This window comes from Halomonas sp. MMSF_3323 (assembly GCF_030733595.1).
GTDB lineage: Bacteria > Pseudomonadota > Gammaproteobacteria > Pseudomonadales > Halomonadaceae > Halomonas > Halomonas litopenaei.
In genome coordinates, this window is record NZ_JASHIT010000016.1 from 57672 (window position 1) to 104872 (window position 47201).

At 63.5% G+C, this 47201-nt stretch carries 40 protein-coding genes (1 of these 40 only partly in view); 12 read left to right on the forward strand and 28 right to left on the reverse strand.

Annotated features, from left to right (window positions below; translation table 11 throughout):
• Positions 1-299, forward strand: the 3' end of a protein-coding gene (locus RBB39_RS10085; protein WP_045994172.1) for a 6-phosphofructokinase. 961 nt of this gene lie to the left of the window's left edge; 299 of the gene's 1260 nt are visible here — the last part of the coding sequence; the start codon falls outside the window, past its left edge; the stop codon is at positions 297-299.
• A gap of 400 nt (positions 300-699) precedes the next feature.
• Here RBB39_RS10085 and RBB39_RS10090 read toward each other — a convergent pair whose 3' ends face one another.
• Positions 700-2421, reverse strand: coding sequence for a bifunctional protein-serine/threonine kinase/phosphatase (locus tag RBB39_RS10090; RefSeq protein ID WP_045993353.1), 1722 nt, complete (start codon positions 2419-2421; stop codon positions 700-702).
• Positions 2422-2723: 302 nt separating this feature from the next.
• Here RBB39_RS10090 and ppa point away from each other — a divergent pair, with 302 nt between their 5' ends.
• Entirely contained in the window at positions 2724-3254 is a 531-nt protein-coding gene (gene ppa / locus RBB39_RS10095; protein WP_045993354.1) for an inorganic diphosphatase, read from the forward strand.
• A 195-nt stretch (positions 3255-3449) separates the two neighbouring features.
• Here ppa and RBB39_RS10100 read toward each other — a convergent pair whose 3' ends face one another.
• Entirely contained in the window at positions 3450-4724 is a 1275-nt protein-coding gene (locus tag RBB39_RS10100) for an O-antigen ligase (protein ID WP_052704391.1), read from the reverse strand.
• 3 nt (positions 4725-4727) lie between these two features.
• Positions 4728-5741, reverse strand: coding sequence for an NAD-dependent epimerase (locus RBB39_RS10105; protein WP_045993355.1), 1014 nt, complete (start codon positions 5739-5741; stop codon positions 4728-4730).
• A gap of 852 nt (positions 5742-6593) precedes the next feature.
• Between RBB39_RS10105 and RBB39_RS10110 the strand changes: the two genes are divergently transcribed.
• Both RBB39_RS10110 and tviB read left to right on the forward strand, forming a co-directional pair.
• Positions 6594-8321 carry a nucleoside-diphosphate sugar epimerase/dehydratase gene (locus RBB39_RS10110; protein WP_239452565.1) on the forward strand — a complete coding sequence of 576 codons (1728 nt, stop codon included), beginning with the start codon at positions 6594-6596 and terminating at the stop codon, positions 8319-8321.
• Between the two features lie 36 nt (positions 8322-8357).
• Positions 8358-9644 (forward strand): Vi polysaccharide biosynthesis UDP-N-acetylglucosamine C-6 dehydrogenase TviB, encoded by a 1287-nt coding sequence (tviB, locus tag RBB39_RS10115; protein ID WP_045993356.1) that lies wholly within the window; start codon positions 8358-8360, stop codon positions 9642-9644.
• Between the two features lie 300 nt (positions 9645-9944).
• On the opposite strand, the gene RBB39_RS10120 is transcribed toward tviB, so the two are convergent.
• The 5 genes from RBB39_RS10120 to RBB39_RS22770 form a co-directional block, all read right to left on the reverse strand.
• Positions 9945-11138, reverse strand: coding sequence for a DegT/DnrJ/EryC1/StrS aminotransferase family protein (locus RBB39_RS10120; protein ID WP_045993357.1), 1194 nt, complete (start codon positions 11136-11138; stop codon positions 9945-9947).
• Positions 11139-11341: 203 nt separating this feature from the next.
• Positions 11342-12577, reverse strand: coding sequence for a glycosyltransferase (locus RBB39_RS10125; protein ID WP_052704444.1), 1236 nt, complete (start codon positions 12575-12577; stop codon positions 11342-11344).
• Positions 12578-12719: 142 nt separating this feature from the next.
• Positions 12720-13829, reverse strand: a complete 1110-nt coding sequence (locus tag RBB39_RS10130) for a glycosyltransferase (RefSeq protein WP_045993876.1) — start codon at positions 13827-13829, stop codon at positions 12720-12722.
• 50 nt (positions 13830-13879) lie between these two features.
• On the reverse strand, positions 13880-14767 hold the full coding sequence (locus RBB39_RS10135) for a glycosyltransferase family A protein (RefSeq protein WP_366077730.1): 888 nt from the start codon (positions 14765-14767) through the stop codon (positions 13880-13882).
• A gap of 67 nt (positions 14768-14834) precedes the next feature.
• On the reverse strand, positions 14835-15059 hold the full coding sequence (locus RBB39_RS22770) for an ATP-grasp fold amidoligase family protein (RefSeq protein ID WP_366077732.1): 225 nt from the start codon (positions 15057-15059) through the stop codon (positions 14835-14837).
• Between the two features lie 35 nt (positions 15060-15094).
• Here RBB39_RS22770 and RBB39_RS10140 point away from each other — a divergent pair, with 35 nt between their 5' ends.
• Positions 15095-15289: a hypothetical protein gene (locus tag RBB39_RS10140; protein WP_157033101.1), complete on the forward strand. Its 195-nt coding sequence runs from the start codon at positions 15095-15097 to the stop codon at positions 15287-15289.
• 65 nt (positions 15290-15354) lie between these two features.
• Here the strand turns inward: RBB39_RS10140 and RBB39_RS10145 are convergent, their stop codons facing one another.
• The 20 genes from RBB39_RS10145 to RBB39_RS10240 all read right to left on the reverse strand — a co-directional run bounded on the left by RBB39_RS10145 (position 15355) and on the right by RBB39_RS10240 (position 38790).
• Complete coding sequence (locus tag RBB39_RS10145) at positions 15355-16263, reverse strand: ATP-grasp fold amidoligase family protein (RefSeq protein WP_083970536.1); 909 nt, start codon at positions 16261-16263, stop codon at positions 15355-15357.
• 18 nt (positions 16264-16281) lie between these two features.
• Entirely contained in the window at positions 16282-17664 is a 1383-nt protein-coding gene (locus tag RBB39_RS10150; protein WP_306169063.1) for a lipopolysaccharide biosynthesis protein, read from the reverse strand.
• Positions 17661-18254 (reverse strand): sugar transferase, encoded by a 594-nt coding sequence (locus RBB39_RS10155; RefSeq protein ID WP_045994001.1) that lies wholly within the window; start codon positions 18252-18254, stop codon positions 17661-17663. The genes RBB39_RS10150 and RBB39_RS10155 overlap by 4 nt, the downstream gene beginning before the upstream one ends.
• A 2-nt stretch (positions 18255-18256) precedes the next feature.
• The gene (locus RBB39_RS10160) at positions 18257-19510 is read right to left on the reverse strand and encodes a glycosyltransferase family 4 protein (protein WP_306169064.1); all 1254 of its coding nucleotides are present in this window, start codon (positions 19508-19510) and stop codon (positions 18257-18259) included.
• Positions 19507-20715 carry a hypothetical protein gene (locus tag RBB39_RS10165; RefSeq protein ID WP_306169065.1) on the reverse strand — a complete coding sequence of 403 codons (1209 nt, stop codon included), beginning with the start codon at positions 20713-20715 and terminating at the stop codon, positions 19507-19509. The genes RBB39_RS10160 and RBB39_RS10165 overlap by 4 nt, the downstream gene beginning before the upstream one ends.
• 82 nt (positions 20716-20797) lie before the next feature.
• Positions 20798-21892: a hypothetical protein gene (locus RBB39_RS10170; RefSeq protein WP_306169066.1), complete on the reverse strand. Its 1095-nt coding sequence runs from the start codon at positions 21890-21892 to the stop codon at positions 20798-20800.
• Complete coding sequence (locus RBB39_RS10175) at positions 21889-23220, reverse strand: DUF4910 domain-containing protein (protein ID WP_306169067.1); 1332 nt, start codon at positions 23218-23220, stop codon at positions 21889-21891. The genes RBB39_RS10170 and RBB39_RS10175 overlap by 4 nt, the downstream gene beginning before the upstream one ends.
• A gap of 105 nt (positions 23221-23325) precedes the next feature.
• Positions 23326-24309, reverse strand: coding sequence for a polysaccharide deacetylase family protein (locus RBB39_RS10180; protein WP_045993988.1), 984 nt, complete (start codon positions 24307-24309; stop codon positions 23326-23328).
• Positions 24310-24403: 94 nt separating this feature from the next.
• The gene (locus RBB39_RS10185) at positions 24404-25267 is read right to left on the reverse strand and encodes an SDR family oxidoreductase (RefSeq protein WP_045993987.1); all 864 of its coding nucleotides are present in this window, start codon (positions 25265-25267) and stop codon (positions 24404-24406) included.
• Positions 25257-26171 (reverse strand): Gfo/Idh/MocA family oxidoreductase, encoded by a 915-nt coding sequence (locus tag RBB39_RS10190; RefSeq protein WP_045993986.1) that lies wholly within the window; start codon positions 26169-26171, stop codon positions 25257-25259. The genes RBB39_RS10185 and RBB39_RS10190 overlap by 11 nt, the downstream gene beginning before the upstream one ends.
• A complete protein-coding gene (locus tag RBB39_RS10195) occupies positions 26168-27016 on the reverse strand; it encodes an SDR family oxidoreductase (protein WP_052704454.1) in 849 nt (282 codons plus the stop codon). The genes RBB39_RS10190 and RBB39_RS10195 overlap by 4 nt, the downstream gene beginning before the upstream one ends.
• Positions 27013-27726 (reverse strand): cytidylyltransferase domain-containing protein, encoded by a 714-nt coding sequence (locus tag RBB39_RS10200; protein WP_204248976.1) that lies wholly within the window; start codon positions 27724-27726, stop codon positions 27013-27015. Before RBB39_RS10200 ends, RBB39_RS10195 begins: the two co-directional genes overlap by 4 nt.
• 47 nt (positions 27727-27773) lie before the next feature.
• Positions 27774-28991, reverse strand: a complete 1218-nt coding sequence (gene neuC / locus RBB39_RS10205; RefSeq protein ID WP_045993984.1) for a UDP-N-acetylglucosamine 2-epimerase — start codon at positions 28989-28991, stop codon at positions 27774-27776.
• A gap of 25 nt (positions 28992-29016) precedes the next feature.
• Positions 29017-30081, reverse strand: coding sequence for an N-acetylneuraminate synthase (neuB, locus tag RBB39_RS10210; protein ID WP_253028628.1), 1065 nt, complete (start codon positions 30079-30081; stop codon positions 29017-29019).
• Positions 30082-30228: 147 nt separating this feature from the next.
• Entirely contained in the window at positions 30229-30852 is a 624-nt protein-coding gene (locus tag RBB39_RS10215; protein ID WP_045993983.1) for a NeuD/PglB/VioB family sugar acetyltransferase, read from the reverse strand.
• 122 nt (positions 30853-30974) lie between these two features.
• The gene (locus tag RBB39_RS10220; RefSeq protein ID WP_045993982.1) at positions 30975-32792 is read right to left on the reverse strand and encodes an ABC transporter ATP-binding protein; all 1818 of its coding nucleotides are present in this window, start codon (positions 32790-32792) and stop codon (positions 30975-30977) included.
• Positions 32793-32824: 32 nt separating this feature from the next.
• Positions 32825-35089, reverse strand: a complete 2265-nt coding sequence (locus tag RBB39_RS10225) for a polysaccharide biosynthesis tyrosine autokinase (RefSeq protein ID WP_124803738.1) — start codon at positions 35087-35089, stop codon at positions 32825-32827.
• 43 nt (positions 35090-35132) lie between these two features.
• Positions 35133-35573: a low molecular weight protein-tyrosine-phosphatase gene (locus tag RBB39_RS10230; RefSeq protein WP_045993980.1), complete on the reverse strand. Its 441-nt coding sequence runs from the start codon at positions 35571-35573 to the stop codon at positions 35133-35135.
• Positions 35574-35576: 3 nt separating this feature from the next.
• On the reverse strand, positions 35577-36749 hold the full coding sequence (locus tag RBB39_RS10235) for a polysaccharide export protein (protein WP_306169068.1): 1173 nt from the start codon (positions 36747-36749) through the stop codon (positions 35577-35579).
• A gap of 796 nt (positions 36750-37545) precedes the next feature.
• Entirely contained in the window at positions 37546-38790 is a 1245-nt protein-coding gene (locus tag RBB39_RS10240; RefSeq protein WP_045993978.1) for a DUF2333 family protein, read from the reverse strand.
• Between the two features lie 217 nt (positions 38791-39007).
• On the opposite strand from RBB39_RS10240, the gene dsbD reads away from it, so the two are divergent.
• The 7 genes from dsbD to purH all read left to right on the forward strand — a co-directional run bounded on the left by dsbD (position 39008) and on the right by purH (position 47171).
• Complete coding sequence (dsbD, locus tag RBB39_RS10245) at positions 39008-40927, forward strand: protein-disulfide reductase DsbD (protein WP_045993977.1); 1920 nt, start codon at positions 39008-39010, stop codon at positions 40925-40927.
• A 180-nt stretch (positions 40928-41107) separates the two neighbouring features.
• A complete protein-coding gene (accB, locus tag RBB39_RS10250) occupies positions 41108-41578 on the forward strand; it encodes an acetyl-CoA carboxylase biotin carboxyl carrier protein (protein ID WP_045993976.1) in 471 nt (156 codons plus the stop codon).
• A gap of 46 nt (positions 41579-41624) precedes the next feature.
• A complete protein-coding gene (gene accC, locus RBB39_RS10255) occupies positions 41625-42965 on the forward strand; it encodes an acetyl-CoA carboxylase biotin carboxylase subunit (RefSeq protein WP_306169069.1) in 1341 nt (446 codons plus the stop codon).
• A gap of 86 nt (positions 42966-43051) precedes the next feature.
• Entirely contained in the window at positions 43052-43969 is a 918-nt protein-coding gene (gene prmA, locus RBB39_RS10260) for a 50S ribosomal protein L11 methyltransferase (RefSeq protein WP_045993974.1), read from the forward strand.
• 146 nt (positions 43970-44115) lie between these two features.
• Positions 44116-45183: a tRNA dihydrouridine synthase DusB gene (dusB, locus tag RBB39_RS10265; RefSeq protein ID WP_306169070.1), complete on the forward strand. Its 1068-nt coding sequence runs from the start codon at positions 44116-44118 to the stop codon at positions 45181-45183.
• Positions 45180-45512: a DNA-binding transcriptional regulator Fis gene (fis, locus tag RBB39_RS10270; RefSeq protein ID WP_045993973.1), complete on the forward strand. Its 333-nt coding sequence runs from the start codon at positions 45180-45182 to the stop codon at positions 45510-45512. Before dusB ends, fis begins: the two co-directional genes overlap by 4 nt.
• 78 nt (positions 45513-45590) lie before the next feature.
• Positions 45591-47171: a bifunctional phosphoribosylaminoimidazolecarboxamide formyltransferase/IMP cyclohydrolase gene (purH, locus tag RBB39_RS10275; protein ID WP_108132872.1), complete on the forward strand. Its 1581-nt coding sequence runs from the start codon at positions 45591-45593 to the stop codon at positions 47169-47171.
• Positions 47172-47201: the final 30 nt, after the last annotated feature.

Genomic DNA, 47201 nt, shown 5'->3' on the forward strand with positions numbered 1-47201 from the left:
CGGTGGAACTGGCGCTCGAGGGGCACAACGCCCAGATGCCGGCGATCAAGCGCGTCAGCGACAACCCCTACCGCTGGGAGATCGAGGCGGCACCGCTGGCCGATGTGGCCAACCGTGAGAAGTTCATGCCGCGCGAGTACATCCGCGAGGATGGCTTCGGCATCAGCGACGCCGGCCGTGCCTACCTGGCACCGCTGATCCAGGGCGAGGACTTCCCTCCCTTCGAGAACGGCCTGCCGAAGATGGCGCGCCTCAAGCTCGCGCGGGTGGAAAAGCGTCTGCCGGCATTCAGCCTGTAACTCAGTCTGTAGCATAGACGCACCACAGCTCGCTGCGGCCCGGCGCTGCATCACGCACGCCCCGCGACCGAGACGCAGCCGACGCGACGCTGGCATTAAAAAAGCCCCGAGGCCTGGCCTCGGGGCTTTTCGTTTGACGCCGCAGGATGTGTCAGGAAGACCGGCTGGCCCCGCCACGGATCACCAAAGCCCCAGGCCTTCTCCGATACACCGACGAGCGCAGGCACTTTTCAGACAAGCCCTAGGCGCTGTCCGAAAAGTCGACGAGCGAAGGTTAGACAAGGCAAAAATCGGTGAGACAGCGCAGTTTACAGGGTGTAAATGAGCATTTTGACCGGGCTGGCGCACCAGCCGATTTTTAACGCCGTATTACCGAGTGCAGGCACTTTTCAGACAAGCCCTAGCGTAGCCACCAGGACAGGATCAACAACACCAGCAACAACCCGGCGATGGCCTGCCACAGGTTGGCGGGTTCCTTCCAGGCACGGATCGAACGACTGGGGGCTTCAGACACCTGCTGGCGACCGGGCCGCACGCTATAGAGAAATTCCGACAGGCGCCGAAAACGCAGCGATCGCTGCGGGTCCAGGGCGCGTTTTAAGGCCTCGTCGAGCTCCGCGCTGACGTCTGGCCGGTAATGACGCACGCTGCGATAGCTCAGCTGCTCGAGATCGGTATGACTGCGCAGCTGATGGGTCGGCACCGCGTAGGGCAGACGTCCGCTGATCAACCAGTACACCGTGGACGCCAGGGCGTACTGGTCACTGCGCCGGCCGACCTCGTCATCAAGGGCATACTCAGGCGCACTGTGTTCATTGAGCCCCACCTGGGCCACCAGCCGGCGGGAGCGGCGGTGCCCGTCGACATCGCGCAGATGGCAGGCGCTGAAGTCGGTCAGTACCACGCGCCCCTGATCATCGATCAAGACGTTGTCTGGATGGACCTGCTGGTGAATCAGGTCACGGTGATGCAACGCCTGCAGCGCCTTGCCCAGCTGCAGCGCGATGTCGAGTCGTTGACCGAGACTGGCACGCGGATAGCGCGCGACCCACTCGCTCAAGGTCATGCCATCGACGTAACGCATCAGGTAATAGAGATGACGGCGGGACCGGGAAGGCTCGACCACGCTGACCACGAAGGGCGAGTGAACCCTCTCCACCACCCACTGTTGCAGCAGGAAGTGCTCCAGGTAGGCGTTTCGATTCGACAGCTCAGGACTTGGCGCCTTGAGCACACAGACCCGCTCGGTATCCACATCGCGCACCCGGTAGACCCGTGAGTGGGCGGTGCGTGACATCACCGCTTCCACCACCAGTCCGTCGATCTGGTCACCCACCGCAAGCTCGGGGGGAATCGGCAGATCCCCGTACAGCCGACTGGGAGCGTCGCTGGCCGCATCAGGCAGTTCATCCACCCTGACCAGTTGAAAGCAGAAGGGGTCACTGCCGTAGCCCCGCTCACGAGCCCTGGAGCTTGCCGCCTCGGCCAGGCGCTCACAGGCCGCGTCCAGGTCACTGGCATCTTCGCGAATCAGCCGCACATAGTCGGAGGGCATCAGGGTCCCACGCACCCCCTGGGTGGTGAACAGAAAGATGTCCCCCTGCTTCAGCGGCCACTCCGAATAGTCGATGTCGATGCCGACATCCATGCCCAGCGCCCTGGCCGGGTAGCGATAGCCCCCCAGGTCGGTGACGTGGTCGCGGCTCAACTGCTCGAACTCGGCTCCCCGAAGCCGAAACACTAGGGTGTCACCTACATGAAAGAGGTGCGCACAACGGTCCTTGAACACCACCGTCGACAACGACGACACATAGCTGCCGTCCTCCATCTGGCGGGTCATGCCATGACACCAAGCGTTGAGCGCACGCATCACTCGCTGGGCCGACGCCTTGATGGTCCAGTGCGCCGGAGTCGCGTAGTAGTCGTTGAGAAATCCACGCACGCTGAGATCTCCCGCCTGCTTGGCCAGGGCATGGCCTGAGGCTGAATCGCTGATCAGCGCGCAGGCGCCCTTGGGCTCGCCCTCTTCCGGCAGGCGCACCGACATCGAACTGCGCTGCCGATGGCGTTCGGGCGCCACAAAGGCTTGCCCATAACTCAGAGCGAGACGTGCGGTGGCCAAGATCACCTCCTGTGACTCCAGCGTTGATGACGCGACAAGACGTGGGCCAGGGGGCCGACGCCTTCACCGGCGGTATGATACACACCGAATCCCTGATATGCCTGACAAGTCGCCTTTGGCTTTGTTTACTGTGCTTTAGTGGCACCTCACCCCGGCGTCTCGTCCCATGGTTGTCTTGCGCGCCTTGTTGCAGCGCGTCAAGATACGCCCACCATATTGGTAATCCCGTCACGGGGTTCGTATAATCCGACGGATTTTTTTCCGCCGCCCAGGCGGACATCCGCCCAACGAAGGACGCGAGCATGAACTTCGACAACATCCCCGCCGGCAAGGAACTCCCCAACGACCTCTTCGTCGCCATCGAGATTCCCGCCAATCACGCCCCGGTGAAGTACGAAATTGACAAGGACATGGGTGCCCTGCTCGTCGACCGCTTCATGGCGACGCCGATGTTCTACCCGGCCAACTACGGCTTCATTCCGCACACCCTGGCAGACGACGGCGACCCCCTGGACGCCCTGGTGGTCACCCCCTACCCCGTCGCACCCGGCAGTGTCATCCGCGCCCGTCCGGTGGGCATCCTCAACATGACCGACGAAGCCGGCGAAGACGCCAAGCTGGTGTGCGTCCCGCACCCCAAGCTGTCCAGCCTCTACGACGATGTTCAGGAGGTCACCGATCTGCCCGAGCTGCTGCGTCAGCAGATCGCCCACTTCTTCGAGAACTACAAGGATCTCGAGAAGGGCAAGTGGGTCAAGGTGGAATCCTGGGAAGGTGTCGAGGCCGCCCGCAAGGCCATCGAAAAGTCCGCCGCCGCCTACACCAAGGCCTGAGCATCGGCGCAGACGCGCCAGCGACGGTTGCTTCCCCAGGCCACGCCTGGTCCTGGGGAAACGTCAAAAAAAGCCGCCCGGATTCGGGCGGCTTTTTTGCTGTGCCTGTTACTGTGCCTGTCTGGCGGGCTGGACGCTGCGCTCTTCCGCCTGCGCATCAACGGCTGCTGCTGCGGTCCTCGAGCGCCCGGGAGTTCAGCCTCGCGTTCTCAGCAGGGCAAAGCAGGCGGTGCACATCACCAGATAGGCGCTGAAGGTATGGGGGTCACGAAACATCGTCTGGGTCAGGCCGAACCCCGCATACATCACCACGATCAGCGCGCCGGACAGGGCGAGCACACGACACTGGCCATCGCCATGATCGAGGCGACGCACAAAGCTCGCCAACGGAATCCCATAGAACAGCAGCAGCAGCGCCACCCCCGCAAGGCCACGTCGAGCGGCGGTGTCCAGCACGTCACTGTGAAGCTGGAACCCGATTCCGGCCATGCCCTCGGGCAGCCGGCCCGCCGCGACCAGTGTCTCGAGCCAGGCGACCAGACCATCCTCTCCCCAGCCCCAGAGGGGGCGGGCAGCGAACGCATCGCCAGCGATGCCCCACAGATGCCAGCGCAAGCCCGCGTTGGTGTCGACGGCCCCCTGGCGCCATAGCAGGACGATATCCTCGGCCAGTGCCCACAGCCGAGGCAGTGCCACCAGGGTCGCCACGCCGATCGCCAGGGTGACGGTCAGCTGGATGGCGAAGCGCCGGCGGGGTGTAAGCGTCGACCAATAGAAGCGCGCCCGCCGGCCGTGACGCAGGACCAGCACCAGCATCACCAGCGGCAGGGTCAGCCAGCCGCCCCGGGTGCCGGACAGCAGCGAGCCAAGCAGCCCCATCACCGCTCCCAGCGCCGCCCACCAGAGGAACAGGCCGCGCCGCCCTTCACTGACGTTGTCGAGCCACCACACCAGGCTGAGCACCCCGAGCACCAGGCTGAGATTACCAAAGGGAATGGCGTTGATCAGATCGCCAGCCCGACGCTCATCCTCGATCAGTCGGTCATACAGCGCCTTCAGCCCGGATAGCACCGCCCCCAGGGTAATCCCGCGCCACCACCAGTAAAGCGAGGGAGGCCTGGCACGCCATGCCAATAACAAAAGCAGCCCAAGCCAGGGCCACCAGGGCAGTGACGGCACGCTATAACGCGCCAGGGGCGGCCCGCTACGCCCCGCGTCCAACACCAGCTGACAACCGAAAAGCGCCAGCATTGCCACCCATGCAAGGGACTCGGCGTCCCGGGGAAGACTGCGCCGCACCAGCACCGCCATCGCCGCCAGTGACACCAGCAGCATTCCGGTGAACCGATACGCCCAGGGTAGCGTCAGCAGACTGGACAGGAAGACGAACAGTGCCAGCCCCTGGATGGCCGACGAGGACTGCGCCGGCCATCCCCGATAGTGCCTTGCCACACCCGGCGGCGTGCGCATGGCTCAGGCGACGATGCCATGATAGGAGCGATACCAGTCGACGAATCGAGCCGCGCCCTCCTCGACCCCGATGCGCGGCTGATAGCCGGTAGCGCGATACAGTGCAGTGGTGTCGGCCCAGGTCCGAGGAACATCGCCCGGTTGCATCGGCAGGAAGTTGTACTCGGCCTTGCGCCCCAGTGCCGCCTCGATGGCATGGATAAAGTCCATCAGCCCCACCGGGCTACCGTGTCCGATGTTGTAAAGTGCGTAGGGTGCACTGCTGCGATCCGGTGAGTCGTCGACCACGCCGACGTCGGGGTCCGCGCTGGGGACCACTTCCAGCAAGCGCACGATGCCCTCGACGATGTCGTCCACATAGGTAAAGTCCCGCGACATCTCCCCGTGGTTGTAGACGTCGATCGGACGACCTTCGAGGATCGCCTTGGTGAACAGGAACATCGCCATGTCCGGTCGCCCCCAGGGGCCGTAGACGGTGAAGAACCTGAGTCCGGTGGTCGGCAATCCGTAGAGGTGGGAGTAGGTGTGCGCCATCAGCTCGTTGGCCTTCTTGGTCGCGGCGTAGAGGCTGACAGGATGGTCGACATTGTCGCGTGTGGCGAAGGGCACCACCTGATTCATGCCGTAGACAGAGCTGGACGAGGCATAGAGCAGGTGCTCTACCTGCTGGTGCCGGCATCCTTCGAGCACATTGAGATGCCCCACCAGATTGGCATCCACGTAGGCGTGGGGATGGGTCAAGGAGTACCTTACCCCCGCCTGTGCCGCCAGGTGCACGACACGATCGAACCGCTCGTCGGCAAACAGCCGGTCGACACCCTCGCGATCGGCCAGATCCAGCCGCACGAAACGTACGTTCTGCAGCTTTTCTAGACGTGCCAGCCGCGCTTTCTTCAAGGACACGTCGTAGTAGTCATTGAGGTTGTCCACACCGACCACCTCAAGCCCGTCACGGGCCAGACGTGCGGCCAGCGTCGAGCCGATGAACCCTGCCATCCCGGTAACAAGCACCTTCATCTGTTCCCTACTCCCATGGTGCTGGCAAGATCCGTCCACGGCACTCTCGCCACGTTTGACCGCCGTACTGTAGACGCCCTGAACCGAACACCAACAGGGCATCACTAGTCCGACGACTGGTCAATATCTAATGCTCTACGGCAAAGTCTCTAATAATATTTGCCGTATCAATCAACCGCGTTTCTCCTCCCACCAACAGACTACAACTGCACACTTTTTAACTTCCTGCACAGTAAATCTTACGAAACCCCTGCATACCCGCCATTATCAACACCTTTGCATTGACTTCAATGGAGGAGGAACACATTTCCCTTGGACATCTAAGAATTTCGCCGCCATGACGTGACTCATTTCATACCCTCACTTCATACGCACACCACTAATTTCACGCATGAAAATGACTTCTCTAAATCTCGTTAACCAATTATCAAAACCATCAACCAATGGGATTTTTTTGACGCTGGTTAAATATTTCAATGCAGATATGATGCAGGAAAGGAATAGCACGTCGCAAAGCCAATCCAGACAACGAGGAAACAGCACAGTCGTCCAAACAAAATCCTAAAATATGGACGATTTTCCAAGCAGGGGATCCCTACCATGGGCAACATGATCGAAGCCGCCTTGCGACTCCCTCGTCGCAAGAAAAGGATATTTCAGCTCGTCGCCGATATCATGCTTATCGAGACCAGCCTCGTCGTATCCATGGCTATCAATGGGCTTTTTGGCGCTTTTGTGCGCGCCCCTTCCGCCTACGCCTTGAATGTACTTGTCACGGCGATATCCCTGGTCGTCTTTATCAAGCTAGGCCTCTATCGCGCCGTACTCAGATACGTCGGAAGCCGCGCTATCGTGACCCTGTTCATTGGCGTCGCCACCTCGACGCTGGTGCTTGACCTGCTTGGCCGCGCGATATTCTCCCCGCTTCCTGCAGGTGTCCTTTTCGACTATTTCCTGCTCAGCCTGCTGCTGACCGGCGGCACGCGTTTTGCCCTGAGAAGCCTCTACCAGCATCGTCTGATGAAGGACAAGCCCAGGGTGCTTATCTATGGTGCGGGCTCTGCAGGCTGCAAGCTGGTGGCCTCTCTTCGCCAGGGAAGTGACTACCTCCCGGTGGCCTTCGTCGATGACTGGCGCGGCATGGAGGGTACCCATGTCGAAGGTCTCGAGGTCCACTCTCCTCGTCATATTGCAAAGCTGGTCGAGCGCCTAAACATCGAAAAGATCCTGCTCGCCATTCCCAGTGCCAGACGCAGACGTCGCCAGGAGATAGTGGCGTCACTGGAACCCCTCAATATCACGATCCAGACCATTCCACGCCTGGATGATGTGGTGCAGGGCAGAGCGAAGATCGAAGATATTCGTGACGTCAGTGTCGAAGAACTGCTGGGCCGTGACCCGGTCCCCCCGCGACAGGATCTGATGGACGCCAATATCCGCGACCAGGTGGTCATGGTGACCGGTGCCGGCGGCTCGATCGGGTCGGAATTGTGCCGACAGATACTGGCTCAACGTCCACGCCAACTGCTGCTCTTCGATAGCTGCGAGTACTCGCTGTACCAGATCGAACAGGAGCTTCTGGGGTTCCTGGACAGCCTGAGCCTTGCTGTTGAGCTGAAGCCATTTCTCGGCACGATCCAGGATCAGAAGCGTCTTCGCATCATCCTGCAGGGCTTCAAGGTGGACACCATCTACCATGCCGCCGCCTACAAGCATGTGCCCATGGTCGAGCACAACATGGTCGAAAGCCTCAAGAACAATACCTTTGGCACCCTGGCCGCTGCGCGAGCGGCGATCGACAGTGGGGTATCGACCTTTGTGCTGATTTCCAGCGACAAGGCGGTGCGCCCCACCAACGTCATGGGCACCAGCAAGCGCCTCGCCGAGCTGGTCTGTCAGGCGCTGGCCGAGCAATCGTCGACCACCCGCTTCTGCATGGTGCGCTTCGGCAACGTGCTGGGTTCCTCCGGCTCGGTGATTCCCCTGTTCCGGCGCCAGATTCAACAAGGTGGCCCGGTCACCGTGACCCATCCCGAGATCACCCGCTACTTCATGACCATCCCGGAAGCGGCGCAACTGGTCATCCAGGCAGGCGCCATGGGCCAGGGGGGAGACGTGTTCGTGCTGGACATGGGGCAACCGGTGAAGATTCTCGATCTCGCCAGGCAGATGATTCGGCTGTCGGGGCTGGAGCCTCGCACGGCCGACAACCCCCATGGCGAGATCGACATCGTCTTCACCCAACTACGTCCCGGCGAAAAGCTCTACGAGGAGTTGCTGATCGGACAGAACGACCAGCCCTCGGAGCACCCTCGGATCATGACCGCCAACGAAGGCTACTGGTCCTGGTCGCAACTGGCCCCCTACCTGGAGCAACTGCGCTCGGCACTGGACAGCGCTGAACTCGAGCGCGTGAGGGAACTGCTGCGCCTGCCGCCCACCGGTTACAGCCCTACCGGGGGTATCGCCGATCTTGTCTGGCGCCAGCACATGGCCCAGCCAGCCTCACCGACACGACGACTCGCTGGCGCCGCAGACCCCAGTCCTGCCCCCCTTGCGCTTGCGGCAAAGCCACTCTAGCGCCGATCCCCCAGGTTCTGCTGACACGAGGCCCCCATGGAACATTCACTGACGCTGGACAAGGCACGCATCGCGGTCATCGGGCTTGGCTATGTCGGCCTGCCGCTGGCGGTCGAATTCGGCAAGCGCTACCCCACTCTGGGCTTCGATATCAGTGCCGAGCGTATCGCTCAGTTGCACGACGGTATCGATACCACGCGAGAAGTGACACCAGGCGAGCTGAACCTGGCGCCGCTGCTGAGTTTCACCTATCAGCCGGCCAGGCTGGCCGACGCCAATGTCTACATCGTCACGGTCCCCACCCCGATCGACGCCCAGCACAATCCCGACCTGACACCGTTGCTGGGGGCCAGTGCCACGGTGGGCAGGGTGATTGCCAAGGGTGATATCGTGATCTTCGAGTCGACGGTCTATCCTGGCGCCACCGAGGACGAGTGCATCCCGGTCATCGAGAAGCTGTCCGGGTTGCGCTACAACCGCGACTTCTTCGCCGGCTACAGCCCGGAGCGCATCAATCCCGGTGATCGCGAGCATCGGGTCACCAACATCCGCAAGGTGACCTCCGGCTCGACGCCGGCCAGCGCCAACTTCGTCGATGAGCTCTACGCCTCGGTCATCACCGCCGGCACCTTCCGGGCCAGCTCGATTACCGTGGCCGAGGCCGCCAAGGTCATCGAGAATACCCAGCGCGACGTCAACATCGCCTTGATCAACGAACTGTCCATCATCTTCGAGCGTCTGGGCATCGACACCGAAGAGGTGCTGGAAGCGGCCGGCACCAAATGGAACTTCTTGCCCTTCCGTCCTGGCCTGGTGGGCGGGCACTGCATCGGCGTGGACCCCTACTATCTGACCCACAAGGCGCAGCAGGTTGGCTACCATCCCGAGGTCATCCTGTCCGGCCGCCGTATCAATGACGGCATGGGCGCCTACGTGGCCAATCAGTTGATCAAGTGCCTGGCCAAGCGACGCATCCATGTGCAGGATGCCCGGGTACTGATCATGGGCCTGACGTTCAAGGAGAACTGCCCGGACCTGCGCAATACCCGTGTCATCGATATCATCGACGAGCTGCGCGAGTTCAACGTGGCGGTGGACGTGCTCGACCCCCACGTGGACCGTGACGAGGCGGTGGCCGCCTTTGGCCTTCGCCCTGTCGACGAACCGGAACCCGGCGCCTACGACGCCGTCATCATCGCCGTCGCTCACCACGAATTCCGTGATATCGGGGTCGAGCGAATCCGCGGCTGGGGCAAGCCGGAACACGTGCTGTATGACCTCAAGTATCTGCTGCCCAAGGGCGCGGCGGATCTGCGCCTCTAGCCTTTGTCACTACGCCTGGGGGCATCTGTATCTGCGCCTCTAGCGTCCGTAGCCACGCCCGGGCATCTTGCAGCGGCCATCGCCTTGCGTCCCTTCCTTCCGCTGCCGCCTGGCCAATCGCTGAGGCGGCGCAGGTGCAAGAGGTGCCCGGCAGACAGCCAAAATGGTGCCCCAGAAACGCAATGGGCAAGACCCGAAGGCCCTGCCCATTGCGGTTTTTCCAGAGGCGTAGCCGCGGCCACGCTCAACAGCGTTCCACAGGCTCAACAGACTGACGTCGACAGCCCCACAGCGACAACGTCACTCGGGACAGAGTGCAGGCTGCGTTGCCCGCGCCATGACCTCCTCGAGCACCCGACAGGTCTTGTCCATCTGTTCCTCGGTCAGGGTCGGATGGATCAGCAGCATCAGGCTGGTCTCTCCCAGTTCCCTGGCCACCGGCAACGGCCGCGCCGGGCGCCAGGGAGTGTTGTCGAAGGCGCGTTCCCGGTAGACCTCGGAGCAGCTGCCACTGAAACAGGGCACCCCCTGGGCATTGAGACACTGCATGATGGCGTCGCGGCTCCAGCCCTCGGCCAGGCGTTCGGGACGGACAAACACATAGGCCTTGTAGCCGGCATGGACGATGTGTTCGGGCGGACGCGGAGCCCGCAGTCCCGGACAGCGATCGGCGGCGTCGAGAATGGCGTAAAGATTGGCGCGGCGGCGCTGACTCCACTGAGCCATGCGCGCGAGCTGGCGTCTTCCCAGCACCGCCTGCATCTCGGTCATCCGCCAATTGGTACCGAAACTGTCGTGCAGCCAGCGGAACCCCGGCGGGTGGGCCCGCTCATGGACCGCTTCCCAGCTCTTGCCGTGGTCCTTGTAGGCCCACATACGCCGGTACAGCCCAGGGTCGTCGGTGGTGACCATGCCCCCTTCCCCGCCGGTGGTCATGATCTTGTCCTGACAGAATGACCAGGCCGCCACATCACCGAAGGTGCCGACGCTGCGGCCACGATAGCGCGCACCGTGTGCCTGGGCGCAGTCCTCGATGATGGAAAGACCAAAGGTCTGCGCCAGTTCACCGAGGGCATCCATGTCACAGGGCCAGCCCGCCAGATGGACGGCGACGATGGCGCGGGTGCGTGGGCTCAGGCACTCCTCGACGCTGGCGACCGACAGGTTCTGAGAGTCACGCTCGATGTCGGCAAACACCGGGGTAGCGCCCGCATTGACGATGGCCGACACCGACGCCAGGAAGGTCCTGGGGGTCACGATCACCTCATGCCCTGGTCCGATATCCAGGGCATGCAGCGCCAGATCCAGCGCCAGGGTGCCGTTGGCTACGGCGACAGCGTGGTGGGCGCCTGTCCAGGCGGCGAATTCGCGTTCGAACTCGCGGCCCTCGTCGCCGGTCCAGTAATTGACGCGTTGACTCAGCAGCACGCGCGATACCGCCTCGGCGTCGCCTTCATCGAAGCAGGGCCAGGGTGCGAAGGGGCCATTGAGCATAGGGGCTTTTCTCTACGGAGGTCTTGTCGGGGTACCACCGGCTGGGGCTTGTCTGAAAAGTGCCTACGCTCGGTAATACGGCGTTAAAAATCGGATCAACATGCTCATTTACACCCTTCTACGGAGGTCTTGTCGGGGCGTCCCCGGATACGAAGATGGGACGCTGTCGTAAACTCGCTCCCACTCAGCGCACGTGGCGTGACTCATGGTCGAGTCGATGGTCCAGAAGCTGGTTCGGAAGCTGTTTCGGAAACTGTTTCGGTCGATGCTTCAGAGGACGGTGCAGACGGCAGGCTACCGATCTGCGCCGGAAGGCCGATCCGCTGGTACAACTGCCGATACTGCTCAACCACCTGATCAAGTCCGAACTCGCTCACGATGCGCTCTCTTGCCTCTCGTCCCCGTTCCCGGCGCCTGTCGGCAGGTTCGTTCAAGGCTTCCAGCAAGGCCCGGGCGAGGGCCTGGCTATCTCGTGGTGGCACGATGCGTCCGCTGGTACCGAGGATGTAGTCGCTGTCACCGACATCGGTCGCCACACAGCTCAGTTCGCAGGCCATGGCCTCCGCCAGGGCATTGGGGAAGGCCTCGAGCCATGAACTCTGACAGAACACATCCATCGCCTGCATCAGCTCACCCACGTCGTCTCGCTCACCCGTCAGCAAGAAGCGCGAGCGGTACTCGTCCGGCACGATGCCGGCCAGCTCCGGCGCATCGAAATCGACGCCACGACCGACCACCAGAAAGCGTGCCAGAGGCATTCGTTCGGCGACGGTGACGCAGGCCCGCAACAGATTGGGATGATCCTTGATCGGGTGGCATCGGGCCACATGCCCCACCACCCGTTGTTCATCGGTGAACCCCAGACGCTTCCGCACCTGTTGCCGGCTGGCCGAATCCGGCGCCACGGCGGCGGTATCGAAGCCGTTGGGAATGACCAGTACTGCGTCATCGCGGAAGCCGAAGTCGCGATGTTGCCGCCGAGACAGGCGACTGTTGAAGACGATCGCCCCGGGCCCGCCCGAGAGCCGTCGGTTGGCGCGAATGGCCCACCGGGTCAATGGTTTGTGGCGCTCGATCTGGTAGAGGCACTGGCGCACGTTCCAGCTCACCGCCGGCCGCTGGCGGCACAGGCGAGCCGCCATGCTGGCCATGAGGTTGCCGTGGTACATCCAGCCCTGAATGACGTCAGGGGCGAAACGTCGCACCAGAGCACCCAGACGAGGCAGGGTCCAGGGCGCGGGAATTCCCTGGCGCATGCCAAGGGCATGGACCTCGATGCCCAGCTCGCGAATACGTGGCCCGTAGCTACCCTCGTCCATCAGGGCGATCACTGCGACCTCGTCCGGGGCACTGACGCCTGCGGCCAGCAGATTGTAGAGATTTCGCTCCGCGCCACCGGTACCGAGTCCGGTGATGACATGAAGTACACGCACAGACATGGGCAGACACATCCTGTGATGGGCAAGAAAGCGACAACAACGCAGTCGCTCAGGGAAACCGAAGAGGCGCCACGGAAATGGCGGTGGCCGAGATTTGCCGCGGATGGCCCGAGCACAGAGCCTTGCGCAGGGGCATCAGAACTCAGCCCAGCGACGCCATCGACGATACGCCGCTGTTCAGGCGAACAAGGTAGCGCTCGACGGCCAGTTCGGCGCCAAAATCGGCGGCGCGCTGGTGAACCGGTGGATGCTCGTCACGCGACAGCACTTCCTCGAGCGCGTCTGCAAGCGCTTCGCTGTCGCCCATGGGAATCAGCCGCCCCCAGCGCCCGCCCTCGAGAATTTCCTGAGGGCCCGAGGGGCAGTCAGTCGCTACCACCGGGGTGCCGCAGGCCATCGCCTGGATCAGCACGCTAGGCAACCCCTCGGCGTAGGACGACAACGCGAAGACCCGGGCCTTGCGCATATACACAAAAGGATTGTCGACGAACCCGGGCAGCGATACGGCGTCAGCCACCCCGAGACGATGCGCCTGGTCAAGCAGCGTGTCTCGCAGCGGTCCTTCGCCGAGAATCGTCAGTCGCACCTCTCGGTGCTCATGGCGCTGACGCAGGCGTGCCAGAGCGTCGATCAGCACGTCGAAACCCTTCTGTTCGATCAAGCGTCCCACCGCGACGATGCCGACTTCGCCGATATCCTCCACCGACGACTCGGCGAGCTGCACCAGCCGCTTGTCGACGATGGGATTGAAGATGACCTCGATCCGAGAGGGGGCCAGCGCCAGGCCTCTGGCCAGGTCATCGGCGACACCTTGGGAGACCGCTACCACGGCGTCGGCTCGCAGATAGGCATGGCGCATCAGCCGCCGCATCACCCGGGCATTGAATCCGGTGTTTCTGGCGGTCACTGCAAAATAGTTGGTGTGCTCGGTCACCACCAGTCGACAGTCGAGGCGGGCCAGCGCCCGCGCCGCCACCGCCACCACGTTGGCGTGGCCCATCGCCGACAACAGGGCAGCGGGCCGCTCGCGCTTTAGATAGCGCACCAGCGCAGGCAGACTGCTGGCGACCCTGGAGGCGCCCAGGCTGACGTGGTGTATGCCGGGGGCGATCTCCGCCTGGTAGACGTTCTCGTCGCTGGCGGTGACCAGGTCCACATCATGCCCGGCCGCAACGAAGCCATTGGCAAGCAGCACCATGACCCGCTCCGCGCCGCCGCCCCGCAGCGACGGCAGAAACAAGGCAATTTTCATAAGGAGCGCATCCCATTAATTATTTTTCCGCTCATTCGTCTGTGCATTGGCTATCGGAGAAGGAAAGAACGACGCACGTAAGATAGCAGCAAGAAAAAAGCGTTTTTCACATTGTCATAAAACGGATACATTACAATACTTTGCAAGATAGCTTTTGGAGATGGTGCTTTCCTGTCATAGTTCCTAAGTTTTAACGAAAGAATATCTCTTTTACGGTCCGACAATCGATGTTTATCGCAAAACAGGACGTAGGCCGCGCGAATTTTTTCGACCTTTTGAGAACTTATACGGTGAAACCCATGACTTACATCCATGATATATCCGTCCATATCCGAACACTGCGCCGTACCGGCTGACAGCAGCAGAAGTCTATACCAGCACTCGTAGTCCTGCCACGCTGGAAAGTTCGGATCGTACCCTCCTACCTCCTGCAACAATGATGTCGACGTAAAGACCTGATTCCCGACCCAGTTATTGCATATCAAAATATCGGCGTTTCTAATATGGCACTTTTTCCTCTTTCTTTTTACGCCCCCACCCTCCATCAAAACACGCTGGTGGGAATATAAAAAAACTACACCAAGCGAGCGTTTTTCCCAATTTTTTACGAAACATTCGATGTACCAAGGAAGTAGATAATCATCGTCATCAACTCCAGTAATCAACTTTCCCTTCGCCGAAAAAATAGCGGTATTACGGCTTCCACAGGCCCCTGGCTCTTTCGAGTTCTTCAAGACTCTCAGTCTTTCATCCCTGCGAGATACAACTTCCAGATATTCCAGACTTCCATCATTTGAGCCGTCGTCGACCACAATTACGTCCAGTCTCCTGTATGACTGATTCAGTATCGACTCGAGGCACCTCTCCAAAAGATGACGCCTATTTTTGGTCGGAACATATACTGTAACAATTGGTGTTTCCAAGATTGATGTTTCCAAGGCGCCTCCCCGCAGTCGAAGCTGACAGTCATTAGCGAAGCTTTAAAACTATATTTCTAACATGCTTCTACACATCAGGTAGGTGTAACAGTTCACCAAGGTACCTTAGCCCTTTCCCACTATAACCATCATCCATATTTGCGGAGAGGGTGAAAGTCATTTCGCCGAGCAACAGGCGCCCCTTCTCAATATAGGAGTCAACACGAACATAAGGAAATGGCGAAGAAAGTTCTTTATCACATGCCAACATAGCGTCCAGACACTCGGGTTTCTTCAGAAGTTTCTCGTCCATAATTACGGGGACGTCCTCTTCAGGGAAGGTTTTTCATGACACTCGACAACCAACGGATTCTTGCAATACAGCTTCAGCCATTGAAGCTTTTCATCAAACTTCCTGGGAGCGCGCAAGTCAAGACGCCTTCCAGCAACCTTGTAATGCAGCAACTTTGTAGCCCAAACACTGGAAACTCTATCGACCAGCCCAAATATCATAGTCCAGCACCGGGCCTGCAAAATGTATGAAAGTTTCGACAGTGTCATCCAGAGCCTCCACATCACCAACAAACACAAAATATCGCTTAAAATTTTTAAATGAGACGATCCTTGCAACAACATCCAGTAATCTCGACAAGATCTCCGAGATACCTCTGCCCATATTCATTATATCTTGATGACATGTTACCACCAGGCGTAAACGTCATCTCGCCAAGGATTGCTTTTCCTCCGCTATCGTAAAAATCTACACGTACAAAAATAAACCCTTTCGACAAACGAGCTGAATAGTCGAGCATGTGTTCGAGCGATTTTGGTATTTCTACCACCCCATCAATCTGATCCTCTTTTTCATTCAAAGGCAGCAAAACCCAATCAGGACGATAAAAATTCATCTTTAAATCGTATCCGTTCCTCTTGCATACCAGAACCACTGCTGGTCTTCCGGAAAAACAATAAACTTTGTAGTCCAGCGGCAAGCCTCCATCTTCACCTTCTATAAATCTTTCTATAATCACACGTGGCTGAATACCATCATAGTGATATTCAAGATTTTTCCGCCCATACTTTCTCTTCAACCACTTCCTCAACTTACGAGAAACAGAGACAACGTCAACCTTTGACTTATCACCTACCACTACATTGTAACCACAACCATGGGTGCACTTGACGACATAACGATCAGGCAAATCATCCCAACAGATATCATCCACACTGGTGTATACACCCACTAGGGATGTCAGCGCTGACTCACACCCTCGATCAATTGCAAAACTCCTGAGTTCAAACTTATCAGCACACCGAGTAACATCGTATTGATTCCCGTAAAGCTTTAACCATTGTAGCTTTTCGTTGAACTCAATGGGAGGATCCAGCCTAAGTCGCCGACCTGTTTTGAATGAATGCAAAAGTTTCGTAGCCAGCCTCGGAGATGCATGATTGATGGCGAGAAAAAACCACTGCTGCAAAAGAATCCAGCCTTTATTAACTAGCTTTTCGAACATATCCACCACGGTTTACCTCTACGTTTCCTTACGTAAGCCACAACTCCCATCACCATGTAGTGCACCAGGATTCCTGAGAAGCTGATGGTCGCGCCGTCTTGCCCGCAACAGGGTCACACCGACCAGCGCCAGATTGAGCATGGCGCCGACCAGAGAGAAGGCCACCACCGCAACGAGATCGCTGTGATACACCCGAAACCCCACATACAGCGCGGCCACACGGCCGAGCACGCTGAGTACCTCGTAGATCAGAAAACCCCGCTGCAGGCCCAGACTGGCGATGGAGGCCACACTGGGCTTGTTGAGAAAGGCAAAGTACAGCCAGACCGCCATCCAGCGTGCGTACTCGCCCGCCTGCCACCAGGGGTCACCGAACAGCAGAGCAAACAGCCAGGGCCCCAGCACCACCATGGCGCCAAAGGGGACGAGCCCCACCGCCGCCATCACCAGGGTGGTCTTCGCCAGTGACGCAGTAATCGGCTCGCCGCGGTTGACCGCCGAGGCCACATGGGGATAGAAAACGTCGTTGACCGACTTCGCCAGCAGCACCATGGGCGCGGCCAGTACCGAGGCCGCCAGGCTGTAGTGCCCGGCGGCTGCGGTACCGAAGAATGCCGCCAGCAACAACACCGGCAACGACTGCGACAAGGCGTTGAGCGTCACCTGGGGTGCGCGATATAAGGGAAAGTCACGGTGGCGACGCGCCAGTTCCCGCCATGGGGCGCCCCGGCCCCCGCCGACCAGACCATCACCGAGTCGCCGGTCTGCCCACCACAGCAGCAAGGCGTTAAGCCCACTAGCGGCGGCGGTGACAAGCACCAGCGTCACCCCGACCGGATGCAGCACTCCGCCGGTCGCCTTGGCCAGGTTGAGGACCAGGGCATGGATCATCGCCACCTTGGCCGTCACCCCGAACCGCTGGCGCCGAATCAGCCACTGCTGCATGACCTGTTGCATGGCCGCCAGCAGCATGGCCACAGGCAGCAGCCAGATCAGCATGGCGGCAAGCCTCGGATCGAGATGCCGATCCAGAAGTGGTTGCAGCACAGTGAGCGCCGCCACGGCGGCCAGCGCCAGCAGCACCGCCAACCCCATGCTGAGTCGGGCCAGCCCCCGGGCGTCTTCGTCGCGCGGCGGCAACACCATGGCGACCGGGTAGGTCAGGGCCGCCAGCGGCGCGACGACACTGACCAGGGCGCTGAAGGAACCGGCCAGGCCGAAGGCGTCAGGGCTGAACAGACGGGTGACGAGTGGCGCAAAGGCCAGACTCAGCGCCTGTGCCCCCGCCGTGCCACCGGCTACCAGCAACACCTGGGACAGCAAGCGATGACGTCTGAGCGCTGTCAGCCAGCCCCGTTGCGGCAAGACCGCGGCCACCGAGTCGGTATCCCGGGGCGTCATTCATTGCCTCGAAAGGGCTTCATGGTGACGCTTCCTTGGCCACTGATACCCTCGCGGCGCAGCACCTTGACGACCGTCATGGCCAGTATCCGGATATCGAGCGCCAGGCTGTGGTGGTCCACGTACCAGACGTCAAGCTGGAAGCGCTCGCGCCAGGAAAGCGCGTTCCTGCCGTTGACCTGGGCCCAGCCCGTAATCCCCGGTCGTACCTCGTGGCGACGGGCCTGGTCCCGGTCATACAGCGGCAGGTACTCCATCAGCAGCGGGCGTGGCCCGACCAGACTCATCTCGCCTTTCAGCACGTTCCAGAGCTCGGGCAGCTCGTCCAGGCTGGACGCCCGCAGCCAGCCCCCGAGCGTCGTCATGCGCTGCTCGTCGGGCAGCGTGCGTCCCTGCTCGTCACAGCGCTGGGCGAGGGTCCTAAACTTGATCAAGCGGTAGGGACGGCCATGCAGCCCAGGGCGCCACTGAAAGAAAAAGGCCGGCTTGCCAAGCCTCAGCCGGACGAGTCCCCAGATGCCGAGCATCAAGGGGAATAGCAGGACCAGCAACGAGGCGGCCACCAGCACATCCAGACAACGCTTGGCCATCATCATCTCACCACGCTGGGGTCGAGCCCTGCCGGGCAGGACGACGCCGTCTCGACCCCCATGGCGTCGAGGATGCTGTGATTGACGCGGTGCACGTCGTAGCGCTCCTCGGCGCGAGCGCGGGAGGCCTGGCCGTGCTGGACGATCAGCGCCGGCGTTTCCAGATAGCGTTGCAACGCCAGGCACAGGGCGTCGACGTCTTTCACCTCCACCAGATAACCGTTGACCCCCGGCGCGACGGTCTCGCGGCATCCCGGCGCGTCGGTGGTCACCACCGCACGCCCCAGGGCCATGGCCTCGAGCACCGTTCTCGGGGTCCCCTCGCGATAGGACGGCAGCACATAGACGCTGCATTCGGCGATGGCCGGACGGACATCATCGAGTCGACCGAGGTACTCGATGGCGCCGTCATCGATCCACGTCTGAAGCTCGTGCGCCGCGATGCTGTCGGGGTTGTCGTCCAGCCAACCCGCCAGGCGAAAGCGCACCTGGGGATGGCGCTGGCGGATACGCGTCGCCGCCTCGGCGTACTCGCGCACCCCCTTGTCACCCAGCAACCGAGCGATCAGCAGGAAGCTGACCGGCTCTGTCGCTGGAGCCACCGGCGAAAAATGCGCCAGATCCACTCCGGAACCGTTGATCACCCGGCACGCCGTGGTATCAAGGAGAATCCCCTCCTCGATGAACAGGCGACGATCATCCGGGTTCTGGAACAGCACCATATGAGCCCGCCCCAGAGCGACGCGGTACAACCGCCGCACCAGCGCCTTGATCAAGCGGCGCTTGTTGCCACCCAGGGCGCGACCCTGGGCGCCCTCCTGGGTGCCGGTAAAGGCGTACCCCAGCCCGGTGACCAGCAGGGTCCGCTGGCGCACCCCCAACATCCAGGCAGCCAGTGCCCCGTAGACCACCGGCTTGATCGTGTAGGCAAAAAGCCCATCGGGGCGTACCCGCAGCATCAATCTCATCAGAGCCGCCAGGGTCTTCAGATCGTCCAGCGGGTTCATGCCGGTGCGCGAAAGCGGGATATCGTGCAGCGTCGCGCCGAGGGCCTCGAGACTGGCTTTAAGACGCGACGAAGCAGCCGAGCGATCGGCGTCACCCTCACCGCCGGCGTCACCGGTAGCGCCCCTCCCCCCCACGGGCGCGGCGACATGGACCTCGATTCCGCGAGCGACCATCTCCCTGATCAGCTCACCGCGAAACCCGACGATGGACTCGGGGTAGCTCGCTACCATCAACAGTCGCTTGATCATCTCGCCACTCCATTTGGCGTGCTTTCGACAGACGGCGCAGAGCCCCCGGTCGATTCGACGTCGGTGGTTGTCTGGCGCGGGCGCCCCATGACGGACATCAACAGATAGATAAGCACCGGGGTAAACATCCACTTCTGACGCGCAGCGATGCCCAGATTGGCGGTGGTCATCGCCAGGATGGTCCAGGCCAGCAGCAGGTAAAACCACAGAAACAGTCGATTGGCGGGAGGCGCATTGCGCCCGGTGATGGCGGCGATGCCACCGACCACCATCAGATACAGCAAGATGACGTTATCCACCGAGGACGCCAGCTGGAACACACTGCTGGCTTCCATGGGCAGCGGCCTGAACATATAGGTGAAAAGCTGCATCGGCAGGCTCATGGAGGCGATGTCCACCGCACCGCCGCCGGTCTGGTTGTAGCTCTGCCGCAATTCGATGTAACTCATCACCTGATCGGCATCGGAGCCGCTACCGACCCCGGCGTAATCCAGCGCCAGGGGTACGATGATCGCCGCCCCGGCAAGCGCTGCAGTCCCCAGCAAAAGCCGCTGCCACAGCACGACCCCGGGCTGTAGACAGAAGGCAGCCGCCAAGGCGATCAGCTGTATACCGGCCATGTGCGGTCGCACCACCAGCATGATCAGTACCGCCACCACCATCAGCAGATGTCGGCGTCTGAGATCAAGCGCCGCCCACAGCGAAAGCCCCATGGACAGAAACGACAGCGCATCCTTGCCGATGGCGGAGCCCCAGTAGTGCATCGAGGGCAGAAAGAGTACGGCCAGCGCCAGCAGACGAATACCCAGGGCACGCTCGGCAATGGCCTGATGGAGACTGCCGGCGAAGGCCAGCAGCCCGACATAGCCGGCCAGATTGAACACCAGAAAGGTCCCCAGAAACGACAGCCCCAGCCCCTGGGTGAACAGCGAGGTGAACACGATCACCCCGGCGGTGCCAAAGGAGAACTCGACGCCGTCGTTCAACGACGCCCGGTAGTACATCAAGGAATCTCCGCCGTCGCCGTTGACGAACCAGGCGTAGAGCACGCAGAAGGCCGTGTGCCAGAGATAGAGCGGCAGACACAGCATGTAAGACAGCCCGAAGGCTCGCCCCACCGCTCTGGCAAGCCACAGACCGAGCACGAACACCGCCAGGGCGGAGTACACGTCCCAGGCGGAGGTGACATAAGGGATGGGAACCATCGGCGGTAAGCTCACTCATTTGACGTGCAGGCATGCCGTTCGAATACCACGGGGGCCAGGCGCTGGACGGACAGCGTCCTTCTCAGGCAATCGCCACATGGTCGATGTCGTCGTGACCGGGATCGCCCACGGCCAGATCGCAGACTCGTCGGATATGAACGTCGCCCTTGAGGTCGACGAAGGTCACCCTGTCGAGCAGATCCAGGCAGTAGAGTTCAGAAGACGAGGAATAGTGATACACCACCAGTTCGTCGACCCGGCTAGCCAGTAGACGAATCCACACCTCGGCGGGAATCCACGGCTGCTTCAGCACCTGGATATCAGCATCGAGCCAGGCGCAGCCGTCGTGGGGATGGGGCTTGAACAGCAACAGGGGATGACGTCGCTTGAGCTCGGCAAGCCTCTCGGCGGAGATATCGCCGCCCCCCCAGGTACCCAGTACCAGCGCCGGCGTTGCCGATGTGAGCCGGTCGAGCCAGGGCGACAGCAGTGCCTGCCAGTCCTCCCAGCCTTGCTCCAGCTCGCCGACGAGCCCCGGGCAATAGCGCGCCTTGTGCGCCAGGCGTGGATTCAATCGGGCGTAGGTCCGCGGCCGCGAAACGAACACCAGGTCGGTCCTGCGACCGCCCCCGAAACGCAGTCCGCAACCGCGCACCAGGGCCACCAGGCTCCACTTCAACCGCCTGGACAGAGGCATCTCGTAGAGATAGGAGCTGAAGTAGGTGCTGACCCCCTCCTCGTAAAGGCACAGACAGCCTGTCTTCAGCGGCGCCAGCAGCAGGTACTTGCTGGTGCGATCGTTGTCGATGAACAGACTGTCGTAGTGCAAGGCGCCCAGCGCCTCGCGTGCCGCGGCCTGGGTCGGCACGCGGCGTATTTCGTCAAAGAGAGATCGATGGTGGCTTGCTTCGACAAAGGCGTAGAAGGCGTCATACTCGGCGATGCTTTCGGCCACCAGCAGCACCAGCGCCTGCTCGATTCGGTAGTGACGAACGATCGAGGCACAGGTCAGAAACTGCAGCGGCTTGCAGCAGATAAAGACGCTTCGGCCAAACGACGCCTGCGTGCTCGTCGCCGGCCCAGCCCCCCCTGTGTCGATTCCTTCCTGAAGCGGTGTTCCTGCCCCACCCGGCGGATGCGCGCGCTCGCCACTCACCTCCTCCCGCGCCCGATTCATACCAGCTCCACCAGGCCACAATCGCGCCAGCGCTTGAGATAGTCGTGAACCACGCTCTCCTCGAGGCCGACCTCCCTGGCCAGCTGGCGCACGGTGGTCGGGCGCGTCAGGGTCGGGATGGAGTCCATCAACAGGCGCATCCGCCGGCGGGACTCGTCCGGCACGTCACCGAAGGCGACCTGGCCAGGATCCACATAGAGGTCATGGCGGGGGTGCGACAGGCAGACGTTGCCCTCGAAGCGCTTCTTGATCAGCGGCGAGGACTCGATATCGTCGATGGCGGCGAGCACCACGTCACGCGCCTCGAGCAGGCGCTGCGGCGACATCAAGCCAAGGTTATCGGCGTCGGTGTGATACTCGGGATAGGGATAGCGCGACAGCGAGGCCATGGGGATGCCGTAGGCTTCCCACAGGTACTCGTCATTGAGCAGCAGGCTCTCGAAGGCGCCCTCGCGGTAGTCGTGCCCACCCTCGCTGAGCACGCGCGACAACGCCTGCTCGATGTTCGATCCGGCACCTCGTGAGCGCTGCAGATTGAGTATGGTGGGCGAGCCCAGCATCTCGAGCATCACACCTTCGAACAGTCGAGCGCGCTCTGCGGCGGGAAGCCGCCCCAGGTAGTACTCGGTGCCCATGATGCCGGGGGCCAGCACCAGTCGATAGCTGAAGCGCCTGGGTCGCGCGGCAAGCGCCTCGAACACGGCGAGCCCCACCGCCACACCGGACAGACCATCGTTGGCGACACCAGGATGATCCAGGTTGGCCCCCAGCACGATGGTCTGCTCGAGCTGACCCGGCAGGTGATAGTCCAGGCAGCGCAGATACCCCGGCGCCTCACGGGTCTCGATCACCACCTCGTAGTCACCAGGCGCAAGACTCTCGACAAGACGACGTGGCACGCAGAACCCCCAGTCACGCTGCCAGCTGGTAAATAGCTGGCGAAAATGGAACGGGATGCGCTCGTCGTAGCGGTGATCAAAATGCAGGTGGGACTTGAGTTCTTCTCGCGAGACCGTGCCTCGGAACGGCAGTGACAGCGCCATCACCGCCATGGGATGCCAGCGGCCATCATAGATACACTCGCCATCCTTGTAGATGGCCGCCTCCAGTACGTCCCACCTGGGCGGAATCACCCAGCCATTGTGGACGTCAGAGGCCTCGAAACGATGCTCCCTGAGCGGCCAGCGCTCGGCCAGGTAGGCCACCGTGGCGTCGTAGTCGCTCGAACAGATCACCCGATCCAGCGGAGGGAGGTCGGCCAACATGGCCATCATGGCGTCGCCGGCGGCGACAGACGCTGTCGTCGCGCTCTGCGTGCACGCTGTCATGACAAGATCCCTGTGCATGTTGGGTAGGCTGGCGGCAAACCGCCGGGGCCGCGCCAGGCTCGGCGCAAATGGGGAAGACGTGGAGGTGGACGAGGATGTGGTCAGCTATCCAACCTGGACGGTCGCCGGGTCGCCAGGGCAGGCAGCGGCCTGGCTGGGCAGATCATTGGTGTCCAGGCGCGGCAATAGCAAGGGGTCGTCCCGGGCCGGGTCGGCCTGTCGCGACGCCACGGTCAGCCCGGCGGCGCAGCCAAGCTGGCGTAGACGACCCAGCAGCGCTTCGTCGACGCCACCGTAGGGATAGCACATCACCCAGTCGTCGCCGAGCACCCCCAGGTTTCGAAGATGAGCGAGACTGACCTCGAGGTCCCTGCCCTGTTGTTCGGGCGTCAGGCTGTCGAACCAGAAGTGCTGATCTCCGTGGCAGCCGATATGCATGCCGGCGTCGTGCAGCAGGCAAACCTCGGCATCGCTCAGATAGAGCATTTCGGCGAAGGCTCGCTGGTCTGTGCTGACGAAGCGCGCAAACAGCTCATCGATGACGTCATGGCGAACCGCGAAGGGCAACTCCCGCTGCAGCAGGCGCTTGAAGAACAGGGTATCGGGGTCATCGAAGCGTCCCTGGCGCGACAGCCGATGATAGACCCTGCGATGGATATCCTCGTAGGTCCCCAGGCCATGACGCTCGCGACGCTTGTCCAGTGCCCTGCCCAGAGCCGGCAGCAACTCTGCGGTGGAAGCGACGCTGGCCAGCACGAACTGGATCTTGTTGACGTCGAGGATCAGGCCGTCGCGCAGGGTACCGGTGCAGGGAAAGAAGCTACCCTGAAGGCCGCGTCGCTCGAGCTCCGGCAGCACATGTTCGAGGTGATCACGATAGCCGTCGTCGAAGCTCAACAGCACCGCCTGCTCGGGCAATGTCTGCTGGCCGCGCCAGGCGGCGATCACCTGTTCCATCGTCACCGGCCGATAGTGCCGCTCGAGATGGTCGAGCTGAGCGCGAAAGGCAGCAAGCTCCAGCGCCTTGAGGCGCGGATAGCGCGACCCGGCCAGCGGTCGGACATAGTGGTACATCACGATGGTCAACATCGAGCGAAACTCCTTCCCTGCCGTTCAACTGGTGCTGTTGATCGGATGCCGTGCATCGGATGCCGTTTATCGGGTAGCGTGCATCGGCGCCGTGCTACCAGGCACTCAAGCCACCATCCACGTGAAGCGTCTGCCCCGTCACGTAGCCGGAGGCATCCGAGGCCAGAAAGATCAGCGCGCCGACCAGATCGGTCGGCGTTCCCATGCGCCCCAGCGGCACCCTGGCCGAATAGCGCTCGACGAAGGCTGAGTTCTGGCCACTCTCGATGCCGCCCGGTACCAGGGTATTGACGCGGATACCGTGGCCTGCCCAGAGCGTGGCGAGATAACGCGCCAGTCCAGACACCCCGGCCTTGGAGGCGGCGTAGACCGGAGGCGTGTTGATGGCCACCCCCAGGTACTCCGAGCCCTCGTAGATACGCGGATCGCAGCCCATCTCGCCGTAGATGGAACCGGTATGGATGATGCTGCCGCCTCGACCCTGCTCGATCATCTGCCGGCCTACCGCTCGCGACACCAGAAAGACACCGTCGAGATTGACCGCCATGACGTCACGCCACTGGGCCAGGGTGTAGTCTTCGGCCGGGGCGAAGAAGGCCTCCAGGTCTCGCGCCTTGGTCGCCGCATTGTTGTGCAGGATGTCGATGCCTCCCAGCGTCTTGACCGCATGCGCCACCATGGCCTCGACCGAGGCCTCGTCGCTGACGTCACAGCCAAGTCCGAGGCAAGGCTGACCGTGGTCGGTCTGAAGCTCGGCGGCGAAGCGCTCGGCCTCGGCAGCGTCGAGATCCACGACCACCAGCGAGGCGCCGCATTCGGCGAGTGCTCGACAGAAGTGCCGCCCCAGGATGCCCAGGGCCCCGGTGACCAGTGCTACCCGACCGCTCAGATCCAACAGCGCCGACACGGCGCGCGCCTGCGCGGGTACGAGGCCTGCACCCTCGTTGTCAGAGCGCATCGAGACGTACCTCCTCTCCCCGTTCGGCCGCCAGACGCCCGGCGATCAACGTCTTGATCACCGCGAGTGTGGTCTGGCATTGATGACGATCCGGTCCCTGCTCGAGCATCCGCCAGAACTCCCACAGGGTGCGACGAAACATGCCGAAGTTGTCGCGGATGTCGGCACTGGTCTCGCCGGCATCACCAAACACCTCAATGCGAAATACCGGCGGCACCTCACCGAGCGCATCGATGCTCAAAAGGCTGCCGTCACTCATGGTGATGGCGAAGGACTGGTGGCCTGCCCCAAGCGCTCTGACGGACACCGGCGTCGCCGCCGTCAACGGCAGGATGGCGTCGAGCAGGTGAACCCCGTAGCGCTCCCAGTCCTTGACGATAGCGCCCCTGACCAGGCGCCAGTTGCCCAGCGCCCCCGGCGCCGCACGCAGGGCGTCGAGTTCGCTGGCAAAGCGCATGCCGGAACATGACATCAGGCGCCCTGCTGCCAGGTAGGGGGAAAAATAGGCCAGATCCTGCAGATCCAGGGTCAGCGGCTTGTCGATGAATACCGCCAGGCCCGCCTCGAGAAAGGGTGCCGCCAGTTCGCGGTGGCTCGCCGGATCGTCACGGGCGATGATGACCGCATCCACCTGCCCCAGCATGTCACCAGGCTCGGCCACGGCCTCGTCGATATGGCAGGCGCGACATAGCCGCTCGGTGACGTCTCGATCCTGGGTCCAGGCGTGGGTGACACGCAGATCACCGACGCCGAATTCCGAGCGATGTCGCCGTTCCAGATAGTCATGGATCACCGGCCAGCCCGCCTCGGCCATGGCCTCATCGTGGTAGCCATTGAGGATGGCGGAAAACGAAAACGGGTGACCGTTGCCGGGACTCATGCCCAGCATGCCAATACGCCTCATCGGCACGCCCTGTCACTGCTGCTTACGTCCGCGCCACTGCTGTCGAGACCGCTGCTCTCGTCTGCCTCTGGCCAAAGCCGGGCAAAACCTGCCGGCGCGGTCCCCGCCAGCCAGTCGATGCCATCGAGGGACGGCGTCAGCGGTATCTCGTGACCCAGCCAGAAGAAGCGCCCGCTGGCGCCATCCGCGGGCAAATCCAGTAGATTGTCCAGGGTCGGTAGACAGACCTCTGGCGCCATCGGTGCCTCGGGGGCCATCTTGCTGCGCACCGGGCCGGGGCTCATCAGGTTGATCTTGATATCCACGTCCTGATGCTCTCTGGCGGCGGTCACCGTCAGCGCATTCAGCGCCGCCTTGGAGGCGCTGTAGGCGGCATGCCCGGCAAAACAGTTGAGCGGTGCGCCGGAGGTGATATTGATGATGCGCCCAAAGCCACGACGGCGCATGCCGGGCAGTACCGCCGCCATGAGCATGGCCGGCGCGATGGCGTTGACCTCGAGCGAGCGCCGAAGCACGCCTTCGATGTCGGCGTCCATGGGCGCTGGCCGATTGAAGCCGGCGTTGTTGATCAGATAGCCGACGTCGCCGCATTGCTCCATCAGTGACGCGATATCACTTGCGATCGCGCCGCCGGCGAGGTCCAGGCAGTGGACCTCGACACCGGGAAGGCTTGCGGCCAGTTCTGCCAGGGCGTTGGCGTCACGCCCCAGCGCGATCACCCGAAAGCGGCGGTTCAGGTGGCGGCACAGGGCCATGCCGACCCCACCGGTAGCCCCGGTGATCAAGATCGCCGGGCGCACATCGGTGGCTGCGGGAGTCACTAAGGCTTCGACAGGGTGGCTCAACGGGCTCTCCTCAACAGGCTTTCGACGATGACGAAGTCGTGCTCGCGGTCGATGTCGACCGAGCGTTCCGCCGGCATGATCACCGCGCCACTGCGCCCAAACAGCAACGCCTTGCCATCCTCGGGAAGACGATCGGGACGGAAGGCATAGACGGCACCATTGAGCTGATAGGCCATGGGTAACGCCTGTCGCGGCAGCCAGGGATCGCTGCCGTCGATAAAGGCGGTGGGCCGGCCCCGCGCATCCAGCCGCCAGGTACGATGAGGATTGACCTCGGCAGCCTTGAAGGTGGCCACCGAATCCAGCCCCTGCACCACCAGACGCGACAGGCACTCGGCCACATCCTGGGCACTGCGCAAGGGGCAGGTGGGCTCCAGCAGCACCATCACCTCGGGAGCCTCGCCGCCCTGGTTCAGCTCATCGAACAGTTCGCGGATGGCGTCGATCACCAGCGCCTCGTCGGTGGCCAGTTGCGCCGACCGACGATGCACCTCGGCGCCATGCCGGCGGGCCACCTGGGCAATCTCGTCATCATCGGTACTCACGATCACCCGATCGATCGCCATCACCTGCCGTGCCACCTCGATCGACCAGACCAGCAGCGGGCGTCCGCCGAGCGGCCTCAGGTTCTTTCTCGGCACCGACTTGCTGGCGCCCCGCGCCGGTATCACCGCCGTCACCGACATTGCCGCCTCGGACACTGGTGTCATCATCATTTCCTGAACGGTTGATGGGGTCGTCGTCGAAGGGAAGAAGGTCAGCCCATCAGGCCTTTGGTCGGAGAAGAGGTGCCGCCCAGAGGGGACACCTCGTCGATGTCGAAGAACCACTTCTCACGGATGCCGGCATCCAGATTGACCCGTTTCAAGGTGTTCTTGATTCGCCGCGAGGCGGCTCCATCCTCGAAGGGGTCATAGGGATTGCTCAGGGCGCCCAGCGAACGCTTGAAGGTCTCGCTCAGGGCGGTCTCGATGCCCTTGGCGATGGCCTCCTCCGAGGCCTCGACATTGATCACGTTTCCCGCTTTGAGGCGGCCGTCCTGACGCTTGCCGACATTGACCACCGGCCGACGGAAGGATGGCGCCTCGATCAGACCGCTGGAGGAATTGCCCACCAGCACATCCATGTGCTCGAGACAGCCGTGATAGAGACGCTGCCCCAGACTGTCGACCAGACGCCTGGCCTCGGGGCGCTCGGCACACCAGCGCGCCAGCCGCGCGTTGATGCTGCGTCCATGACAGTCGGCGTTGGCCTTGCACACCAGCACGTCCAGATCCTCGAAACGCGACAAGGCCGCGATCAGCGCTTCCTCGTCCTCGCCCGTACCCGCGGTCACCGGGTGATAGGTGACCAGCGCGGTGGGCCGGTCCAGTGGCATGTCCAGGGCCCTTGCAAGCACTGCCCTGGTCGGCGTGCGGCTGCGGTACAGGTGATCGATGCCCGGCGCGCCGTGGACAAACACTCGGCCGGGGTCTTCCCCCATCTGCAGAATCCGCCGACGGTAGACCTCGGTAGCGGGAAAGTGCAGGTTGGCCAGCTTGGTCACCGCATGACGATAGTACTCGTCCAGGGCGCCACGACTGGTCTCGCCCCCGTGGAGGTGGGCCAGGGTGATACCGTGGGTGACCGCCGCCAACGCCACCGGCACGATTTCGAAACGGTCGCCCAGCAGGACCACCAGGTCGGGCCGGTCCTCGACCAGGGCATCGCCGACGCTCAACAGCGCCAGCCCCATGGCCTTGGTCATGGCGTTGCGTGAGTCCGACGCCAGCAGGATCTCGAGGCGTCGATGCAGACGAAAGCCGTCGCGCTCGATCTCGCTGACCGTGGAGCCGAACTCGGTGGACAGGTGCGATCCGCTGGCCACCAGCATCAGTTCCAGCGCAGGGTCTTCGTCGATTTCCCGAAGCAACCAGTAGAGCAGCCCATAGTCCGCTCGAGAACTGGTCAGGACCCAGATCTTTCTCGGTGTCATGCCAGTCCCCCTCATGCCCAGGCCATCATGTCAGATCCGCCCAGTCCAGCAGGGCGTCGCGACCGATACGGCGTCTGGCCACCCGACCGATCAACTGAGGCAGGGCGGCGGCCGGCAGACCGCTGCCAGGCCGCTTGAGCAGCAAATCGGCGTGCGCCAGCACCTCGCCGGCGTCGATGTCACGCCCGGCCACCACGCTGCGACGCACCAGTTCCCGCTGGGGCTGCTCACAGGGCGCCGGGCGCTTGCGACCATCGCCGAGGGCCTGCTCGATACGACGAATGGCGGTCACCATCGCCAGGAAGGCCTGAGGATCCAGCGAGGCAGCATGGTCCGGCCCCGCCATGGAGGTATCCAGGGTCAGGTGTTTTTCGATGACCACGGCCCCACGCGCCACCGCCGCCAGCGCGATATCGATGCCATCGCTATGATCGGAGTAGCCGACCGGGCATCCGAAGGCCTGGGCCAGGGTGTCCATGGCGGCGAGGTTGATCTGATCCACCGGCGCCGGGTATTCACTGACGCAGTGCAGTACCGTAACGTCGCCGGCTCCCGCCGCCGAAAGGGTCGCCAAGGCGGCTTCGATTTCCCCCAGGAAACTCATGCCCGTGGACAACAGCACCGGTTTGCCCTGGGCGCCGATACGTGTAAGCAGCGGCAGATTGGTCAACTCCCCGGAGGCCACCTTGAAGCAACCGACGTCCAGCGCAGCCAGCCACTCGACGCTGTCCTCGTCGAAGGGGCTGGCCAGAAATTCGATGCCACTGTCACGGCTGTACTGGGCCAATCGCCGAAAATCGTCAAGGCCAAGCTCCAGGCGCTTGAGCATGGCGTACTGGGAGCCGTCCTCCGGGCAGGCCTTTCGCTGGTAGCTTGCCTGGGCGGCGTCGGCGGTCACCAGTTGCTCCGCCTTGAACCACTGAAACTTGACGGCATCGGCGCCGCACTCACGTGCCGCGTCCACCAGCGCCATGGCGGTATCCAGGCACCCATTGTGATTGACGCCGGCTTCGGCGATCACCTGTACGCCTGGTGACTCGGCGCGGCTCGATGCCACCCTCCTGGTCTCGACAACCTCAGAATGACTCATTCGTGTCCCCTGCTTGCGCCTCTTGGCAGAAGCGCCTTCCCTGTTTGCGTAGACCTGCTTTTTGCGTAGACCTGCTTTAATTATTTTTTCGCCTTCTGGCGCTTTTCGCTGTGACGTCTTGTGGTGATGCGTGTCGGCCAGGCGCATTCATTGCCGTCGTCGCGCGGGCGTCCCGAGATACACTCCAGGGCGCGTTACGTCCCCTACCACGGTGGCGCCGGCGCCGATCACCGCCCCCGCACACACTTCGACCCCCTGGATCAGGTTGGCTCCGGTGCCGATCATCACGTCCGCCCCTAGCCTGACGCCCCCACTGAGCGTGGCACCGCAGGCGACGTGGACGTTGTCACCCAACACGCAGTCATGGTCGACCACCGCCCGGGTGTTGATCAGACAGCCTCGTCCCAGACGACTGCCGGTGACCACCACGGAACCATCCAGTATCACGCTGCCGTCTCCCAGCTTCACGTCGTCATGCACCATGGCGTTGTGCGTGATCAACGGCGGAAGGTCGAATCCCTGCGCCAGGAAGGCCTCGAGCAGAGCGCGCCGCCAGGGCGCGCTGGTGACCATGCCGACCCCCAGGAAGGCGACGCCTGGCAGGCCTTCCGGCGACGCCAGTCGACAACGGTCCTGCCCCAGCCAGGGGACCGGCATGGCCGACGAGGGCTCCTGTGCCACGTAGCCGGCCACCTGCCAGCCAAGCCCGCGCAGTCCATGCAGCAGCACCCGCGCATGGCCACCGCCGCCGATCACGAAGCACTGCTTCATCGGTGCCCGCCTCCCTTCATCGATGCGCGTTCGCTTTACCAGCGCTCCGTCCGTCACTTCGCCAGCGGTTCGTCCGTCGCTTCCCCCGTGCCCTCATTTGCGCGCTTTACCGGAGTCCCGTCTCAGGCGCTCTGCGCCATTCGCTTGAACACCTCGTTGCGCGACATCAGCTCCCGGTAGCTGCCCTGATCCACCAGGCGTCCACGCTCCATCATGTAGATGCACTCGCAGGCCATGACGGTGGTCAGTCGATGGGCGACCAGCACGATGGTCTTGCGACCGGCGAAGTCGTGGATCGCATCCATGATCAGCCGCTCGGTGATGCCGTCCAGGGCACTGGTCGCCTCATCCAGCACCAGCACCTCGGCCTCGTGATAGAGCGCCCGAGCGATGCCGATGCGCTGGCGCTGTCCCCCGGAGAGCTGGACACCGCGCTCGCCGACCAGGGTCTCGATGCCCTGAGGCAGCTCGGCCACGAACTCGGCCAGGTGGGCGAGCCGAAGCGCCCTTTCGACGCGGTCGTCGTCGATGCACTCGGGGGCCAGACCGAAGGCCACGTTGTCGCGAATGCTGCCATCGCATAGATAGAGCTGTTGGGAGACGAAACCCAGCGCGTCCTGCCACTGGCGACGATTGGCCTCATCGATGACCTTTCCGTCCACGCTGATGCGCCCTCGCTGTGGCTGCATCAGTCCCAGCAATAGATCGATCAGGGTGGACTTGCCGGAACCGGAGGCGCCGACCAGGCCAATCACGCTATTGGCCGGTATCACCAGGCTGACGTCGTCCACCGCGGGAGAGCGTGCGCCGGGATAGCGAAAGCTGACCCCCTCGAGGCGAATCTCGCGCCGGGCCTTGAAGGCTGAGCCGCCCTGGGCCGGGTCACCGCCATGCTCAAGGGCGCATGCCTGGTCATGGGCATGGCTGGCCCGCAGGTCATTGCGAATTTCCTCGAGCGCATGCAGGTTCCCGCGGATGCTCGAGACGCTGGCGTAGATATGCTGAAAAGCCGGCAGCAGCTTGAAACCCGCCAGGGCATACACCGCCAGTACCGGCAGCATCGACGCCATCTCGCCCTGGTGGGTCTTGAGCAGGTAGAACAACAGCAGGATCACCGAGGCGAAGGCCACCACCTCCATCGCATAGCGCGGCGCCTGCTTGAGCGCCTGATTGGTGCCCTGGGCCCGGGCAAAGCGTCGACTGGCCCGGTCGAAACGCTCGGTCAGCTGGGTCTGACGCCCCAGCAGCAACAGATCCTTGATCCCTCCGAATCCCTCGGCCATCAGCCGAAAGCGCTGGCCCTGGGCCGCCGACAGCGCCTCGCCGTTGCTCATCAGGCGACGCCGGGCGGTGTGATAGAGCAGCAGGTAGGCCAGTGAGAACAACGCCATGGCGCACAGCGCCACCGCGGGGTTGTAGATCAGGATGGCCAGCGACATGAACAGCGCCAGCACCACCTTGGCATTCATCTGCATCAACGGATCGATGACGCCCAGCATGACTCGCTGGCACTCCTGAGCGATCTGCTTGGTCAGATAGCTGCTGCTGCCTCCGGCGTGGAACAGCCAGTCCTTGTGCATGTAGTGGGCGAACAGTCGGGAACCCAGCTCCGCCCCGACGGTGGCGCCGTAGACCGCCAGCCGCCACACCGTCACCATCGACACCACCGCGGCGACCGACAACGCGCCCAGCACCCCCAGCCCAAGCCATAGAAGAAAGCGCTCCGGCGAGTCGGCACCGCTGGCCCGATAGAGCTCGCCCATCACGCCGTCCCCGCCAAGACGCTCCAGATCGCCCACTACCGCCATGAAGGGCGCGATGGAGGCGACGCTGAGCAGCTCGCACAGCGCCATCGCCACCACCAGCACCTGCAGCCGCAGCAGTTGCCGGCGCTGGTGGTGAGTCAGCAGGCCGTAGAGTTCGCGCAGATCAGTCAGCATCTCACCGTCCCTGGTTGTCGCCGCTGCCGTACTTACTGGTAGGCATAGACATAGTGACCATAGCCGTAACCATGCCTGGCGCTGGGGTCCATGGCGTTGAGGATGCAGCCCTTGACCCTGACGTTGGAGGTCTCCAGGCGCCTGAGCGCCACCCTGACCTCCTTGACCGGGTTGAGCTTGAAGCGCGTCACCAGCAGGCTGGTGCCCACCCGGTTACCGACGATGGCGGCGTCGGTCACCGCCAGCACAGGCGGGGTATCGACGATCACCAGATCGTAGTCGCGACTGAACTGCTCCATCAGCGTGGTGAAACGCTCGCGCATCAGCAGTTCCGAAGGATTGGGCGGGCATGCGCCTCGCGACAGATAGTCGAGGCCTTCCACCTCGGTCTGGCGGATGACCTCGGCCACCTCGCTCTTGTCCGACAACAGGTCCGACAGGCCACTTTCGGCCTTGGCGCCGAAGGCGCTGTGCAGGTGTCCCTTGCGCATGTCGGCGTCGATGACCAGGACCCGTTGACCGGCCTGGGCACAGATCACGCCCAGATTCAGCGAGATGAAGCTCTTGCCGATCTCGGGGCTGGGGCCGGTGATCATCAGGCAGTTGTTGGGCGCTTCCATCATCGCGAAGTGCAGACTGGTGCGCAGGCCACGCAACGCCTCGATGGCCATGTCGGTCGGTTGAGTCAGGGCCAGCAGGCCCTTGATCACCGGCTGACTGCGCCGGTCGCTGCGATACTTGACCCGCTTGACCAGGCGCTGCTGAAACTCGGAAAGCGGCACCGTGGCGTACACCGGCAGCCCCAGGTCCTCGAGCTGGTCCGGGCTCTCGATGCCGCGATTGAGCATGCCACGCACCAGTACCACCGCCACCGCCAGAAAGGCACCGATAACGGTGGCCAGGGCCATCATCAGGCCGGCGTTGGGTGCCACCGGATCGTCATCCACGTACGCATCGTCGATGACCCGCACATTGCCGATGGTGCCGGCCTTGGCGACCGCCACCTCTTGCGCACGATTAAGCACATTGACATAGATCGCCTGGGTCACCTCCACGTCCCGGGTCAGGCGCACGATTTCCTGCTGGGACTCGGGCATCTCGCTGACACGCTCCTCCAGTCGGGCCTTCTCCTGGTTGAGGATGCCGCGCTGGCGCATCAACGCCTGATAGGTGGGGTGATTGCGGGTGAACCTCTGGACCAGTTCGGCTTCCTGGAAATCCAGGGTGTTGAGCTGTTCCTCCACCGAGATCAACTGCTCGACCACCGAGGCCGCCTCGGAGTCCAGGTCGATACTGTCCACCTCGACGCGATAGGCATTGAGCCGATCTTCCGCCGACGACAGCGAGGCCTTCAATGCCACCGCCTGCTCATCGAGAAAGGCCAGGCTCTGGTCGGCCTGGGCCGACTGCCGCTCGACATTCTGCATCAGGAAGGTTTCCGCCAGGACATCCAGCGACTCGCGCACCCGATCGATGTCGGTGCCGGTCAGGGTCAGGCGCAACATGCCGGTGCTGGCGCTCGAGCCGCTGCCCTGCTCGGTGACCGTCAAGCGAGCCAGCAGCGAATCGATGGCCGACACCTGGGGGCGCTTGGACAGGCTGAACTCTGCACCTGGCGCTGCGGTCATCTCGCGAACGCTCAACACCACATCGCCTCCGTCGAATCTTGCGGTATCGCCGACACGACCGACACCCAACAGATCACCGTCAGGACCAAATAGCTGATAGCCGGCATCGCGGCCTGCCACCAGGCGGAAGGCCGCGCCGCGATAGGAGTCAGCGACCTCGAGGCGCGCCAGTTGCAGCGACTCCCCTGCCCACACCAGATGGCTCAGATCCCATGCCTCGGGCATCAACCGCTCGAGCCATCCAAGCGGAGCAGTCATCCAGCCCAGCTCAGCCAGGTCCTCTCGGGTCACCCCTTCACGCACCAGATAGTCACCGACCAGCGGCAGACGGCGTGGCGACACCTGGGTGTCGAGGGCGAGGCGGTCAACCACCCGCCCCAGCACCATGCGAGACCGCAGTATCTGCACCTCTGCCGAGGTGTTCTCCTCTTCTCCCATCACCGTGGCCAGGTCCCCCAGCGGACTGACCGAGGCCCGACGCTCCACGTGCACCAGGGCGTCGCCCTCGTAGATGGGTGGCTTGAGCAAGGCGGACACATAACCTGCCGCTCCGAACAGCAGGGTGACGGCGAGGATCCACCACTTGTGCCGGAGCAATAGCCCCAGGATGCGCCCGAGGTCGATATCCTCGCGGCCGGGAGCGGAAGGCAAGCGTGACATTTGGGTCATGACGGCAGGTCCTGTCGGTGGCCTCGAGCGCGGCGATACGAGGTCATGGCGCGAGCCTTCGGTGCCAGGCGTCGGCGGCATCGGAAAGCATCACGAATACCTGACGGTGTGCGTCCAGGCTCTTGCGGTAGGGGTCGGGGATATCGATCCCGTCGAGCCAGTGGGCAAACAGCAGGGTCTTGCCGGTGGCAAAGGGCGCAAGTTCGCTGACCGCCTGGCGCTGGGACGCACTCATCACCAGCACCAGATCGTGATTGGCGATCATCTCGGGCGTTGCCACCCGAGCGCGGTGGGCGCTCAACTCGAGCCCGGCTTCCCTGGCCAGCGCTTGCACCTCTGCGGGCGCGGCTTCACCTTCGCGCACCGCAGAAAGCCCGGCAGACTGAATCTCCATGGCGGGCAGCCGCCTCTGCAGCAGCGCCGCACCGAGCGGACTACGACACAGGTTCGCTCGACACAGCACCAGCGCACTGGCAAAACGCACCGATCAGATCTCGCCGATGCGGGTAGTGGTGTCGGCGATGGTGCCGGGCAGCAGTGCCGACGGCAGCAGCAGACTGATCACGTTGTTCCAGCGTGCCAGCGGGGCCGCCGTCACGTAGACCACGTCCTGGGGCTGCAGCGGGAAGTGGGTGCCCATGGTCAGCGAGGTGGCGTTGCTGATATCAAGCTGATAGACGGTGGCAAGCTTGGCATCGCCCGGCGGCTTGGGACGAATCACGAAGATCCCCGACGGTTCGGCGGTGGTCTCGATGACGCCGCCGGCTCGCGCCAGGGCGGTGGTCAGGGTGATACGTTCGTTGCCCAGCACCAGATTGCCGGGATTCCTGACCTGCCCCAGCACCGCGACGTTCTCGGACTCCAGGGTCGGGATATGCACCACGTCGCCATCGCGCAGCAGGCGGTTCTGGGTCTGGTCACCATGGCGCATCAGCGCGTACAGCGACAGCACCTCCCTGGTGCCATCACGATTGAGTACCACCTCGTGCCAGTTGGCCGTCTCCGATGGCCCCCCGGCCTGGCTGACCGCATCGACCAGGGTCAGCGGGACCGTGGTGATCGGCTGGGCGCCGGGGGTGGCAACCGCTCCACTGACGTAGATCTTCTTGGAATGGTAGGCGGCGACGTTGACGTCCACCTGGGGCTCGGTGATGTAGTTCGACAACATGCCGGTGAGGGTTCGGCGTATCTGGTCCACCGTCCGCCCGGCCACTCGGAAACGTCCGACATAGGGGAAATAGATGCGACCATCGGGCTGTACCGTCTTGCCGGTCTCTTCGGGGCTGCGCTCGGCGCCCCCCGGGATGGTCAGCTCGGGGTGGTCATAGACGGTGATGTTGAGCACATCACCCGGCCCGACACGGTACTCGTAGTCCGTCAACTGGGCCTTGAGGTAGGAAGGCATGGTGCTGGCGATATCGCCGGTGACGTTCTGGCGGAAGTTCGCCACCAATGCCGGGGTGATGGCCTGGATGTCGACCAGATGATCGATGTCCGGCGCCTCGGTCTCGTAGTCGATATGCCCGCCAGGGGCATAGGCACAACCACTCACGGTCAGCGCAAGCAGCACTGCGAAGACGGCACCCGCCAGCCAGCCGGGCGATCGTTGCGACTCGTCCACGCCCCTTGTCCACTGGTGTGCCTGATTCACCTTATCCATATCGTCCCCCTGAGCGTGTGACACGCTACCGCCCCAGGGTGATATCGATGGCATATCCCTGAAGCCCTGCGCGTAGACAGATGGTTATTGTCACCGTCGAGGCTGCGTCTTCTGCGAGACGATCGACCACCGACAGCCCGCAGCACCCGTCGACGCTCGAAGACTCGATGGCCGCCAGGTACTGCGATTTATGCCAGTACGATTGCATAGCCGCGCCGTCCTGGCAGTCCGAAATTCCTGGCGTACACAGGCTGACAAACCCCATATCGGTATCCCGGAAGCATGAGAGCGACTGTTTCCGCTTGTAATTGCGTGTTCCTTGAGGACACGTCGGGGGCGCCAGCGGACAGTTACCGTGGAGAAAGTGTTTCTTTAGCCAAATCATAAGGTTGGAAATGTGCGAAAAAAGCACTGAGAAACCAGGATCGAGAATGTGGGCAAAGAGCGCGACCATGGGCCCTTCGCAGACGCACCATTGCAGTGCGACAGATCACTGATTCCTGATACGACGAGGTGATCGCTGCAGCAACCTCGGTTCATGCGCCGAGATGACGCATCTAGTCATTGGCGACATGGCGCGTCAGCCAGGGGGACGCCAGGCCTCCAATTACCAAAGCGCGGAGCGGCAAAAAGTATCCGGGCGAACGAAGCAAACTGAGAAAAAAATGCCCCCGGCAACGAGGGCATGGTAGCTTGCGAAAATTCAGGCAAGGACGAGGGAGAAAATCGGCAACCGGTCTCTCTCACCCCGTCATTGGGCCCCGTTCACGGCTCGGGGCTCTTGACTCGGCTCTTGCTACTCGGCGCTTTGCTCGCCAGGCTGCTGCTGGTTGGATCCTTGCTCGCCGCTATTGGCGTCGGCGTCCTGCTCGTCACTATTGGCTTCAGCGCCCTGCTCGTCGCTGTGCTGGTCACTCTGCTCGTCGCTCTGCTGGCCATCCTGCTCATCACTCTTCTCATCACTCTGCTCAACGCCGGCTGACTCCGCCGCCTCCTCATCGTCGGTGCTACGGGTCACCTCGGTCACCGGTGGCGTCGCGGCTTCCGGGGCCGCTTCGGCGCCACCCAGGCCATCGATCAGGGACGCCAGGGCGCCGTCGAGCCGGCTCAGATGATGGGCCATGGTCAGCGGATAGTTGGCGAAGATGCCGAGGCCACTGCCGCGCAGCACCACCGGGCTCCAGAACTGACGTTGCATACGCTCGATCTCGGCCAGCGCACGGGCGTAGCTGTCGCCGAGGCCCGCGCTTGCGATCAGATCCGCCTGGTCACGCTCGAGCGCCTCGAGCAGGTGTCCCAGCGCCCAGGTCTGACCGCGGGTCTCGTGGAACACGTTGTCGACGCGGTACCAGGGCACTCGACTGTCCTGTGCCACTTCGATACCCAGTTCCTTCAAGCGCTCGCTGTCGCTGACCGTGGATGACAGCCGCTCCCGCAACGAGGCCAACTGCTGGCGCACCGCGTCCAGATAGAGCGCCAGGCCCTGGCCCTGATCGACGAAGGACGCGCCGACCCCATCGTCGAAACGCGCCAGATAGGCGCGGGCCGAGTTCCCCGCCTGGGCCAGGTGATCCTCCATGGACGGGGCCAGCCAATCGTCGGCGTCCTGTTCGAGGGCAGCGATCAGAGTATTCACCGACTCACCGGCGCCGGGGTCGAAGTCCGCCAGGCTGGCGGCCATCAGCCTCGCCTGAACCAGCACACCAGTTTCCCAGGACGGCATATTGTCGAGCAGCAGTCCCGGCGGCATCAGGTCATTTCGCAGGTACCCGCCGGGCTTGTCCTGCAAGGTATCGATCAGGGTGGCCAGGGTCGCGACCGTAACGGTGCCTCTGGCCGCCGGCGCCGCGGAGATGCGCTGCTCCTGGGTGGCAGTCTCCACGTCGAAGCGCGACGGCGCCAGGCTCCACCAGATCCCCAGCCCCACCGCCACCATCACGGCAAGCACCAGCAGCACGGCGAGCGGTTTCCAGATCCATCCGTACTGCGGGTTCTCGAGCTCCTGACGACGCCTTTCGGCGCGCTGTCGACGACTGCTCATTTCGCTCTCCTTGTCGTTCATCAAAGGCCGGCCAGCCCTGCCTCCAATGAGGGAAAGCGCCGGCGCCAGTGGTAGAATACGCTTGCATCTGATCATAGCGCAGGGTCCGCGGGAACCCCGCCCCGCTTCCACGGTCACACAGTGGGGTCTGACACGGCAGGCGAATCCCGCCACGCCTTGCCCCGTCTTCCACACCCATCGTCAACAAGGATTCGACGTGTTCTTCGCCACACGCCTCTTGCTGTTCGTCTGTCTGCTGCTGTCCCCCTGGGTGGCCCAGGCCCAGTTCTTTTCCTCGTCGTCGAGCAGCGCCGAGTTTCTGCCGGTGAACGAGGCCTTTACCGCCAGCGCCTGGCACGACGGCGATCGGCTCTATATCGGCATGCAGAATGCCGACGGCTACTATCTCTATCGTCACCGCTTCTCGTTGGAACTGCCAGGCGAACCGGACGCCCTGGGTGAGCTGTCGCTACCGCCCGGGGAGGCCAAGACCGACGAATTTCTCGGCGACGTCAACGTCTTCTACGATCAGGTGGTGTTCAGTGCCCCGCTGGCCGACACCCGTCAGGGGCCACTGGACATCGCCCTGACGTTCCAGGGCTGCGCCGACGCCGGTCTGTGCTACCCCCCGGAACGCCTTGAGCTGGCCGCCGCCCAGAGTGAGCCCCCCGCCGCCTTTGCCGACGCTCTGGAGGACGGCCAGACGGCCAACGACAACACAGCCCAGGCTACCGCAGCGGACCTCGCCGGACAGCCGCCCACGAGCCAGCAAGCGGGCAGCCTCCCTACCGCCTCTGTCGATGCAGCTCCGCTCAGCGAAGACGGCCGCTTCCGCGCCCTGATGCAGGACGCCAGCCTGCCGTTGATGCTCGGACTGTTCTTTGTGGCCGGCCTCGGGCTGACCTTTACCCCCTGCGTGCTGCCGATGATTCCGATCCTGTCGTCGATCATCGTCGGTCAGAACCCCAGCCGCCCCCGCGCCTTTGCGCTCTCGGCAAGCTACGTCGCCGGCATGGCCGCCACCTACGCCCTGGTCGGCGTGCTGATGGGGCTGTTCGGCGCGGGGCTGAACCTTCAGGCGCGCCTGCAGTCGGCCCCGGTACTGATCGTGTTCGCCGCCCTCTTCACCCTGTTCGCACTGGCCATGTTCGGGGTCTTCAATCTACGCCTGTCCTCGGGGCTTGGCTCACGCATCGATGCCTGGCAGGCACGCGCCCAGCGCAGCGGCCCCCTGGGTCTGGCGCTGGCCGGCGCGCTGTCGGTGCTGGTGGTCTCGCCCTGCGTGTCGGCACCGCTGGCCGGCGCCCTGGTATTCATTTCCTCCACCGGTGACGCCGTCATCGGTGGCGCGGCGCTGCTGGCCCTGGCGCTGGGCATGGGCGTCCCGCTGTTGCTGGTCGGCGGCTTCGGCACCACCCTGCTGCCGCGCTCGGGCACCTGGATGAACGGGGTCAAGATCGCCTTCGGTGTGCTGCTGCTGGGCGTCGCCGTCTGGCTGATCGAGCGTTTGATCCCGGCCCCGCTCACCCTGCTCTTGTGGGCGGGTCTGGCCATCGGCACGGCGCTGGCCCTCGGCGCCCTCGATCTGGCGAGTACGCCGGGCTGGCCGCGGGTCCGCCAGGGCGCCGGTATCGTGCTGCTGGTGTGGGGCATCGCGCTGGTCATCGGCGCCGCCCGTGGCGGTGGCGATCCCCTTCGCCCCCTGGCCGCCGGCCCCATGAGCGCGACGAGCAGCTCTATCGAGGCGGCCCATCCCGATCGCATCGTCGAGAGCCTGGGCCAGCTTCAGGCGGCCCTGGCCGAGTCCACGACCCCCGCCTTCGTCAACGTCACCGCCGAATGGTGCATTTCCTGCAAGGTGATGGAGCGCGAGGTGTTTCCCGACCCCCGGGTACGCGAGGCCCTCGCCGGCTTCCGCTGGATCGACGTCGATGTGACCGACACCAACGCCGTGAGTCGTGAGGTGCTCGACCATCTGGGTCTGTTCGGCCCACCGAGTCTTCTGTTCTTCGACGGGGACCAGGAGCTTCGTCAGGCACGTATCCAGGGCGAACTCGATGCCGCTGCCCTGGCCGGCCATATCGCCGCAGTCAGCCGCGCCCTCGACGGCGCCCAGGCGGCTACCACCAGCGGGTGAAGGTGACAGCGAACAGCGTTCGGCCTCGCTGGACAACCTTCGCAATTTTCGGCAAACTCCGCACTACTCTGAATTCTGACACGATAGAGACGCCAAGAGCCGCCATCTTGCCGCGATCTCTAACGACTTGGACCGGGTTTACAGCGCCCGGTAGACACTTCACACGATCGAGACAACGTCATGGATATTCGTAAGGTCAAGAAGCTGATTGAACTGCTGGAAGAGTCCAACATCAGCGAAATCGAGATCCAGGAAGGTGAAGAATCGGTCCGCATCAGCCGTCATCCGCAGGGTGGCAGCTGGCAGCCGGCACCCGCCGCCCAACCCTGGGGCGCACCCGCTGCACCGGCGGCCGCACCTGCCCAGGCCCCGGCCGAAGCTCCCGCACCCAGCGCCGACAGCGGCCCGAGCTACCAGGGCCAGGCCGTGGTCTCGCCGATGGTCGGCACCTTCTACCGCTCCCCGGCACCCGGCGCCAAGCCTTTCGTGGAAGTCGGCGCCAGCGTGCGCAAGGGTGACACCATCTGCATCGTCGAAGCGATGAAGATGATGAACCAGATCGAAGCCGATCGTGACGGCGTGATCGAGGCCTTCATGGTCGAGGACGGCGAGCCCGTCGAGTTCGACCAGCCCCTGGTTGTCATCTCCTGAGAAGACTTGCGTCTTCCCTGATCATTCACTTTCGGCGGACACCACCATGTTGGACAAGGTTCTTATCGCCAACCGCGGCGAGATCGCTCTTCGCATCCTGCGGGCCTGCAAGGAGCTCGGGATCAAGACGGTTGCGGTCCACTCCAAGGCCGACCGCGAACTGATGCACGTGCGGCTCGCCGATGAGGCGGTGTGCATCGGCCCCGCTTCCTCGGCCCAGTCCTACCTCAATATCCCCTCGCTGATCAGCGCGGCCGAGGTGACCGACGCCAGCGCCATCCACCCCGGCTACGGCTTCCTCTCCGAGAATGCCGACTTTGCCGAGCAGGTCGAGCGCTCCGGCTTCACCTTCATCGGCCCGCGCGCCGAGACCATTCGCCTGATGGGCGACAAGGTCAGCGCCATCGAAGCGATGAAGAAGGCCGGCGTGCCCACGGTGCCAGGCTCCGACGGGCCGCTGGGCGACGATGAAGGCGAGCTGCTGGCCACCGCCCGGCGCATCGGCTACCCGGTGATCATCAAGGCCGCCGCCGGCGGCGGCGGACGTGGCATGCGCGTGGTGCACACCGAAGCCCACCTGATCTCCGCGGTCACCGTGACTCGCACCGAGGCCCACTCGGCCTTCGGCGACGGCACCGTGTACATGGAGAAGTTCCTCGAGAAGCCGCGTCACGTCGAGGTTCAGGTGCTGGCCGACGGCCAGGGCAATGCCATCCACCTGTATGACCGCGACTGCTCGCTGCAGCGCCGCCACCAGAAGGTGCTGGAAGAAGCACCCGCGCCGGGCCTGGATCCGGACGCCCGCGCCAAGGTGCTGGAAGCCTGTCGCGAAGCCTGCGTGGAAATCGGCTATCGCGGCGCCGGCACCTTCGAGTTCCTCTACGAGGACGGTGAGTTCTTCTTCATCGAGATGAACACCCGCGTCCAGGTGGAGCACCCGGTCACCGAGATGGTCACCGGCGTGGATATCGTGCGCGAGCAGCTGCGCATCGCCTCCGGCCTGCCGCTGTCGATCCGCCAGGAAGATGTCGAGCTCAACGGCCACGCCTTCGAGTGCCGCATCAACGCCGAGGATCCTCGCACCTTCATGCCTTCTCCGGGCAAGGTCACGCTGTACCATCCTCCGGGCGGTCTCGGCGTGCGCATGGACTCCCACCTGTACACCGGCTACACGGTGCCGCCCCTCTACGACTCGCTGATCGGCAAGCTGATCACCTGGGGCGCCGACCGCGAGACCTCGCTGACGCGCATGCGCAACGCCCTGGACGAGCTGCTGGTGGAAGGCATCAAGACCAACACCGACCTGCACAAGGACCTGGTGCGCGACGGCTACTTCCAGCAGGGTGGCGTCAATATTCACTACCTCGAGAAGAAGCTCGCGCAGTAGCACGGCGGCTTTGCACCAAGAGCGTGACAACGGGGCGGCCCAGGCCGCCCCGTTGACGTTGCACCAGACCGAAGAGGAATACCGCCATGCCCTGGCTTCAACTCAAGGCCGAGGTCCCACCACAGCAGGCGGAACTGCTGGAGGAACTGCTGCTGGCCGAAGGCGCCACCGCGATCACCCTGCAGGACGCCCACGACGACCCGGTGTTCGAGCCGGACCGGGGCACCACCCCACTGTGGGACCAGACCATTCTCACCGGTCTCTACGATGACCTCGACGGTCTGGCGGACATGCTCGAGCGGCTGTCTGCCGCCTGGGCCGAATCCCTGCCCGGCGAGCCCTGCCCGGTCATCGAGCACGAGCTGATCGATGACCGCGACTGGGAGCGCGAGTGGATGGACAGCTTCGAGCCCCTGCGCATGGGTCAGCGACTGTGGATCGTGCCGAGCTGGCACCAGCCGCCCGAGGATGACGCGGTCAATCTGCATCTGGACCCGGGCCTGGCCTTCGGTACCGGCACCCACCCCACCACCGCACTGTGTCTCGAGTGGCTCGATGGGCTGGCGCTCGACGGCGAACTCGACGGCATCGAACTGCTCGACGTCGGCTGTGGCTCCGGCATCCTTGCCATCGCCGCACTCAAGCTGGGTGCCGCCCGAGCCATCGGCACCGACATCGACCCGCAGGCGCTCAGCGCCAGTCGTGACAACGCCGAGCGCAACGCCATCGACGAGTCGCGCCTGACGTTGCGCTACCCGGAGCAGATGGGCGAGGAGCGCTTCGCCCTGGTGGTGGCCAATATCCTGGCCGGTCCGCTGGTGGAACTGGCCCCGACCATCGCCGGCCATGTCGCCGACGGTGGTCGCCTGGCGCTGTCTGGCATCCTCGAGGCCCAGGCCGACGAGGTGATCGACGCCTACCGCCACGAGGGACTTTTCATGGACGAGCCGGAAGTCCGTGAAGGCTGGGTGCGGCTTAGCGGCCGGCGCCCCGCCAAGGACTGAACATCGCGCCACGAGAGGCTGTCACCGGGCAGCCTTTCGCATTAAAACGTCTCGAACACGCCTTCACCAAAGATGCTTCGAGGCGTATGATATGCAGCCCCGGAACGACGGCAGCTCCCATGTCAGACCACGATCCCAGATCCTCCATGGTGCAACAGCAAGATTCAGGCATCACCACCTGCATTGGCCCGCATCAGCTGGCCGGCCCGGTGATCCTTGCGCCCATGGCCGGGGTCACCGACCGCCCCTTCCGCGCGCTCTGTCGTCGCCTGGGCGCGGGACTGGTGGTGGGCGAGATGGTCACCTCCGATCCCAGCCTGTGGCACACCCGCAAGTCGCGCCTGCGCATGGACCACCGGGGCGAACCCGGCCCCAGGGCGGTGCAGATCGCCGGCGGCGACGCCGAGATGCTGGCCACCGCCGCCCGCCTCAACGCCGAACAGGGCGCCGAGATCATCGACATCAACATGGGCTGCCCGGCCAAGAAGGTCTGCAACAAGGCCGCGGGCTCTGCCCTGCTGCGGGACGAGGCGCTGGTGGCGGAGATCCTCGATACGGTGGTGGCCGCCGTCGACGTGCCGGTGACCCTGAAGATCCGCACCGGCTGGTGCGCCGAATCCAACAACGCGGTGCGCATCGCCCGGCTGGCAGAAGATGCCGGCATCCAGGCGCTGGCCGTCCACGGCCGTCATCGCCAGCAACGCTATCAGGGCGAAGCCGAGTACGAGACCATCGCCGAGGTGGCATCAAGGGTCAGCATCCCCGTCTTTGCCAACGGCGATATCACGTCTCCCGAAAAGGCTCGGCGTGTACTCGACTATACTGGTGCGGATGCGGTGATGGTGGGTCGAGGCGCCCAGGGCAACCCCTGGATCTTCCGCGAGATCAGCCACTATCTGCGCCATGGCGAAATCCTGCCGGCGCCTTCCGACGCGGAACGACGCGACGTCCTCGGCTCTCACCTCGATGCCCTGCACGCCTTCTACGGTGACCATATGGGCGTGCGCATCGCGCGCAAGCATCTGGGTTGGTACCTGTCCAGCGATCGACGCCTCGACGATGATGGCCGTCGCCAGCTCAAGGCCACCTTCAACGGCCTGACCTCGACCCAGGCCCAGCGCGACTTTATCGACGAACTCTTTCGTCACGACCCCGCCAGCGCCCCCGAGCGCGTGGCCAGGGCCGTGGCACACCATGGAACCCGTGCCGCATGACCAGCCAGCAACCCATCGACCAGTCGGTGTCCGCCTCCAAACTCGACACCTCTCAGCGTGGCCTCGACGGCCTGGCACCCTCCGCACCGCAGGCCAGTGACGAACGTCCCCTGCGCGAGGCCGTGTTCGCCGCCATGGAACGCTACTTCGACCATCTCGACGGCGGCACCGTCACCGACCTCCACGCCATGGTGATGGCCGAGGTCGAGGCGCCTCTGCTGTCGTCGGTGCTCGTCTACACCAACGGCAACCAGACCCGTGCCGCAGAGATGCTCGGACTCAACCGTGGCACCCTGCGCAAGAAGCTCAAGCACTACGAACTGATCTGACCCGACCCCAAGGGAGCCCACGGCTCCCTTTTCTGCGCCAAGGCGCCCTTCGCTTCCCTTCGCAACAGAGACATCCCCATGGCCCAGCCCTCCTCTCTCGCCGTTCGTCGCGCCCTGATCAGCGTGTCGGACAAGACCGGTATCGTCGACTTCGCCCGCGCCCTCGCCGACATGGGCGTCGAATTGCTGTCCACCGGCGGCACCTACCGCCTGCTGGCCGACAACGCCATCGCCGTCACCGAGGTGTCCGAGCACACCGGGTTTCCCGAGATCATGGATGGCCGTGTCAAGACCCTGCACCCCAGGATCCACGGCGGCATCCTCGGGCGTCGCGGCCAGGACGACGAGGTCATGGCCGAGCATGACATCGCGCCCATCGACATGGTGGTGGTCAACCTCTACCCCTTTGCCGCCACCGTGGCGCGTCCTGACTGCAGCCTGGAAGACGCCATCGAGAACATCGACATCGGCGGCCCCACCATGGTGCGCGCCTGCGCCAAGAATCATGCCTACACCAGCATCGTGGTCAACGCCGACGACTACGACCGGGTGATCGCAGAGATGCGTGACAACGGCGGCGCGCTGGCCCAGGCCACCCGCTTCGACCTGGCGGTCAAGGCCTTTGAACACACCGCCGGCTACGACGGTGCCATCGCCGACTATCTTGGCCGTCGGGTCGAGGGCGCAGAGGACGGTTTCCCGCGCACCTACAACCTGCAGCTGACCAAGAAGCAGTCCATGCGTTACGGCGAGAACCCCCACCAGCAGGCGGCGTTCTACGTGGAAGAAGGCGCCAGCGAACCCAGCGTCTCCACCGCCGTCACCCTGCAGGGCAAGCCGCTGTCGTTCAACAACGTGGCCGACACCGACGCCGCGCTCGAGTGCGTCAAGAGCTTCGACGACACCGCCTGTGTCATCGTCAAGCACGCCAATCCCTGCGGCGTGGCCGTGGGCGAGAGCGCTCTTGCGGCCTACGACAAGGCCTTCGCCACCGATCCCACCAGCGCCTTTGGCGGCATCATCGCCTTCAACGTGCCGCTGGACGCCGACACCGCCCGCGCCATCATCGATCGTCAGTTCGTCGAGGTGATCATCGCCCCCGGGGTCAGCGACGAGGCCCAGGCCATCGTCGCCGAGAAGAAGAACGTGCGCCTGCTCGACGTCAGCGCCAACTGGCCCGGCCAGATGGCACCGGCCCACGACCTCAAACGCGTCACCGGCGGCCTGCTGGTCCAGGACCGCGATCTGGGCACGGTCACCCGCGACGACCTGACAGTGGTCTCCGAGCGCGTGCCCTCGGAGCAGGAGATGCGTGACCTGGCCTTCGCCTGGAAGGTCGCCAAGTTCGTCAAGTCCAACGCCATCGTCTACGTCAAGGAAGGCCAGACCATCGGCGTCGGCGCCGGCCAGATGAGCCGTGTCTACTCGGCCCGCATCGCCGGCATCAAGGCCGCCGATGAAGGCCTCTCGGTGCCCGGCTCGGTGATGGCCAGCGACGCCTTCTTCCCCTTCCGTGACGGCATCGACGCCGCCGCCAGCGCCGGCATCACCGCGGTGATCCAGCCCGGCGGCTCCATGCGTGACCAGGAGGTCATCGACGCCGCCAACGAGGCCGGCATCGCCATGGTGTTCACCGGTATGCGCCACTTCCGCCACTGACGCGGTCGCGTGGCGGCGCGGGGGGGGGGG

Excerpts from the sequence above, each read along its gene's own strand:
- RBB39_RS10220 (WP_045993982.1), bottom strand. The coding sequence starts at position 32,792 with ATGCTGACTGATCTGCGCGAACTCTACGGCCTGCTGACTCACCACCAG.
- RBB39_RS10235 (WP_306169068.1), bottom strand. The coding sequence starts at position 36,749 with ATGGATAAGGTGAATCAGGCACACCAGTGGACAAGGGGCGTGGACGAG.
- RBB39_RS10225 (WP_124803738.1), bottom strand. The coding sequence starts at position 35,089 with ATGACCCAAATGTCACGCTTGCCTTCCGCTCCCGGCCGCGAGGATATC.
- accB (WP_045993976.1), top strand. The coding sequence starts at position 41,108 with ATGGATATTCGTAAGGTCAAGAAGCTGATTGAACTGCTGGAAGAGTCC.
- RBB39_RS10105 (WP_045993355.1), bottom strand. The coding sequence starts at position 5,741 with ATGAAGGTGCTTGTTACCGGGATGGCAGGGTTCATCGGCTCGACGCTG.
- RBB39_RS10155 (WP_045994001.1), bottom strand. The coding sequence starts at position 18,254 with ATGGCCAAGCGTTGTCTGGATGTGCTGGTGGCCGCCTCGTTGCTGGTC.
- dusB (WP_306169070.1), top strand. The coding sequence starts at position 44,116 with ATGGTGCAACAGCAAGATTCAGGCATCACCACCTGCATTGGCCCGCAT.
- neuC (WP_045993984.1), bottom strand. The coding sequence starts at position 28,991 with ATGACACCGAGAAAGATCTGGGTCCTGACCAGTTCTCGAGCGGACTAT.
- RBB39_RS10170 (WP_306169066.1), bottom strand. The coding sequence starts at position 21,892 with ATGAATCGGGCGCGGGAGGAGGTGAGTGGCGAGCGCGCGCATCCGCCG.
- RBB39_RS10240 (WP_045993978.1), bottom strand. The coding sequence starts at position 38,790 with ATGAGCAGTCGTCGACAGCGCGCCGAAAGGCGTCGTCAGGAGCTCGAG.
- tviB (WP_045993356.1), top strand. The coding sequence starts at position 8,358 with ATGGAACATTCACTGACGCTGGACAAGGCACGCATCGCGGTCATCGGG.
- RBB39_RS22770 (WP_366077732.1), bottom strand. The coding sequence starts at position 15,059 with ATGGACGAGAAACTTCTGAAGAAACCCGAGTGTCTGGACGCTATGTTG.
- fis (WP_045993973.1), top strand. The coding sequence starts at position 45,180 with ATGACCAGCCAGCAACCCATCGACCAGTCGGTGTCCGCCTCCAAACTC.
- RBB39_RS10100 (WP_052704391.1), bottom strand. The coding sequence starts at position 4,724 with ATGCGCACGCCGCCGGGTGTGGCAAGGCACTATCGGGGATGGCCGGCG.
- RBB39_RS10160 (WP_306169064.1), bottom strand. The coding sequence starts at position 19,510 with ATGATCAAGCGACTGTTGATGGTAGCGAGCTACCCCGAGTCCATCGTC.
- RBB39_RS10140 (WP_157033101.1), top strand. The coding sequence starts at position 15,095 with ATGACACTCGACAACCAACGGATTCTTGCAATACAGCTTCAGCCATTG.
- RBB39_RS10125 (WP_052704444.1), bottom strand. The coding sequence starts at position 12,577 with ATGTCTGTGCGTGTACTTCATGTCATCACCGGACTCGGTACCGGTGGC.
- RBB39_RS10215 (WP_045993983.1), bottom strand. The coding sequence starts at position 30,852 with ATGAAGCAGTGCTTCGTGATCGGCGGCGGTGGCCATGCGCGGGTGCTG.
- RBB39_RS10185 (WP_045993987.1), bottom strand. The coding sequence starts at position 25,267 with ATGCGCTCTGACAACGAGGGTGCAGGCCTCGTACCCGCGCAGGCGCGC.
- RBB39_RS10165 (WP_306169065.1), bottom strand. The coding sequence starts at position 20,715 with ATGGTTCCCATCCCTTATGTCACCTCCGCCTGGGACGTGTACTCCGCC.
- RBB39_RS10130 (WP_045993876.1), bottom strand. The coding sequence starts at position 13,829 with ATGAAAATTGCCTTGTTTCTGCCGTCGCTGCGGGGCGGCGGCGCGGAG.
- RBB39_RS10200 (WP_204248976.1), bottom strand. The coding sequence starts at position 27,726 with ATGACACCAGTGTCCGAGGCGGCAATGTCGGTGACGGCGGTGATACCG.
- purH (WP_108132872.1), top strand. The coding sequence starts at position 45,591 with ATGGCCCAGCCCTCCTCTCTCGCCGTTCGTCGCGCCCTGATCAGCGTG.
- RBB39_RS10190 (WP_045993986.1), bottom strand. The coding sequence starts at position 26,171 with ATGAGGCGTATTGGCATGCTGGGCATGAGTCCCGGCAACGGTCACCCG.
- RBB39_RS10180 (WP_045993988.1), bottom strand. The coding sequence starts at position 24,309 with ATGTTGACCATCGTGATGTACCACTATGTCCGACCGCTGGCCGGGTCG.
- RBB39_RS10120 (WP_045993357.1), bottom strand. The coding sequence starts at position 11,138 with ATGCTCAATGGCCCCTTCGCACCCTGGCCCTGCTTCGATGAAGGCGAC.
- accC (WP_306169069.1), top strand. The coding sequence starts at position 41,625 with ATGTTGGACAAGGTTCTTATCGCCAACCGCGGCGAGATCGCTCTTCGC.
- RBB39_RS10150 (WP_306169063.1), bottom strand. The coding sequence starts at position 17,664 with ATGACGCCCCGGGATACCGACTCGGTGGCCGCGGTCTTGCCGCAACGG.
- RBB39_RS10175 (WP_306169067.1), bottom strand. The coding sequence starts at position 23,220 with ATGACAGCGTGCACGCAGAGCGCGACGACAGCGTCTGTCGCCGCCGGC.
- prmA (WP_045993974.1), top strand. The coding sequence starts at position 43,052 with ATGCCCTGGCTTCAACTCAAGGCCGAGGTCCCACCACAGCAGGCGGAA.
- ppa (WP_045993354.1), top strand. The coding sequence starts at position 2,724 with ATGAACTTCGACAACATCCCCGCCGGCAAGGAACTCCCCAACGACCTC.
- neuB (WP_253028628.1), bottom strand. The coding sequence starts at position 30,081 with ATGAGTCATTCTGAGGTTGTCGAGACCAGGAGGGTGGCATCGAGCCGC.
- RBB39_RS10145 (WP_083970536.1), bottom strand. The coding sequence starts at position 16,263 with ATGTTCGAAAAGCTAGTTAATAAAGGCTGGATTCTTTTGCAGCAGTGG.